This is a genomic window from Mycobacterium mantenii, assembly GCF_010731775.1.
Lineage (GTDB): Bacteria > Actinomycetota > Actinomycetes > Mycobacteriales > Mycobacteriaceae > Mycobacterium > Mycobacterium mantenii.
Genome location: NZ_AP022590.1, coordinates 4,013,371 through 4,071,041, shown reverse-complemented (window position 1 = coordinate 4,071,041; position 57,671 = coordinate 4,013,371). Strand labels below are relative to the sequence as shown.

At 67.9% G+C, this 57,671-nt stretch carries 49 protein-coding genes and 1 pseudogene (2 of these 50 only partly in view); 26 read left to right on the top strand and 24 right to left on the bottom strand.

Features of this window, described 5'->3' with window-relative positions; all coding sequences use genetic code 11:
* A protein-coding gene (locus G6N50_RS18375; protein WP_083097603.1) for a mammalian cell entry protein crosses the window boundary here: on the top strand, positions 1–196 show its 3' end. The gene continues 551 nt to the left of window position 1, outside the view; the window shows 196 of its 747 coding nt (coding positions 552–747); its start codon lies beyond the left edge, outside the window; its stop codon occupies positions 194–196.
* Positions 197–233: 37 nt separating this feature from the next.
* Positions 234–935: a YoaK family protein gene (locus tag G6N50_RS18370; RefSeq protein ID WP_083097605.1), complete on the top strand. Its 702-nt coding sequence runs from the start codon at positions 234–236 to the stop codon at positions 933–935.
* On the opposite strand, the gene G6N50_RS18365 is transcribed toward G6N50_RS18370, so the two are convergent.
* The 4 genes from G6N50_RS18365 to G6N50_RS18350 all read right to left on the bottom strand — a co-directional run bounded on the left by G6N50_RS18365 (position 928) and on the right by G6N50_RS18350 (position 5,242).
* Complete coding sequence (locus G6N50_RS18365) at positions 928–2,037, bottom strand: phosphodiester glycosidase family protein (protein ID WP_142275675.1); 1,110 nt, start codon at positions 2,035–2,037, stop codon at positions 928–930. The genes G6N50_RS18370 and G6N50_RS18365 overlap by 8 nt on opposite strands.
* Positions 2,038–2,116: 79 nt before the next feature.
* The gene (locus G6N50_RS18360) at positions 2,117–3,544 is read right to left on the bottom strand and encodes a YhgE/Pip domain-containing protein (RefSeq protein WP_083097609.1); all 1,428 of its coding nucleotides are present in this window, start codon (positions 3,542–3,544) and stop codon (positions 2,117–2,119) included.
* Positions 3,545–3,601: 57 nt separating this feature from the next.
* On the bottom strand, positions 3,602–4,327 hold the full coding sequence (locus G6N50_RS18355) for a pirin family protein (protein WP_083097611.1): 726 nt from the start codon (positions 4,325–4,327) through the stop codon (positions 3,602–3,604).
* A 24-nt stretch (positions 4,328–4,351) separates the two neighbouring features.
* Positions 4,352–5,242, bottom strand: coding sequence for a helix-turn-helix domain-containing protein (locus G6N50_RS18350; RefSeq protein WP_179970031.1), 891 nt, complete (start codon positions 5,240–5,242; stop codon positions 4,352–4,354).
* A 62-nt stretch (positions 5,243–5,304) separates the two neighbouring features.
* On the opposite strand from G6N50_RS18350, the gene G6N50_RS18345 reads away from it, so the two are divergent.
* Complete coding sequence (locus tag G6N50_RS18345) at positions 5,305–6,438, top strand: NAD(P)H-dependent amine dehydrogenase family protein (RefSeq protein WP_083097615.1); 1,134 nt, start codon at positions 5,305–5,307, stop codon at positions 6,436–6,438.
* Here the strand turns inward: G6N50_RS18345 and G6N50_RS18340 are convergent.
* Together G6N50_RS18340 and G6N50_RS18335 are read right to left on the bottom strand one after the other, a co-directional pair.
* Positions 6,435–7,844 carry an alpha/beta hydrolase domain-containing protein gene (locus G6N50_RS18340; protein ID WP_083097617.1) on the bottom strand — a complete coding sequence of 470 codons (1,410 nt, stop codon included), beginning with the start codon at positions 7,842–7,844 and terminating at the stop codon, positions 6,435–6,437. The two genes, G6N50_RS18345 and G6N50_RS18340, sit on opposite strands and share 4 nt — an antisense overlap.
* 13 nt (positions 7,845–7,857) lie before the next feature.
* Positions 7,858–9,015: pseudogene (locus tag G6N50_RS18335) on the bottom strand (sigma-70 family RNA polymerase sigma factor).
* On the opposite strand from G6N50_RS18335, the gene G6N50_RS18330 reads away from it, so the two are divergent.
* From G6N50_RS18330 to G6N50_RS18315, 4 genes are all read left to right on the top strand, one after another.
* Positions 9,008–9,802 (top strand): alpha/beta hydrolase, encoded by a 795-nt coding sequence (locus tag G6N50_RS18330; protein WP_372509907.1) that lies wholly within the window; start codon positions 9,008–9,010, stop codon positions 9,800–9,802. The pseudogene G6N50_RS18335 and the gene G6N50_RS18330 sit on opposite strands and share 8 nt — an antisense overlap.
* A gap of 66 nt (positions 9,803–9,868) precedes the next feature.
* Positions 9,869–10,618, top strand: coding sequence for a DUF2786 domain-containing protein (locus tag G6N50_RS18325; RefSeq protein ID WP_083097623.1), 750 nt, complete (start codon positions 9,869–9,871; stop codon positions 10,616–10,618).
* Positions 10,615–11,127 carry a TIGR04338 family metallohydrolase gene (locus G6N50_RS18320; RefSeq protein WP_083097625.1) on the top strand — a complete coding sequence of 171 codons (513 nt, stop codon included), beginning with the start codon at positions 10,615–10,617 and terminating at the stop codon, positions 11,125–11,127. Before G6N50_RS18325 ends, G6N50_RS18320 begins: the two co-directional genes overlap by 4 nt.
* Positions 11,128–11,171: 44 nt before the next feature.
* The gene (locus G6N50_RS18315; RefSeq protein WP_083097718.1) at positions 11,172–13,247 is read left to right on the top strand and encodes a beta-glucosidase; all 2,076 of its coding nucleotides are present in this window, start codon (positions 11,172–11,174) and stop codon (positions 13,245–13,247) included.
* Positions 13,248–13,289: 42 nt separating this feature from the next.
* On the opposite strand, the gene mymT is transcribed toward G6N50_RS18315, so the two are convergent.
* Positions 13,290–13,436: a copper-binding metallothionein MymT gene (mymT, locus tag G6N50_RS18310; protein WP_082951234.1), complete on the bottom strand. Its 147-nt coding sequence runs from the start codon at positions 13,434–13,436 to the stop codon at positions 13,290–13,292.
* Positions 13,437–13,594: 158 nt separating this feature from the next.
* Here mymT and G6N50_RS18305 point away from each other — a divergent pair, with 158 nt between their 5' ends.
* Positions 13,595–14,248 (top strand): O-methyltransferase, encoded by a 654-nt coding sequence (locus tag G6N50_RS18305; protein ID WP_083097627.1) that lies wholly within the window; start codon positions 13,595–13,597, stop codon positions 14,246–14,248.
* 3 nt (positions 14,249–14,251) lie between these two features.
* Here the strand turns inward: G6N50_RS18305 and G6N50_RS18300 are convergent, their stop codons facing one another.
* Complete coding sequence (locus tag G6N50_RS18300; RefSeq protein ID WP_083097629.1) at positions 14,252–15,235, bottom strand: nitronate monooxygenase; 984 nt, start codon at positions 15,233–15,235, stop codon at positions 14,252–14,254.
* 130 nt (positions 15,236–15,365) lie between these two features.
* Here G6N50_RS18300 and G6N50_RS18295 point away from each other — a divergent pair, with 130 nt between their 5' ends.
* A complete protein-coding gene (locus tag G6N50_RS18295) occupies positions 15,366–15,806 on the top strand; it encodes an SPW repeat protein (RefSeq protein ID WP_083097635.1) in 441 nt (146 codons plus the stop codon).
* Between the two features lie 172 nt (positions 15,807–15,978).
* Here the strand turns inward: G6N50_RS18295 and G6N50_RS18290 are convergent, their stop codons facing one another.
* The 3 genes from G6N50_RS18290 to G6N50_RS18280 form a co-directional block, all read right to left on the bottom strand.
* Entirely contained in the window at positions 15,979–16,539 is a 561-nt protein-coding gene (locus G6N50_RS18290) for a hypothetical protein (protein ID WP_142275676.1), read from the bottom strand.
* A 95-nt stretch (positions 16,540–16,634) separates the two neighbouring features.
* Complete coding sequence (locus tag G6N50_RS18285) at positions 16,635–17,213, bottom strand: hypothetical protein (protein WP_142275677.1); 579 nt, start codon at positions 17,211–17,213, stop codon at positions 16,635–16,637.
* Between the two features lie 537 nt (positions 17,214–17,750).
* A complete protein-coding gene (locus G6N50_RS18280) occupies positions 17,751–18,431 on the bottom strand; it encodes a DNA-binding response regulator (protein WP_083097641.1) in 681 nt (226 codons plus the stop codon).
* 627 nt (positions 18,432–19,058) lie between these two features.
* Between G6N50_RS18280 and G6N50_RS18275 the strand changes: the two genes are divergently transcribed.
* A complete protein-coding gene (locus G6N50_RS18275) occupies positions 19,059–19,808 on the top strand; it encodes a hypothetical protein (RefSeq protein WP_142275678.1) in 750 nt (249 codons plus the stop codon).
* 482 nt (positions 19,809–20,290) lie between these two features.
* On the opposite strand, the gene G6N50_RS29015 is transcribed toward G6N50_RS18275, so the two are convergent.
* Positions 20,291–22,102: a hypothetical protein gene (locus G6N50_RS29015; protein ID WP_179970030.1), complete on the bottom strand. Its 1,812-nt coding sequence runs from the start codon at positions 22,100–22,102 to the stop codon at positions 20,291–20,293.
* Positions 22,103–22,396: 294 nt separating this feature from the next.
* A complete protein-coding gene (gene ilvD / locus G6N50_RS18265) occupies positions 22,397–24,109 on the bottom strand; it encodes a dihydroxy-acid dehydratase (protein WP_083097645.1) in 1,713 nt (570 codons plus the stop codon).
* Positions 24,110–24,227: 118 nt separating this feature from the next.
* Between ilvD and ricR the strand changes: the two genes are divergently transcribed.
* From ricR to G6N50_RS18240, 5 genes are all read left to right on the top strand, one after another.
* Entirely contained in the window at positions 24,228–24,518 is a 291-nt protein-coding gene (ricR, locus tag G6N50_RS18260) for a copper-sensing transcriptional repressor RicR (protein WP_065028872.1), read from the top strand.
* Positions 24,519–24,672: 154 nt separating this feature from the next.
* Positions 24,673–25,905: an MFS transporter gene (locus G6N50_RS18255; protein ID WP_083097647.1), complete on the top strand. Its 1,233-nt coding sequence runs from the start codon at positions 24,673–24,675 to the stop codon at positions 25,903–25,905.
* Positions 25,906–26,022: 117 nt separating this feature from the next.
* On the top strand, positions 26,023–27,063 hold the full coding sequence (locus tag G6N50_RS18250) for a L,D-transpeptidase (RefSeq protein WP_083097649.1): 1,041 nt from the start codon (positions 26,023–26,025) through the stop codon (positions 27,061–27,063).
* A 146-nt stretch (positions 27,064–27,209) separates the two neighbouring features.
* Positions 27,210–27,791, top strand: a complete 582-nt coding sequence (locus G6N50_RS18245) for a TetR/AcrR family transcriptional regulator (RefSeq protein ID WP_083097651.1) — start codon at positions 27,210–27,212, stop codon at positions 27,789–27,791.
* Positions 27,788–30,040, top strand: coding sequence for a molybdopterin oxidoreductase family protein (locus tag G6N50_RS18240; RefSeq protein ID WP_083097654.1), 2,253 nt, complete (start codon positions 27,788–27,790; stop codon positions 30,038–30,040). Before G6N50_RS18245 ends, G6N50_RS18240 begins: the two co-directional genes overlap by 4 nt.
* Here the strand turns inward: G6N50_RS18240 and G6N50_RS18235 are convergent.
* Complete coding sequence (locus tag G6N50_RS18235) at positions 30,024–32,012, bottom strand: M13 family metallopeptidase (RefSeq protein ID WP_083097656.1); 1,989 nt, start codon at positions 32,010–32,012, stop codon at positions 30,024–30,026. The genes G6N50_RS18240 and G6N50_RS18235 overlap by 17 nt on opposite strands.
* A 41-nt stretch (positions 32,013–32,053) precedes the next feature.
* Here G6N50_RS18235 and G6N50_RS18230 point away from each other — a divergent pair, with 41 nt between their 5' ends.
* Both G6N50_RS18230 and G6N50_RS18225 read left to right on the top strand, forming a co-directional pair.
* On the top strand, positions 32,054–32,746 hold the full coding sequence (locus G6N50_RS18230; RefSeq protein WP_083097658.1) for a hypothetical protein: 693 nt from the start codon (positions 32,054–32,056) through the stop codon (positions 32,744–32,746).
* Positions 32,747–32,753: 7 nt separating this feature from the next.
* Positions 32,754–33,437 carry a hypothetical protein gene (locus G6N50_RS18225; RefSeq protein ID WP_083097660.1) on the top strand — a complete coding sequence of 228 codons (684 nt, stop codon included), beginning with the start codon at positions 32,754–32,756 and terminating at the stop codon, positions 33,435–33,437.
* A 4-nt stretch (positions 33,438–33,441) separates the two neighbouring features.
* Here G6N50_RS18225 and G6N50_RS18220 read toward each other — a convergent pair whose 3' ends face one another.
* Positions 33,442–34,002 carry a transcriptional regulator gene (locus G6N50_RS18220; protein WP_083097662.1) on the bottom strand — a complete coding sequence of 187 codons (561 nt, stop codon included), beginning with the start codon at positions 34,000–34,002 and terminating at the stop codon, positions 33,442–33,444.
* The gene (locus G6N50_RS18215; RefSeq protein WP_163650865.1) at positions 33,999–37,043 is read right to left on the bottom strand and encodes an MMPL family transporter; all 3,045 of its coding nucleotides are present in this window, start codon (positions 37,041–37,043) and stop codon (positions 33,999–34,001) included. The genes G6N50_RS18220 and G6N50_RS18215 overlap by 4 nt, the downstream gene beginning before the upstream one ends.
* 349 nt (positions 37,044–37,392) lie before the next feature.
* On the opposite strand from G6N50_RS18215, the gene G6N50_RS18210 reads away from it, so the two are divergent.
* Complete coding sequence (locus tag G6N50_RS18210) at positions 37,393–37,947, top strand: hemophore (protein ID WP_083097666.1); 555 nt, start codon at positions 37,393–37,395, stop codon at positions 37,945–37,947.
* Here the strand turns inward: G6N50_RS18210 and G6N50_RS18205 are convergent.
* Entirely contained in the window at positions 37,944–39,134 is a 1,191-nt protein-coding gene (locus G6N50_RS18205) for a lysylphosphatidylglycerol synthase transmembrane domain-containing protein (RefSeq protein WP_083097720.1), read from the bottom strand. The two genes, G6N50_RS18210 and G6N50_RS18205, sit on opposite strands and share 4 nt — an antisense overlap.
* Positions 39,135–39,291: 157 nt before the next feature.
* Here G6N50_RS18205 and G6N50_RS18200 point away from each other — a divergent pair, with 157 nt between their 5' ends.
* Positions 39,292–40,440, top strand: coding sequence for an AI-2E family transporter (locus G6N50_RS18200; protein ID WP_083097668.1), 1,149 nt, complete (start codon positions 39,292–39,294; stop codon positions 40,438–40,440).
* 42 nt (positions 40,441–40,482) lie between these two features.
* Here the strand turns inward: G6N50_RS18200 and G6N50_RS18195 are convergent, their stop codons facing one another.
* Genes G6N50_RS18195 through trmB form a run of 3 tightly spaced genes read right to left on the bottom strand, consistent with a single transcriptional unit; the run spans position 40,483 to position 44,960 of the window.
* On the bottom strand, positions 40,483–43,398 hold the full coding sequence (locus G6N50_RS18195; RefSeq protein WP_083097670.1) for an MMPL family transporter: 2,916 nt from the start codon (positions 43,396–43,398) through the stop codon (positions 40,483–40,485).
* 49 nt (positions 43,399–43,447) lie between these two features.
* Positions 43,448–44,164, bottom strand: coding sequence for an NYN domain-containing protein (locus tag G6N50_RS18190; protein ID WP_067835098.1), 717 nt, complete (start codon positions 44,162–44,164; stop codon positions 43,448–43,450).
* Between the two features lie 13 nt (positions 44,165–44,177).
* Positions 44,178–44,960, bottom strand: a complete 783-nt coding sequence (trmB, locus tag G6N50_RS18185) for a tRNA (guanosine(46)-N7)-methyltransferase TrmB (protein WP_179970168.1) — start codon at positions 44,958–44,960, stop codon at positions 44,178–44,180.
* A 195-nt stretch (positions 44,961–45,155) separates the two neighbouring features.
* Between trmB and G6N50_RS18180 the strand changes: the two genes are divergently transcribed.
* The 3 genes from G6N50_RS18180 to G6N50_RS18170 all read left to right on the top strand — a co-directional run bounded on the left by G6N50_RS18180 (position 45,156) and on the right by G6N50_RS18170 (position 49,777).
* Positions 45,156–46,247 (top strand): hypothetical protein, encoded by a 1,092-nt coding sequence (locus tag G6N50_RS18180; RefSeq protein WP_083097674.1) that lies wholly within the window; start codon positions 45,156–45,158, stop codon positions 46,245–46,247.
* A complete protein-coding gene (locus G6N50_RS18175; protein ID WP_179970029.1) occupies positions 46,244–47,806 on the top strand; it encodes a hypothetical protein in 1,563 nt (520 codons plus the stop codon). Before G6N50_RS18180 ends, G6N50_RS18175 begins: the two co-directional genes overlap by 4 nt.
* A 141-nt stretch (positions 47,807–47,947) precedes the next feature.
* The gene (locus tag G6N50_RS18170) at positions 47,948–49,777 is read left to right on the top strand and encodes a phosphoenolpyruvate carboxykinase (GTP) (RefSeq protein WP_083097678.1); all 1,830 of its coding nucleotides are present in this window, start codon (positions 47,948–47,950) and stop codon (positions 49,775–49,777) included.
* A gap of 30 nt (positions 49,778–49,807) precedes the next feature.
* Here G6N50_RS18170 and G6N50_RS18165 read toward each other — a convergent pair whose 3' ends face one another.
* Entirely contained in the window at positions 49,808–50,908 is a 1,101-nt protein-coding gene (locus tag G6N50_RS18165; protein ID WP_083097680.1) for a sensor domain-containing diguanylate cyclase, read from the bottom strand.
* Between the two features lie 155 nt (positions 50,909–51,063).
* Here G6N50_RS18165 and fadD4 point away from each other — a divergent pair, with 155 nt between their 5' ends.
* A complete protein-coding gene (gene fadD4, locus G6N50_RS18160; RefSeq protein WP_083097683.1) occupies positions 51,064–52,581 on the top strand; it encodes a fatty-acid--CoA ligase FadD4 in 1,518 nt (505 codons plus the stop codon).
* A 3-nt stretch (positions 52,582–52,584) separates the two neighbouring features.
* Complete coding sequence (locus G6N50_RS18155; protein ID WP_083097685.1) at positions 52,585–53,544, top strand: enoyl-CoA hydratase/isomerase family protein; 960 nt, start codon at positions 52,585–52,587, stop codon at positions 53,542–53,544.
* Here G6N50_RS18155 and G6N50_RS18150 read toward each other — a convergent pair.
* From G6N50_RS18150 to G6N50_RS29750, 3 genes are all read right to left on the bottom strand, one after another.
* Complete coding sequence (locus G6N50_RS18150; RefSeq protein WP_083097687.1) at positions 53,529–53,993, bottom strand: CD225/dispanin family protein; 465 nt, start codon at positions 53,991–53,993, stop codon at positions 53,529–53,531. The two genes, G6N50_RS18155 and G6N50_RS18150, sit on opposite strands and share 16 nt — an antisense overlap.
* 130 nt (positions 53,994–54,123) lie before the next feature.
* Complete coding sequence (locus tag G6N50_RS18145) at positions 54,124–55,269, bottom strand: acyl-CoA dehydrogenase family protein (protein WP_083097689.1); 1,146 nt, start codon at positions 55,267–55,269, stop codon at positions 54,124–54,126.
* Between the two features lie 6 nt (positions 55,270–55,275).
* Complete coding sequence (locus G6N50_RS29750; protein ID WP_308204161.1) at positions 55,276–55,473, bottom strand: 2-isopropylmalate synthase; 198 nt, start codon at positions 55,471–55,473, stop codon at positions 55,276–55,278.
* 21 nt (positions 55,474–55,494) lie between these two features.
* On the opposite strand from G6N50_RS29750, the gene G6N50_RS18135 reads away from it, so the two are divergent.
* Positions 55,495–56,511, top strand: coding sequence for a MaoC family dehydratase (locus G6N50_RS18135; protein ID WP_083097692.1), 1,017 nt, complete (start codon positions 55,495–55,497; stop codon positions 56,509–56,511).
* Between the two features lie 51 nt (positions 56,512–56,562).
* Positions 56,563–57,671, top strand: the 5' portion of a protein-coding gene (locus G6N50_RS18130) for a CoA transferase (protein ID WP_232068777.1). 97 nt of this gene lie beyond the right edge of the window; 1,109 of the gene's 1,206 nt are visible here — the first part of the coding sequence; the start codon lies at positions 56,563–56,565; its stop codon lies beyond the right edge, outside the window.

Sequence of the window (57,671 nt, the reverse complement as noted above, 5' to 3'; positions counted from 1 at the left end):
GGCGGTCGAAACGCTCGACGACCAGAACGCCGTGGTCATCGTCTACACCAACACGACGTCCACCAGCCCGCTGACCAAGAACGTGCCGTCACTGAAGTACCTGTCCTACCGGCTGTTCCTGAAACGTTCCAACAGCCGTTGGTTGGTGACCAGGATGACGACGATCACCTCGCTGGATTTGACGCCAAAAGTTTAGCGACGGCAGCGGGCGGCGTCGAAATATACTGCACCGCATGGCCGTCACGTCACCGGTATCGCAACGATGGACCGTTGCAGCGCTGCTGCTGTTGACCTTCGCCACAGGATTGGCCGACTCGATCAGCATCTTGGCGCTCGGCCACGTGTTCGTAGCCAATATGACCGGAAACGTCATCTTCCTCGGATTCTGGCTGGCTCCGAGCACCACGGTCGACCTCAACGCAGTCGCGGTGGCACTGCCGACCTTCGTCTGCACCACGATCGTCAGCGGCCGGTTATCACGGCATCTCGGGGACCGCACGCGAGCGTGGATCACCACGGTGCTGTCGACCGAAATCGTGCTGCTGATAGCGCTGTCGATCCTGGCGGGCACGGGAGTGCTGCGCTATCAAGGGACTTCGAAGCTGGTCCTGATCGGTATGCTCGCGGTGACCTTCGGCTTGCAGCACTCGAGTGCACGCCAGTTCGGCATTCGGGAGCTCTCCACCACGGTGCTGACGTCGACGATCGTCAGCCTCGGACTGGACAGCCGCCTGGCCGGCGGCACGGGCGAACGCGAAAGGCTGCGCGCCGGCGTGGTCGCCACGATGTGCGCCGGGGCCTTCTTCGGCGCGACGATGTCGAGATACGTGATCGCCCCGGTGTTCGTGGTCACCGCGGCGGTGATCGCGACGAGCCTGCTGATCTTCTGGTTCGGCCCCCCGGCGACGAAACCCGCTGCGGCCGTGGCTAGTTGAACGCCAACCAGCTGGGTAGCGCCCGCTCGTGTGAATCACACAGCACCTGTCGGGTGTCGCACGATCCCCGCGGTGATCCCGCGCCGGCCCACATGCCCCCGGTGTCGCGGCGCAGCACGATCGCCGACGAGCCACCGCCGTCGAGCAGCACGGCGTTGTCGCTGCCCAGGCCGCGGAACAGATCCTGCATGTTGTCCGGGGTGTAGTTGCCGCCCTCGAAGATGTACATCTCGTCCTTTTGCCTGGCGTAGGCCAAAGCCGTCCGGGCCGCGCTCGGTCCGCCGTCGTGCAGCTGTCCGGTGTTGCCCGGCGCCAGCAGTCCGATGCCCGACACCGCGACGAACTTCTCGTTCTTGTTGAGCAGGTCGGCGACCACCGGCGTGGCGGCGTCGTAGTCGCTCTTTGTCCTGGGCCACACCACATATGGGGCACCACCGGATGGCAGGACCATGGTCGACAGCGCGCTCCAGCTCTCACCCCCACCGGAGAGGCCCTGCTTGCCGGGGTAGGCGACGGTACCGGTGACGGCCTGGTTGGCGCGGCCCTGTCCCTGGGTGTTGTCGACGAAGGCGCCCAGCGGTGAGCTGCAGCCGGTCTGCCGCCACGAGCCGCCCTTTTGCCCGCGGACGTCAAAGAAGTTGGCATTGATCGCGATGGTCGGCTGGCCCATGCGCTGCCACGCCTGCAGTGGTGCGTAGAGTTCCGAGGCCTGCCAGAGCCCCTCGCCGGTGCGCGCCCCCGGGTTGTTCTCGCAACGGGCCTGATCGCCCCGGTGCGTGTCGACCAGCAGGTGGGGTGACAGGCGTCCCGCCGCGTTCTTGATGATCATCAGGTGCCCGCCGTTATTCATCTCGTACCAGCTGCCACCGGCGTTGAGCATCGGCGCGGGATGGCCGGGACCGAAGTTGTAGACCAGGTAGGAGCCGCGGGTGCTGCCGATGGCGTTGGCCAGCAGGTCGCGGCCGTCGGCGGCCCGCGCGAGGGGCTGTCCCGACGTGATCGCCAGCGTGAAGCACGCAACGAGGGCGGCGCAGCACGCGGTCAGGCGGCGGAAGCTGGCGCGTCGGGTCAGCACGATAGCCCTTTCCGCCCTGAACTGAATGCAACAGAAACATCATCAGCCTCAGAAGTCACACTGTCAACAAAGATAACAGCGCGGTGACGGTAGGGCTACTTTCGAATTACGTTCGCTCGCTTGAGCTTTCGGTCTCCGATGCGGCGGTCTCGGTTCCGGCGGCTTCGGTGGTGGCCGTCTCGGTGGCGGCCGGTTCGGTGCGCTTGCCGCGGCGGGCCTGGTGTTGGGCCTGGTGTTCCTGGGCGATCGCCAGCTCGACCGCACCCTGAATCCGGTGAAAGCCCTTGCGGTCGTAGAGGTGTGTGACGATGCCGCCGAGCAGCAGACCGATGACGAGGCCGATCGACGTCATGGTCAGCGCCTGCGTCAGGCCGGCATCACCGCGGCCGCCGAAGTACAGCAGCGACCGGGCCCCGAGGAAGACCTGGTGCATCGGTTCGAATTCGGCCAGCCAGCGGAAGAAGGACGGCGTCGCCTCCAGCGGCACCGTGGCGCCGGCCGACGGCAGCCCGAGGATCACGAAGATGAGCATGCTGACCAGCAATCCCGCGGTGCCCAGCACCGAGAGCAACGAACTGGATGTGATACCCACCGCGGCGACCGCAAAGACACCGAACGCCCACAGTTGCCAGCTGTGATCGATGGGCATGCCGAGCCCGCCGGCGATCGCCAGGTACACCGCCGAGGTCAGCAGCCCCAGCAGCACCATCATCGCCCACTTCAGCAGCAGCGTCTGGAATCTGGAAATCCTGACCTGCTCGGCGAACCGATACACCGGGCCGAATTCGGCCGGCACGTAACCAAGCAACGCGTCCACCAGCGTGCTGACCACGATGCTTCCGGTGAATCCCGCGAGCAGCAGCAGGAGCGCGTAATAGAAGGCCGACAGGCCGTTGCCGGTTCCGTTGGGCAGCGGGTTGTAGACATTGGACTGGATCTCGATCGGGGCGCTCAGGCCCACCTGTGCCGCCCCGGCCAGCGGCGCACCACCGGTCTGCGCGGCCACTTCGGCCATAACCCGTTGTCCGGCTATGCCGTTGGCTATCCCCATCGCCGTGTTGAGGGTTTGGCCGGCGATGCTCGCACCGAGCGTGCCGGCCCGCGGATTGGTGGACACCGTGATCGAGGGCCGCTCCGCGCGGGCGGGCATCACCGCGCTGGTCGCGAAGTCCCGCAACCTCGACGAGAAGCTCGGCGGTATCAGCACCTGCCCGTACACCTGACCGGTGTCCATCTGGTGCTTGGCCTCGCTGCGGGAGAGCACGCGGACGTCGAACTTGTTCTTGTCCAACCCGTTGACCAACCGGTCGACAATCTGCGCGCCCCCGGGACCGGCGTCCTCGTTGACCACCGCGATGGGGAAATGGTGCAGGTTGGTCGTCGGGTTCAAAATGCCGCCGAGATAGAGCGCGCACAACGCCGACATCAACGCCACGGTGATGACCAGGGGTGCCGCCCAGAACCGCACGGTGCGGATCGCCTTGATGCTCCGGTTGGGGTTGGGCGCCGCGTGCTGCGGGTGCGAGTGAGGCATGCCGGCTCCTGTCTGTCGTGCCCACTCTATGGGCTGCGGCGCCGGCCCTCTATGGTCTCAGTCACCCAGCTTCGCGTGCATCTCCCAGATCAGCAGTTCCGAGGGCTCGCTCGCCGACACGCGCCGGCCGTCGGCGTCGGTGAAGCGCACCGCATCGCCCTCGTTCACCACACCGATTCCTTCCACGCCGGCCCGGCCTCGCGCCACGAAAAGGTGCAGGTAGGGGGCCCGCGGAAGGTTCACCGCCGCACCGGCCGACAGCCGGGTGCCGTGCAGCGCCGCGTTGCGGTTGTGCAGGGTGATCGCGGCGTCGTGGGCGGGCATTCCTGAGGCGATCGTCACAAGACCGTCCGCCAACAGCTTTTCGTCGATCTCATGCTGCTGGTAGCTCGGTGGAACACCGCCCTCGTCGGGCACCACCCACATCTGCACGAAATGAACCGGGTCGCTGGGGGAGTCGTTTCGCTCGGAGTGCAGGATCCCGCTGCCGGCCGACATGCGTTGCGCCAGGCCGGGATAGATCACACCGTGATTGCCGGCGGAGTCGCGATGGGCGAGTTCGCCGCTCAGCACCCAGGTCACGATCTCCATGTCCCGGTGTGGGTGGATGTCGAATCCCGTTCCCGCCGACACGATGTCGTCGTTGTTCACCAGCAGCAGCCCGAAATGGGTGTTGTCCGGGTCGTAGTGGTGACCGAAGGAGAAAGAGTGCCGGGATGTCAGCCAGGGGGTGCTGGTGACGGCGCGGTCCGCCGCATCCCTGATCTCCGTGGTGGCGGACACGACCCAAGCGTATCTTCGGCCGCGTCAGAGCACCGCGGCGGTGAGCAGCCTCTGGGCGTGCCGAAGTGCGGCCTCGAGGTCGGTCAACGTCAGACCGGTGGAGTGACCCAGGTGGATCTCTATCTGGTACTCCGGCTGGCCGTCATGGGCGAATATCGGGAGTACGACGAATTCGGCTGTGGCCAAATCTGTTTCGAGAACATCGGTGACCGACTGCAGGGTCACCATCGTCATCAGGGTGGTGAGCTGGCGGGTGACTTGGGATGTGGGCTCCAGCGAGGCCAGCACGTCGGCCAGCCGCGTGTGCAGCGACCGGTGGGTGTCGTCGAATCGCCATGCGCCGTAGCCGCGGGCGCGAATGTCGGCGAGTACCCCCAGGTGCTCGGCGATTTCGGTGCGGGTGAGCCGGGGCGTCACGCGATGTAACCAGGCTTGAACGGAGTCGTCATCGCGCCACGCCATGGCGACCAGGCCGAACGGCGGGTCGATGGGGAACCGCTGACCCACGGCGTGCTCGCCGTCGGTGGCATGGCCGACCGTGTCGACGGTGGTCAGATGGCGTGGGCCGATCTTCGACATCGAGCAGCCCGCCCCCAGCGCGTCGTGTAGGAAGCGCAGCGCGTCTCGGCCGCGGTCCAGCAGGGGAAACTGTTCTCGAAGCCCGTGGACCAGCCCGAACAATCCGCTGCCCAGCACGTAGCGGCGATCGCCGCGTCGGGCCACCCAGGCCCGTCTTTCCAGCTCGGCCAGCACCAGTGCGCACGTCGAGGTGCTGATCGCGCAGCTCTTCGCCAGCTCGGCCGAGGTCAAGCCCCGTTGTGAAGTCGACAGGGCGGCAAGGATATTCATCACCCGCGCGGTGGGTGGCGATTTCGCGCCCGAGTCGCTGTGAGTCTCGGCCATTGACGTAGCCACTGTCACCTCCTTACGATCCGTCCAAAATAGGAGGATATGCGTCCTAATATTAGGAGATAGTCGTGCTCAAGGTGGGAATTTGGGGGCCGGGTTCGATGGGGGTGATCGCCCTGCGTGGGGTGATCGACCATCCGGAGCTGGAACTGGTCGACGTCGTCGTGCACAGCGACGCGAAAGCCGGCCGCGACGCCGGGGAGTTGTGCGGCATCGCGCCGGTCGGGGTGGTGGCCACCCAGGATCCGGCGGCCCTGCTGGGCGGTGACGCCGACGCGGTGGTGTACGCGGCCGGTGCGAACCTGCGGCCGCTGGAAGCCGTTGAGGACATGGCGTCGATCCTGCGCGCCGGAAAGAACGTGGTGTCGTGTTCGGTGGTGCCGCTGGTCTTTCCCGACGCCGTCGACGCCGCCTTCACCGACCCGTTGCGACAGGCCGCGATCGACGGGGGAGTGTCGTTCTTCACCACCGGCATCGACTCCGGATTCGCCAATGACGTTCTGCCACTGGTCCTTACCGGGGTATCGCGGGTGATCGAGTCGGTGCGGGTGACCGAGATGTTCAACTACGCGACCTACCCGGACCGCTCCGCCGTCTACGAGATCCTGGGGTTCGGCCAGCAGCCGGACTACCCCGCCTTCGCGGCCCAGCCGGGGATCTTCACCTTCGGCTGGGGTCCGGTGCTGCATCAGCTGGCCGCCGGACTGGGCACCAAGATCGACAACATCGAGGAGAGCAACGAGCGGATTGCCGCCACCGAGTCGTTCGACACCCCCACCGGTCACATCGCGGCCGGAACCATCGTCGCGATGCGCTCGACGCTCACCGGTTACGTCGCCGGGAAGCCGACATTCGTACTCGACCACGTGACGCGGATGCGGGACGACATCGCCCCGGACTGGCCGCAGCCGCAGATCTCCATCCCGCCGAAGGATCTCGGCTACGGGCTAGCCTCCGGCCGCGGTCTGTACCGGGTGGAGATCGAGGGATCCCCGAGCATGCGCTGCGAATTCGAGATGGCCGAAGACGCGGACCACGACCTGGGTGCCCGCATCGCCGGTTCATCGCGAATGGTCAACGCCATCCCCGCGGTGTGCGCGGCCCCACCCGGTCTCCTGTCCGCGCTGGACCTGCCACTGATCACCGGCGCCGGTCTGGTCCGTCCGGTGCCGGGCCCGCCCCCGGACAGCCGGTTGTTCTAGGCTCGCTCGCCCGGATACGTCGCGGCGGCGAGCTGCAGAATCTCGGCGCGATCGGCCGGCAGGATGAACCCGGAGCCGATCGCGGCGTCGAGGGCGGCGGTGAACCGTTCGAGGTAGTGCGCGTCGCCGCCCGGATACAACCGCTGAATTGTTGCGGTGTCGAAGTGCTCTCCGGAGCCGAAGATCGCCGACATGATGCTCTCCTCGCCGCCCAGGCCCGACAGCCTGGCCACCGGCACGTCCACCCATGGGGTTCTGATGCCGCCCCGGGCGAGTCCGTGGTGGTCCAGAATGGGTTGCGGCGCAGCGCTTTCCAGGACCTCCAGCGGGTCCGCGCCCGGCGCCGGCTCGCCCGTGGCGACCCAGGCGTTCAGCGCGGCGAGCGCCGCCTGCACCACGTAGTGGTGCTGCGGACCGAAGTTGATGTTGTGCGGCAACTGCTGGCCCATCAGCATGTTGGTCGGCGTGTAGCCGGCCGCGAGGGCTTCCAGCGGCGCCGAGCCGCTGTCGATGAACGCCACCTGGATCGTGTAGTTGTCGGCGTGCGCGGCGCCGGCGATCTCCCAGACCCGCAGCCTGTCGTTGTCCGGCTGCCTGGCGAAGTAATAGCCGTCGCGCGGGCCGCCGAAAACGTCGGTTTCGGTGATGACGGTCAGCAGTGGGACGCGTAGTTCCGGGCGGAACGTAACAGCTTGTGTCGCAGTCGATTCGGAGAAGATCGAGCTGCCGTCCAGCGGGGCTGCCGGTCCGAAGCGGGAATGCACCAGGAAACCGTCATAGATGGGGTCCAGCGGATCGACGGCGTTTATGTAGGACGTGAGGAACATCGCGGACTGGGATTCGCCCAGTGCGATGACGCGTTGCGCGGGCAGGTCTCGGAGAATGGCGCCGTGTCCGCCACTTTTGATAAGCGCGCCGACCTGGGAGAAGATGTCGTAGGAGAACGCGTCGCCCGGATGGCGCAGGTCTGCATACCGTTGGGGGTCTTGGCTTTTCAGTGACATGTCCGCGCCGAGCAGGCTTTCGCCGCCGTCGATACCCACCCGCTGGGCCGACACCGCGACGTAGGCGAAACCAGAGCGCAGGATTTCCCGGTGCGCCATCATCCACACCGCGGCGGCGTCGATCCCGCCGCTCACGTTGAGCCATTCGACGAGCACCGTGCCGTTGAACCGGGCCGGGTCGGACGGCGTCAACGCCACGATGCGGGTGGTGTAATCGCCCGAGCCCGAGGGTGTCACGTCCCAGCGGCCATCGGGTCCCAGCTCGGTCGCCGGGGCGTAGCGGCAGGCCATCCCGGAGACGAAGAACTCCTCGGCGGCATAGCCCACGTCGGCCAGATCGAAGGCGCTCAGCAGCAGCGCCGGCTTGCCGGGGATCGGCGTCACCTGGGGGGTGTTCGTCATGAATGCAACCTTCTTATTCGTCACCCGCGGGCAGCGAGCCGGGCAGCCCAAATTTCGTGAATAACGTGTCGTCGAGGAAGGCCACCACGTGGGATACCTTCCCGCCCCGGACATCCAGCACGTTCAATTGAAAGGGAACGTGCACGTCGCCGGCGCGCATGTACATGGCCGCCGCGGGCTGGCCGTTGGCGATCAGCGGCAGCATGCGCATGTCCCCGCCGCCCTCCGCAGGGCACTGCTGATGGATGAGGGTGACGATGGCCTGCGCGCCCTGATACCAGCCGGTGTAGGGCGGCATCTCCCAGATCGCCTCGGCGGTGAACAGGTCGACCAGCCGATCGATGTCGTAGGTTTCGAACGCGGTGATGTAGCGCGCCAGCAGGTCCTGGGCTTCCGCCGAATCCGGTTGTACCAGTGGGTCTTCGGTGCTCGGTCCGATGGCTTCCAGCTGAGACCGGGCCCGCTGCAGCAGGCTGTTGACCGCGGTCGTGGTGGTGCCGACGGCATCGGCCACCTCGGCCGAGCGCCACTGCAACACGTCGCGCAGCAGCAGCACCGCCCGTTGTCGTGGCGGGAGGTATTGCAGCGCAGCGACAAACGCCAACCGCACCGACTCACGCGACCCGACGATGACCGACGGATCCGCCGGATGCTCGGTGGGCTCCGGCAACGGCTCCAGCCACGGCACTTCGCGGCGCTCCACCAACTCGGCGGTCGGGTCCGAACTCGGGGCACCCAAGCCCACCGGCAGCGCCCGGCGCTGGCGCCCCTCCAGCGCGGTCAGGCAGGTATTGGTGGCGATGCGATGCAACCAGGTCCGCATCGAGGACTTGCCTTCGAAACGGTCGTACGCCTTCCAGGCCCGCAGCAGGGTCTCCTGCACCAGATCCTCCGCGTCGTGCAGGGACCCGGTCATTCGGTAGCAGTGGGCCAGCAGTTCGCGCCGATACGGTTCGGCGTGCGCCGAGAAATCGGTGCCCACCTCCGGGGCGACCGCCGAGTATTCCACCGGGTGGGGGTGCCACCCGCTAGCCGGGGAGCTCATCCGCATGAGCCTACGCAGTGTCCCCGACGCGGGCCGCATCAAGAGCCATTACGCTGCCCGTAATGACTAGGACCCCCAAGTGAACCACTCCGAGCGAAGTTTCGACGGGTTCGGCGGTGTGCGCATCGTCTACGACGTGTGGACCCCCGACGGTGCCCCGCGAGCGGTCCTGGTGCTCTCCCACGGGCTCGGCGAATACGCCCGCCGCTACGACCACGTCGCGCGCCGCTTCGGCGAAGCCGGGCTGGTCACCTACGCGCTGGACCATCGCGGCCACGGCCGCTCCGGCGGTAAGCGGGTGCTGGTGCGCGACATCCACGAATACACCTCCGACTTCGACACCCTGGTCGGCATCGCCACCCGGGAACACCACGGCCTCAAGTGCATCGTGCTGGGGCACAGCATGGGTGGCGGAATCGTCTTCGCCTACGGGGTCGAACGCCCGGACAACTACGACCTGATGGTGCTGTCGGGGCCCGCGGTGGCTGCCCAGGATCAGGTGTCTCCGCTGCTGGCGCTGGCCGCCAAGGTGCTCGGTGCCATCGCGCCCGGACTGCCGGCGCAAGAACTCGACGTCGACGCCATCTCCCGGGATCCCGCGGTGGTGGCCGCCTACAAAGACGATCCGCTGGTGTATCACGGCAAGGTGCCGGCCGGGATCGGCCGCGCCTTGCTGCAGGTCGGCGAGACCATGCCGGAACGGGCGCCGGCGCTGACGGCGCCGCTGCTGGTGGTGCACGGGGAACAGGACCGGCTGATACCCGTCGCGGGCAGTCGGCGCCTCGTCGAGTGCGTGGGGTCCACCGACGTCGAGTTGAAGGTCTACCCGGGGCTCTATCACGAGGTTTTCAACGAGCCAGAGCGCGAGCAGGTGCTCGATGACGTGGTCTCCTGGATCACCGCTCGGTTGTGAGGCGGCCGTGTCGGCCCGCTCCCGTACTTTGGCGACAGAGCCAAGCGATGGGGAGGAGCGGCGCCATTGACTGACGACAAAATGCTGGCGCGCATTGCCGCACTGCTGCGTCAGGCCGAAGGCACCGACAACACCCACGAGGCCGACGCGTTCATGTCCGCCGCGCAGCGGCTCGCGACGGCCGCGTCGATCGACCTCGCGGTGGCGCGCTCCCATTCGGCCCAGCGCTCGGCCGCGCAGACGCCGACGCAGCGCACCATCACCATCGGGGCGGCGGGCACCAAGGGGTTACGCACCTACGTGCAGCTGTTCGTGGTGATCGCGGCGGCCAACGACGTGCGCTGCGATGTGGCCTCGAATTCGACGTTCGTGTATGCCTACGGGTTCGTCGAGGACATCGACGCCAGCCACGCCCTGTATGCGAGCCTGGTCGTACAGATGGTTCGCGCGTCGGACGCCTACCTGGCCTCGGGTGCGCATCGTCCCACGCCGACGATCACCGCCCGGCTCAACTTCCAGCTGGCATTCGGGGCGCGGGTGGGCCAGCGGCTCGCCGAGGCCCGCGACCAGGCCCGGCAGGAAGCCACCAAGGACCGCCGTCGGTCGCCGGGTACCGCTATCGCGTTGCGGGACAAGGAGGTCGAGCTGGTGGACTACTACCGCGGTGCGTCGAAGGCGCGCGGCACGTGGCAGGCCAGCCGGGCGTCGGCCGGGTATTCGTCGGCGGCACGGCGCGCCGGCGATCGGGCCGGCAAGCGGGCGCGGCTCGGCAACAGCCCCGAACTGCCCGGTGCGCGGAGCGCGTTGAGCGGGTGACTGCAGGGAACTCCCCACGGCGGGATTCTCAACGCTCCAAGGTTTATGCGGCCGAGGAGTTCGTCCGGACGCTGTTCGACCGTGCCGCCCAGTGCGGCTCCCCGGCGGTCGAGTTCTTCGGGACGCAGTTGACGCTGCCGCCCGAGGGGCGATTCGGTTCGGTGGACTCCGCGCAGCGCTATGTGGACGATGTGCTGGCGCTCCCGGCGGTGCGGCAACGGTGGCCGGGTGTGACCCCGCTGCGGGTGCGACCGCGGCGGGCCGCCACCGCCGCGCACTACGAAAACCGCGACGGCACAGGCATTATCGCGGTCCCCGATCGTGACACCGCCGACTGGGCGCTGCGGGAGCTGGTGGTGCTGCACGAAGTGGCGCATCATCTGTGCCAGGCCGAGCCGCCGCACGGCCCCGAGTTCGTTGCGACGATCTGCGAGTTGACGGAGTTGGTGATGGGACCCGAATTGGGGCACGTGCTGCGCGTCGTCTACGCCAAACAGGGCGTGCGGTGAACGCGGGCGACCCCGACGCGCGGGCGCGCGAGGTCGAAGCCCGGATGACCGACGACGAACGCTTCGCGCTGTTGGTCTCGGTGATGGGGGCCGGCGACATGTGGCCGGTGCGCGATGAGCGCATCCCCGCGGGCGTGCCGATGAGCGCGGGATACGTGCCGGGGATCCCCCGTCTCGGGGTGCCCGCGTTGCTGATGAGCGACGCCGGACTGGGCGTCACCAATCCCGGGTTCCGCCCGGGGGACACGGCGACGGCGCTGCCCGCCGGTCTGTCGCTGGCCGCCAGCTTCAATCCGTCGCTGGCCCGGGCCGCGGGCGAGGTGATCGGCCGCGAGGCGCGCAGCCGCGGGTTCAACGTGCAACTCGCCGGGGCGATGAACCTGGCCCGCGACCCGCGCAATGGCCGCAACTTCGAATACCTCTCCGAGGACCCGCTGTTGACCGCCACGATGGCCGCCGAGTCGATCGACGGCATCCAACGCCACGGCGTCATCTCGACGGTCAAGCACTACACGCTGAATTGCAACGAAACCAATCGGCACTTCCTGAATGCGGTCATCGATCCCGACGCGCACCGCGAATCCGATTTGCTGGCCTTCGAATTGGCCATCGAGCGTTCGCATCCCGGCGCCGTTATGACGGCCTACAACAAGATCAACGGCGACTACGCCGCGGCGAACTCAGCCTTGATCAACGACGTGCTGAAAGGCGCTTGGGCATACCGGGGATGGGTCATGTCGGATTGGGGTGCCACGCCGAGCTGGGAGTGCGCCTTGGCCGGCCTCGATCAGGAGTGCGGGGCACAGATCGACGCCCTGCTGTGGCAGGCCGAGTCCTTCGGTGCGCCGCTGCGCGAAGCGTACGCCGACGGCAGGCTGACCAAGGAGCGCCTGTCGGACATGGTCCAGCGGATCCTGCGGTCCGTGTTCGCCGTCGGTGTGGATCGCACCGATGCGGCCCCGGCGCCGGACCTGGCCGCGCACCACGAGATTGCGCTGGACATCGCGCGGCAGGGAACGGTGTTGCTGAGCAACCGGGGGCTGTTGCCGCTGGCGCCCGACTCGACGGTGCGCATCGCGGTCATCGGCGGTTATGCGCACGCGGGTGTGCCGGCCGGATACGGTTCCAGCACCGTGGTTCCGCCGGGCGGTTATGCGGGCGTGGTACCGATCGGCGGCTCCGGGCTGGAGGCCGGGCTGCGAAATCTGTACCTGCTGCCGTCGAGCCCGCTGGACGAGTTGCGAAAACACCTCCCGCAGGCCCAGATTGAGTTCGATCCCGGCGTCAGTCCGGCCGAGGCGGTGCGGGCGGCTCGCCGGGCCGACATCGCGATCGTGTTCGCGGTCCGCGCGGAGGGCGAGGGCTTCGACATCGTCGACCTCTCGCTGCCGTGGGGTCAGGACGAGCTGATCACGGCGCTGGCGGCCGCCAACCCCAACACCGTGGTGGTGTTACAGACGGGCAATCCGGCGTCCATGCCATGGCGCGACTCGGTCAACGCCGTTGTGCAAGCCTGGTTTCCGGGTCAGGCCGGCGGCCGGGCCATCGCGGAGATTCTCACCGGGAAGGTGAATCCCTCGGGACGGCTGCCGATCACCTTTCCCGTCGATCTTGCCCAGATACCGCGCCCGGAGCTGCCCGGCGCCGGTGAGCCGTGGGGGACGCCGACCACGACCGACTACTTCGAGGGCGCTGACGTGGGTTACCGCTGGTTTGCCCCGCGTGGTCATGATCCGATGTTCGCCTTCGGTCATGGATTGTCCTACACCAGTTTTGATTATCACGACCTGGTGGTCAGTGGCGAGGAAACCATTCGCGCCAGCTTCAGCATCGTCAACGCCGGCGAGCGTGCCGGGGCGGACGTACCGCAGCTGTACCTGACGGCCGCCGCCGGCGAACCCTGCTTGCGGCTGTTGGGATTCGAGCGGGTGGAGCTCGAGCCGGGGGAAACCCACCGGGTGACTATCGAGGCGGATCCGCGCCTGCTGGCCCGCTATGACGGCAGCGCCGGAAGCTGGCGGATCCGCCCGGGCGCCTATACGGCGGCGGTGGGTACTTCGGCGATCACCATGCGGCTCGACGCCACGGTCGAGCTGGCCGGCCGTACGTTTGGGCGATGATCAACCAGGGCTGACGCCCGAACGCACGACCGGCCCGACGGGTTACTTGACGGGGGTCAGCTCGTCGCCGCACGTGCAGCGGTACGGCTCGCCCGCACCCGAGCAGTGGCAGGGGACCTCGATGCGGACGCGACAGCCGCAGCCCTCGTGACCGCACGTCAGCTCGGTTCCGGCTTCGTAAGTTGCCATTTAACTCACCCTTTTCTCTGTGTGGTGACTGATGCGGTGCGGGTCGACCGCACCCTCACTATATACCCCCCATGGGTATACGGTAAATGCCTGCGGCCGGTTCGGTGCCGGCCCGGCCGCCCGTGCCGACGCCGTCGGGCGCGGCTAGCGTGGGTGCCATGACCGAGAAACCAACGCCCAAAGACGTCGACGCCTTCTTGGACAGCACCGTGGTGGACGGCGATCCGTCGTTGACCGCGGCGCTGGAGGCCAGCAGCGCCGCCGGATTGCCGCCGATCGCCGTATCGGTCCAGCAAGGGAAGTTCTTGAGCCTGCTCGCCGCTGCCATGGGTGCGCGCAGCATCCTCGAACTCGGCACCCTAGGTGGTTTCAGCACCATCTGGCTGGCGCGCGGCGCCGGCCCCCAAGGACGCGTGGTGACGCTGGAATACGAGCCCAAGCACGCCGAGGTGGCGCGTGGCAACCTCGAGCGGGCCGGCCTCGCCGATCGGGTGGAGGTCATCGTCGGGGCGGCGCTGGACACGTTGCCGACGGTGACCGGCCCGTTCGATCTGATCTTCATCGACGCCGACAAGGAGAACTACCCCGCGTACCTTCAGTGGGCGGTGCGACTGGCCCGACCCGGCACGGTCATTGTGGCGGACAACGTGATTCGGCAGGGGCAGATCCTGGAACCGGGCTCCGATGCCCAAGCGCGGGCGGTGCGTCAGACGCTGCAGGCGATGGGCGAGGATCCGCGGTTGGACACGGCGGTCATCCAGACGGTGGGCGCCAAGCACTGGGACGGCTTCGCGCTCGCGTTGGTGCGCTAGGCGTCAGCGCGGGTCGAGGTCGGCGACGGCCCGCTCGGCGGAGGTGAGTTCGCCGATCCGCAAAGCGGTTTCACCGGCGTACAGGGCGGCGCTGTCCAACCAGGATTCGGGCACGCCGGCCACCGGCGCCAGGGGGGTGAAAAAGGGGAGGGCCGTCGACTGCAGGCGCATCAGCGGCCTCGCATCGAAATAGCCCAACGCCGAAAGTGGGCGGCTGGCCACGTTCAGGGTGGCGGGCAGCGCCTTGGCCCTCCCGTCCGCCCCGCACCACCGGCGGGTGGCCGCGTTGGGCACGACACGATGGCGCAACGGCCAGCTCAGGCCGAACAGGTTGGTTTCGATCGTCTTGTCCGCCTGTAGAATTCGTTGCTGATATCCGCGGCTGGCGTTGGCCTCGTGCGTCAAGAGGAATCGTGTGCCGGCGATGACACCGTCGGCGCCGGCGTCCAGCGCGGCACGGGTGTCCGCGGCGGTGGCGATGCCCCCGGCCACGAACACCGGGTGGTTGGCGGCCGCGCCGAGGGCGCGCGGCAAGAAGTCCAGGGCCGGCATGGTTCCCACGAGGTGGCCGCCGGCCTCCCGTCCCTGAGCGATCAAACCGTCGGCGCCACCGGCGATCGCGGCGCGCGCCTGCGCCTCGGTCCCCACCATCGCGAAGACGAAGATCCTCGCAGCGCGCAGGTGCTCGACGAGTCCACGTTTCTCGCCGAACGCCACCACGACGACGTCCACCCGGGCGTCGACGCAGACCTCGACGTGACGGCGATGAACGAAGGGGACCAACAGGTTTACCGCGACGGCGCGGCGCGGTGCCTCGTCGCGCACCCTATCGATCGACGCGCGTAGCCGGTGGGGAGTGTCGATACCCAGCGTGCCCAGTCCGCCCGCCCGGGCGACCGCGCCCGCCAGTGACGCGCCCGCTAGCCCGCCGCCCATGCCGGCCTGCCCGATCGGCACATCGAGGCGCAGCCGGTCCGCGATGTCCATGTCGCAAGACGCTACGCGGTCCCTCGAATTGGGCGCCGCGCGGGCGTAATCTTGATCACAGATGGATGGGTGCGTCCGCCCACAGTGCTTGTTACACAACGGGCTTGCCGCATAACAGAAAGGTCACAAAATGAGTACAGTCCATTCATCAATCGATCAGCACCCCGATTTGTTGGCTCTTCGCGCGCGCTATGAGCGGGTCGCCGAGTCGATGAGCGCGCACGTCACGTTCGGTCTGGCCCTGCTCGCGGGGCTGTACGTGGCCGCGTCGCCGTGGATCGTTGGATTCAGCGCCATGGGATCGCTTGCCACGTCCGACCTGATCGTCGGGATCGCGGTGGCGTTCCTGGCGTACGGGTTCGCGACGACGCTGGACCGCGCGCACGGTATGACCTGGACGCTTCCGGTGCTCGGCGCGTGGGTCATCGTCTCGACGTGGATCCTGCCGGGTGTCACGCTGACCGCCGGCATGACCTGGTCGAATGTCGTCGCGGGTGCGTTGTTGACGTTCTTGGGCCTCAACGCGACCTACTTCGGCATGCGCACCCGTGCCGCGGGCACGCATGCGTAGACCCGAACTCGGTTAAGCCGCAGCGCTTTTCGTACGGCCCGGGCCAATCCTCCCGAATCCTCCAGGCCCGGGCCGACGATCAACCGCGGACCGCGCCGATCGCGGCCGGTGTCAAGCAAGGCGTCGATACGACGGATAGCGATCTGCAATCACACGCTGGGAGGCGTCGCCGCTAGGCCCATTTCTTTGGCGGTTGTTGTTCCGGTACCCAGAAATGCCATCCGGGCGGCGCAGGCGGCCAGGACGGATCCGGTTTCCAATCCTGCGACGGTGTCCAGTCCTGCGGCGGAGCCGGCCATCCCGGCGGGGGATTGAACCGCATCGAATCGGTTCCTGCAGAGCCGGTCTGGAACCCAGGCGGGTTTGCGGGCCAGGGATTCTCCGGCCGGATCCCCGGATGCACGTTCGGGTCCGGTCCGGGACCCTGATGCGGCCCCGAATACGGCGGCGTGGGGTAGCGGTAGGAATCAAGCGTTGACCCGCCAGCCTTCCACGCGCCCTTGAGACGTTCCTTCAGGCCGCGCGCCTTGTCCGGGTTCCTCATCAGATAACCGCCGACTGCCGCCACGAGGACGACGGGCACCACAAAGAATGCCGATCCAAAGCCGCGGCCGAAGAAGAAGAAATGTGAGCGGCGTGAGCCTCGGCGGGCGACGAACTCGACGGTCTCGGCCACACCGCCCGAGCCGTTGGGACCGTGGAGCGACCAGAGCACGTCAAGTGTTGTCGACACGTTCTGAACCGCCTTAATGCTAGAGAGCTAGTTGGTTACTTGGCATATCCGCCAATCGTTCGCCCGTCAACGACGGCAAGCGATCACGCCGGGTTTCACTGTGTCGGTGGCCGGGTGTGGAACGTTCCGCTCGTCGACGGGGCGCGGCGCTGGAGTTCGGCGAGTAGCCGGCCACCGAAGGCCTTGTATAGCCCGTAGCCGTCCATGCTCTTTGTGAGGGGCACCGGGATGAAATACACGCGCTGGCGCCGCCAAGTCCAGCTGTCAAGGTGCGTCGAAAGGAATATCCAGCCGGACGGGTCAGGCCTTAGCGCGACATGAAAGTTCAACGGCTTCCAGGTGCTCCCGCGGACGGTGAAGTCCGCACGGTCTGGCGTGGAGCCGTTGAACTGCACACTGGACAAAGGCCCGCGAAGGGTGTTGGCGACGTCGACCGCGGTACGGATGGCCTCGTCTGCGGGTAGCTGCGTTTGGGCATGCAACCCGGCCTTTTCGTGGTAGCCGTGCCGGAAGCAGATGGCCCACACCGCGATCACCAGGACGAGTGCCGCGATTTTGGCGCCTGAGCCCCCGGAGAGAAACAGGATCAGCGCGATGAAGCCACCGACAGCACCCGCGACCAGCTTCAGGCGCCCGGGAGCGGCCAGCCACTGGGTGACTTTCTCTGCCGACACCGCCGACGGAAGTTGCGGTCCTTCGGACCCGTAGCGCGGGGGTGTGTTGTAGCCGGGTGCAGCACCGGGAGGCGCATAGCTGTTCGATTGTGGGTCTGCGGTCCGGCCGAAATGGGCTGCGGCTTGGCGGTGGTAGTCCGCGTGCGGGTCAGCGTGGGAAGCGCCCCAGACGGTGTTCGGCTGGGCCGCGCTGTCGTGGGGGGGTCCCGGGTGCCAGCCGGACGGCGCCGGCCCGGTACTCGGTGACCACTGCGTCGGCGGATCGACGGGATGGCTGACCCGGGCGCCGAAAGGCGGATATTCCGGCGGACCAGAGTATGGGGTGCCCGACGGCGGACGAGGCGCGCGCGGAGTGGGAGGGGTTGGACCTGTTTCTGGGTAGGGATAGCCCGCACCGAAATCGCTCGGCGGCATCTTGTCGCTCATCACCTGGATATAACACGCGGCCACCGAGGCCGAGCCGAGATCGTGCTCAGATTAGTACGAACGGCTGACACAGCGATTGCCGACGTCTGAAGTCGGGGTCAACAGAACGGATCAGAGGTCGCTGAGGCTGAGGATGCCATCTTCGATTGCCCGCGCGAGCAGTGCGGGTTTGGTGCGCGCCGGCCGGCCGGCCGCGGCGTATTTCGCCCGCGCCCGTTGCAGGTGGGTGCGCACAGTTGTCGGCGCGATGAAGAGCCGTTTGCCGACCAGTTCCTTGCTCTCGGTTTGGAACCACGCGACGAGCACCTCTTTTTCCCTTTCGGACAGCTTGGTCCGGCCCAGGGCGTTGTCGTTGATCAACGCCTTGGTCATCTTGGGGCCCGTATAGGGCTCGCCGGAGTGTGCGGAGTGAACCGCAGCGACGAGGTGCTGCTGGCCTTCGGATTTGACGAGGTAGGTGAGTGCCCCGATCTCCAGACTGGTCAGGATCACTTCGTCGCTGAACATGTGCGAATACACGATGACGCGCTGGCCGGCGTTGCACAGGGTGGCCAGTGTCTCCCAATCAGGGCGTCGACCGTCGATTTGTAATTCGAAGATTAGGACATCCACCTCGTCGTTCGGATTCGTCGGATACCGCGCGAAGTATTGGTGCGGGTTGTAGAAGCTGCCCGCCACAGTGATAGGCGGGTCAGCCCGACTGCACCACGCTTCGATACCGGCATGAACTACGTCATGGTCATCGATGATCGCGACCTGCACCGACGCCGCCTCGTTGTCGCCAGCAGCCATGGCCAAAGCACCCTCCCCAGCGCCTGGTCAACATATCCAGAGCAAATGCAATCCCTTACGGGCCCCTGCCGGGGATTTAATCACGGACGATGACTTCGCGGGGACGTTTCGGCACCCGCGTGGACTCCTGTTTCTGCTGGCTGGCCCGGTGGTCCGAAAATCGGAAACCGAATCGCAGGGCCGTCAGATGTTCGGTGGCGTCCGCCGGTGGCATTAACCTTCTGGCGATTTGGGCAAACGCTCACCTCCGGTGTCCTGGCACCGCGCACCAGGATTTCAGCGATGCGCAATTGCTCTGCAGGGCAGCAAGTTTGGATCCAGACTTCGAAGGCCGTTGCGGGTGTCGACCGCGCTGACCCATCGGCCGCATTTCGATGGCCAGGATTCAACACAGTTGGTCGTGAGGGCGAGACGAGCGCGGCTAATGCTGTTGCATTTGCGGGATGCGGAGGATAACGAAGAACGCCGTGATGCGTTATCAGTCATTCGGACGACACCAACGCCCGTGGCGGCCATTCATAGCTTGCGCATAAGGCTTTTACAGTCATTTCAGGGATCCGGCGTCCGGCCGACGTGTAGCGTTTGCCACCGACCTCACCAAACAGGCGCAGCAGGGGGATGCAGCAAATGAAGTCGATGGCATTGGGGATCACAGCCGCAGCTGCTGTCATCGTGGGTCTGGGCACGGCCGCGCCGGCCAATGCGGACACGACAGCCACCGTCAAAGCACAGACTCAGCGCATGAACGGTCCGAACTTGAAATCCGGCCAAGACGGCGTATACAACGTTGGGCAAGTCCTTAACCTGGTCTGCCACAGTACGGGTCAGCCGGTGAAGGGATTCTTCAGTTTCAACATTCCCAATGGTGGCTGGGATAACTTGTGGTACAAGACTTCTGATGGCCACTACGTCGCCGATGTCGATATCGAAACGCACACGCTGAAGGCACTGGGGCCAGAATGCGGGGGCGGAGGTGGTGATGCACCTGCCCCGGCAGCGGCCAACGGCGATAGGGCAGGACAAGCCCTGGCCTGGGCGCGCAACCAGATGGCCAGTAACCCGAACAGCACGGTTCAGTGCGAGGTGTTCGTGGAGCAGGCTTATAACCACTCTTTCAGATATGGATCAGCAATCGACGCTTTCAACGACCTGAAGGCAAAAGGGCAAATTCACACGAATGCCGACAACATCCCTGCCGGAGCACTCGTCTTCACGAGCGATCCCCGATTCGACAATGGTTTCGGGCATGTCATGCTCAGTGAAGGCAATGGTCAATACCTCACCGCGAATTACTACACCGCCCCGCACATACGGCAAGTGCCACTGAATTCAAACGACCCTAACGACAAATTCCTCGGATGGGCGGTTGCGCCGTAGCCGCTCATCTCCTTTTCGTTTGGTGGTCAATATTCTGATAGCTCGCGCACATGCCGATGCGCATTTGCTGAGACCGCACTCTTGATCCGAAAAGACCATCGCGCGGTGCCCGCCGCAGCGGCAGAAGAACCCAGTTCGTCCGAAGAGCAATGGTGTTGCAGGGTTGCGGAAACCTATGGGCGGGCAATGCATGTTTTCTCGAATCAGCGCCTTGCAAACGCCGTTCAAGACCCTGGAGTTACCGTGGGCATCCCTGCCGATGACGGTGAGGTCAGCGAATTGAAGACTATTGGTGGGTGGGGCTACAGCCGGTGAGATCGGCAAAGCCACTCTGCGCCAACAGAATCCATCGCGGGCAACCGCCGATAGTAGCTGAGCCAGGCACACCGTGCCTCGAGAGAGTTTCATCGCCGGACGCGGTACGAAACGCGGTGTACACGGAGTCTGTTGCGGTGCCCACATCGATTGTGCAGGAAGCGAACTCACGGATTGAACGCGGTGCTGCCATCGACCGGGTGGGTGGTGCTGACCAGTTTGGCGTAGCAGTGGTCGCGGTCCAGATGGTGGTCTCGGCACCAGGCGAGCGCTCCGCCGGCGTCGGGGAAGACGACACCGGCGATGGTGACCCAGAAGTCGGGTGCGGAGAAGGTCGACCAGTCGCCCGTCCACAGCAGCCGGACTTCGGGGTACTGCAGCCGCAATTGCAGGTGTTCATGCAGAGTTGCGGCGTTGTCCCAAGTGATCCCGTCCGCGACCAGCCCGGGCCGTTTGGAGCTGAGCTGGGGCACCCAGCGGTCGGCGAGTCGGCTTTGGATGAAGGGGCGGTCGGCGTTGGCAATCGCGCGCAGGGCATCGAAGCTTGCCGACTCGTTGTCACCCGACGGCGGTGCCGCGGGTGAGACGGCGGTGCTTGGCGTGCTCGCTCCAGGATTCGGTGCGCCGGCTTGTGCGGTAGTCGTCGTAGAGCCAGCCTCCTGGCAGGCGACTATGAGGGTCTTGACGTCCAGGTCCGTTTGGCCTTGCTGCGGCGAGCCGCTGCTGGGCGCTTCGCTGGTCGAAACCGGCAGTCGCCAGAAAGTTCCCAGCGGAAAACGGAAGTCGTGCTCGATGGACGGCAGTGATCCGCTGGGACTCCCGGGGTCGGGCGCGAGGATGATCGGAGAGCTCGACAGGTCGAAGACCCCGGACGCCACGTTCTGGCCGCCCGAAGTGACGCTGATGCTGGTGCGTGAGGAGCTGAGCACGTCTCCACCGGGGCAGTAGGCGACAATTTTCATCCGGATGACGAGTCCGCCGGAGTCGCTGCGGATCGCTTCGGGTTGAAATTGGGGCGTGCGGCCGCATTTGGTGACCAGCCTGGTTCCGCCGGTGCCGGCTGAAGCCCCGCCGCCTCCCGCGGCGCCGGGGTCGGCGACTCCCACGTAGAACACCTTGGTGACTTTGTGGGTGTCCAGGTGGCCGTGCGCTGGGCCGACTGTTACCGACCAGCCGCCAAAGCCTTTGCTGATGCCCGAATCTTCGGCGTTTGCTTCTCCGCCGGGTCCCCACACGGCGATGAAGCTGGGCGGCACGGCCAGTGACGAAGTCGCGCGGCACCCGTAGTAGCCCACCCAGTCCGGGTGATCATCGGGTCGATCCCAGGCGCCGCCGATGCGCACGCGGCACTGAGTGCCGTCGTCGAGCACCAGCGCGAACGGGACTGGCGCGTCGGTGAGGGGTTTGCGCGGCGTGGTCAGACCCCTTGCCCCTATCCGGGACACCACCTGGGCAAACGGGTCGAGCACGCAAAGGACGTGTCCGGTGTCGCCCGCGGGCCAACAGGCGTCGGCCGAGTCGGCGGTGCCGCCGCAGGAACGGACGCCGCTCGACTTGTCGTAGCGCGACGGCGAGCCGAATGAACAGTCGATGTGATCACTGGACCGACTCGTGTCCTCTACCCAGCCGGATTGGATATTTCCTTGAGCATCAACGGGTTTCAAGACGAAAATATCGGGCTGGTTCATGCGGTGGTAGACGAGTGCGCCCCCGGCGACGACGGCGGCGACTACCGCCACCACGAGCAGCGCCCAACCTTTACTCACACCGATCCGTCGCGGGCCGGGGAGGACCGGCGCGCCGGGTGCCTGCGGCGGCGGCATTTCCAGGTGCGTTTGGGCGGGGGTGGGCTGCTCGGTGAAGAACTGCCAGCCCGGGGGTGCAGGCGGCCACGACGGGTCGGGTTCCCAGCCCGGCGGCGGCATCCAACCTGCGGGCAAGGGCCAGTTCGGCGGAGAGTTGAAGCGTGCCTGTGACATGACGGCCTTCCGGGTTCCGACGCGGTTCCGGACGTCGGTGGTCAGGGATCGGTATCGAGCCACCTCGGGGGCTGATCCGGTAGACCGATTTTCGTTGCCCCTCGGGGTCGCGTGTGTCGGCTCGCCGCGAAATTCGTACGTTCGACCGACAAGGGGTCAAATCTGCTCTCGGCCGGCTTCAGCAAAGTGCCGGCGTCTCAGAGTCGGCCGGGACTGCCCTGTCGGGTCAGACCGGCCGCTGGCCGTAAGGTAGCGCTGGTCGCAAGGTGTTGAGCGGGAGGGTAATCGGCAGGGTCAACCGCAGACCGCGCCGATCGCGGCCGAGCTGACCAGTTTCACGTACTTGGCCAGCACACCGGTCCTGTAGCGCGGCTCCGGGGGGGTGAAATCCTTTCGCCGAGAATCGAATTCGTCGGGATCGATCACCACGTCGAGCACGTGGTTGGCCACGTCCAGACGGATCCGGTCGCCGTCACGCAGGAAGGCGATCGGACCGGCGTCGACGGCCTCGGGGGCGATGTGGCCGACGCACAGGCCGGTCGTCCCGCCGGAGAAGCGGCCGTCGGTCAGCAACAGCACGCCCTTGCCCAGACCGGCGCCCTTGATGGCGCCGGTGATGGCCAACATTTCCCGCATGCCGGGGCCGCCCTTGGGGCCCTCGTAGCGGATCACCACGGCGTCACCCTGGGTGATGGTGCCGTCCTCCAATGCGTCCAGCGCGGCTCGCTCGCCGTCGAAAACCCTTGCGGTGCCTTCGAACACATCGGACTCGAAACCGGCCGACTTGACCACAGCACCCTCGGGCGCCAGCGATCCGCGCAGGATGGTGATCCCGCCGGTCGGGTGGATGGGGTTGCTCAGCGCGCGCAGTACCTTGCCGTCCGGGTCGGGCGGGGCGATCTTCGCCAGGTTCTCGGCCACCGTCGCACCGGTCACCGTCAGGCAGTCGCCGTGCAGCAGCCCGGCATCCAGCAGCGCCTTCATCACCACCGGCACCCCGCCGATGTGGTCGACGTGGGACATGACGTGGCGGCCGAACGGCTTGACGTCGGCCAGGTGCGGAACCTTCGAACCGATCCGGCTGAAATCGTCGAGCGACAGCTCGACCTCGGCCTCGTGGGCGATGGCCAGCAGATGCAGCACCGCGTTGGTCGAGCCGCCGAACGCCATCACCACCGCGATCGCGTTCTCGAACGCCTCCGGGGTGAGGATGTCGCGGGCGGTGATGCCGCGCCGCAGCAGTTCGACGACGGCCTGGCCGCTGCGCCGCGCGAACCCGTCGCGGCGGCGGTCGGTCGCCGGCGGCGCCGCGCTCCCAGGCAGCGACATCCCGAGCGCCTCGGCGGCGCTGGCCATCGTGTTGGCCGTGTACATGCCGCCGCACGCGCCCTCACCGGGACAGATCGCGCGCTCGATGGCGTCGACGTCCTCGCGGGGCATCAGGCCGCGGGCGCAGGCGCCCACCGCCTCGAACGCGTCGATGATGGTCACCTCGCGCTCGCTGCCGTCGGACAGCTTGGCCACCCCGGGCAGGATCGACCCCGCGTACAGGAACACCGACGCGAGGTCCAGCCGTGCGGCGGCCATCAGCATCCCCGGCAGCGACTTGTCGCAGCCGGCCAGCAGCACCGACCCGTCCAGGCGTTCGGCCTGCATCACCGTCTCGACGCTGTCGGCGATCACCTCGCGCGACACCAGCGAGAAGTGCATCCCCTCGTGGCCCATCGAGATGCCGTCGGACACCGAGATGGTGCAGAACTCGAGCGGGTAGCCGCCCGCGGCGAACACGCCCTCCTTGACCGCCTTGGCGAGCCGGTCCAGGGACAGGTTGCACGGGGTGATCTCGTTCCACGACGAGGCGACCCCGATCTGCGGCTTGGCGAAGTCCTCGTCACCCATGCCTACGGCCCGCAGCATGCCCCGGGCGGCGGCCTTCTCCAGACCGTCGGTGACGTCACGACTACGCGGCTTGATGTCGGGGGTTGCGGCCGAATCGGTGGTGGGCATCGTTCAAGTATGCGCTGGCCAGTCGCGATCCCAATTCCCGGGGTGATACCCCGATGGGGTATAAGCTGGAGTTCGGCGTGCTGCCGCCGCAGGGCGGGCGAATGAGCAGGGGTGACGGATGACGAACGACCACGGGTACTCGCAGCAGAAGGACAACTACGCCAAGCGGCTGCGACGCATCGAGGGACAGGTGCGGGGCATCGCCCGGATGATCGAGGAAGACAAGTACTGCATCGACGTCCTCACCCAGGTCAGCGCCGTCAACAGCGCCCTGCGTTCGGTCGCCCTGAATTTGCTCGACGAGCACCTGAACCACTGCGTCACCCGCGCCGTCGCCGAGGGCGGCGACGAGGCCGACGAGAAGCTCGCCGAGGCCTCCGCCGCCATCGCGCGCCTGGTCCGTTCCTGACGAGGTGAATTCGTTTCTCATCGGTGACGTAGTTGAGACCCGCGTTTCGGCCCTGATTCAGGGGGAGGCGTAGTTGCGGTCCGTACGGTAAGGCAGTGTGATCGCATTAGGCGCGACAACCCAGGAAGTGGGTAGTCCGGCCGACACAGACGCCATGACTGCCGAGACCAATGCTGCCGCGCGAACGTGGACCCCACGGATCGCGGCTCAGCTCGCTGTGCTGGCGGCCGCCGCCTTCACCTACGTCACCGCTGAGATTTTGCCGGTCGGCGCGCTGCCGGCCATCGCCCGCGACCTGCACGTCAGTTTGTTCGCGGTGGGAACGCTGTTGACCTGGTATGCCTTCGTGGCGGCCCTGACCACGTTTCCGCTGGTGCGCTGGACCGCGCATTGGCCGCGGCGGCGCGCGCTGATGCTCAGCCTGACCTGCCTGACCGCCTCGCAGGTCATCTCGGCACTGGCGCCCAATTTCGCGGTGCTGGCCACCGGGCGGGTGCTCTGCGCGATCACCCACGGCCTGCTGTGGGCGGTCATCGCACCGATCGCGACCCGGATGGTGCCGCCGAGCCATGCCGGGCGTGCCACCATGTCGATCTACGTCGGAACCAGCCTCGCGCTGGTGGTGGGCAGCCCGCTGACCGCCGCCCTCAGCTTGATGTGGGGCTGGCGCCTGGCCGTCGTGTGCGTCACCGTCGCGGCCGCCGTCGTCACCGTCGCGGCCCGGCTGATGCTGCCGGAGATGGTGCTCACCTCCGACCAGCTCGCGCACGTGGGCCCGCGCTCGCGACACCACCGCAACCCCCGCCTGATCATGGTGAGCGTGCTGGCGATGATCGCGGTCACCGGCCACTTCGTGTCGTACACGTTCATCGTCGAGATCATCCGCAACGTGCTCGGTGTGCGCGGACCGAATCTGGCCTGGGTGCTGGCCGCCTACGGACTGGCCGGCCTGCTGTCGTTGCCGCTGGTGGCGCGGCCGCTGGACCATCGGCCCAAGAGCGCCGTCATCCTGTGCGTGACCGGGTTGACGGCGGCCTTCGTGGTGCTGACCGGGCTGGCGCTCGGTGGTCGGACCGGCGTCGCCACCGCGCTGATCGGGACCGCCGCCATCGTGCTGTGGGGGGCGATGGCCACCGCGGTCTCGCCGATGATGCAGTCCGCCGCCATGCGCAACGGGGTCGACGACCCCGACGGGGCGTCGGGCTTCTACGTGACCGCCTTCCAGGTCGGCATCATGGCCGGCTCGCTGGCCGGTGGCCTGTTCTACGAGCGCAGCGTCACGCTGATGCTGACCGCCTCGGCGGCCCTGATGGCCGTCGCGCTGGCCGGCATCGCGGCCAACCGGCGGATGCTGGGGATTGCTCCGACAAGCTCACCCGATTCATAGCCGCCCAGTTCAGCCCAGTAATCACGGCCCTTTCCGGGGCGCGCGCGACCGTCGGTGACGGTAGCTGGCGCGGGCGCTATGCCACACTGTGTCGAGAACACGAGTGGAGGTATGCATATGTCGGGCTGGACGAAGGCCAGGACCAGAAGGGGCCTCTTCGCCGCGCTGAACGCCACCGGCGTGGCGTCTGTCGTGGGCTTGGCGCTGGTGCTGAGTGCGTCTCCCGCCCTGGCGGATCCGGACCCGGCTCCGGCCGACCCGGGCGCGGTCGCGGCTCCGCCCGGACCGCCCGCGCCACCCGATCCGTTCGCGCCGCCGCCTCCGCCGGACCCGCTGGCGGCCCCGCCGCCGCCCAACCCGCTGGCGCCGCCGCCTTGGCTTCCCCCGGCGGCGCAACCCGCCGCGGCCCCGGCCGACGGGCAAAACAACACGCCGTTCACCGGCACGGCGCCGTTCGGGCCGCCATCATTCGTCCCGAAGAGCGGCTCGACCGTCGGAGTGGGCCAGCCGATCATCATCAACTTCCCCGGAACGGTCGAGAACGCCGACGCGGCCATCGGCGCCGTGCACGTCTCGTCGGTCCCGCCGGTACCGGGCAAGTTCTACTGGATGACCCCGACCCAGTTACGTTGGCGGCCAATCAATTTCTGGCCCGCGCACACCGCGGTGACCGTTGACGCCGGTGGCACCGTGTCCACCTTTCAGACCGGGGACACGCTGATCGCCACGGCCGACGACGCGACTCACCAGCTGATCATCTCCCGCAACGGCACCGTGGAGAAGACCTTCCCGATGTCGATGGGCATGACGTCGGGCAATCACCAAACCCCCAACGGCACCTATTACGTGCAGGACAAGAAGGCGTCGGTGGTGATGGACTCCTCGACCTATGGGGTGCCGGTCAACTCGACCTACGGCTACAAAGTGACGGTGGAGGACGCGGTCCGCTTCGACAACGTCGGCGACTACGTGCACAGCGCGCCATGGTCGGTGGACGACCAGGGCAAGCGCGACGTCAGCCACGGCTGCATCAACATCAGCCCCACCAACGCCAAGTGGTTCTTCGACAACTTCGGTCCGGGTGACCCGATCGTGGTGAAGAATTCCAGCGGCGGCAATTACAAGAAGAACGACGGCTCCGCCGACTGGATGAACTAGCCCCGCACCCTTAACGCAGAATCGCCCATTCGTCAGTGGAATTGGGCGATTCTGCGTCTTGCCGTCAGGACGTTGCGGCGCGGGGTTTCGCCGGCCCAGCGAATTATGTATAGCATCATACATAGCTGTCGACCTGAGGAGCGCCGATGCGCAGTCCACGCGAGCGGATGGTCGTTTCTGCCGCGCTGTTGATCAGGGAGCGGGGCGCGCGCGCCACCGCCATCTCGGACGTGCTCGAGCACAGCGGCGCGCCGCGCGGGTCGGCGTATCACTACTTCCCCGGCGGGCGCACGCAGCTGCTCTGCGAGGCCGTGGACTACGCCGGCGACCATGTCGCCGCGCTCATCGCCGGCGCGGACGACGGGCTGCAGCTGATGGACACGTTGATCGACAAGTACCGACGGCAGCTGCTCGACACCGATTTCCGCGCGGGCTGCCCCATTGTGGCGGTCTCCGTCGAAGCCGGCGAGGAGGAGCGGATGGCGCCGGTCGTCGAGCGCGCAGCGGCGGTCTTCGACCGCTGGTCCGACCTGATCACCGCCCGGTTCATCGCCGACGGGATATCGCCGCAGCGGGCGCACGACTTGGCGGTGCTGGCCACCACCGCGCTCGAGGGCGCGATCGTGCTGGCCCGGGTGCGCCGCGACCTCACCCCGCTTGACGTCGTGCACCGCCAGCTACGCGACCTGCTGCTGGCCGAGGCGACCAGAAAGGACGTCCCGAAATGACCGGTGAATGGAAGTCCACGGCCTGCATCCTCTGTGAGTGCAACTGCGGCATCGTCGTCCAAGTCGAGGACCGCCGGCTCGCCCGCATCCGCGGCGACAAGGCGCATCCGGCGTCGCAGGGCTACACCTGCAACAAGGCGTTGCGGCTCAACCACTATCAGAACAGCCGCGCCCGGCTGACCTCTCCACTGCGCCGCCGCGCCGACGGCAGCTACGAGGAGATCGATTGGGACACCGCGATTGTCGAGATCGCCGAGGGGTTCAAGCACATCCGCGACAGCTACGGCGGCGACAAGATCTTCTACTACGGCGGCGGCGGGCAGGGCAACCACCTGGGCGGGGCCTACAGCGGCGCCTTCTTGAAGGCCTTGGGTTCGCGCTACCGCTCGAATGCGCTGGCGCAGGAGAAAACCGGCGAGTCCTGGATCGACGGCCAGTTGTACGGCGGTCACACCCGGGGCGAATTCGAGCACGCCGAGGTGGCGGTGTTCGTCGGGAAGAACCCGTGGATGTCGCAGAGCTTCCCGCGGGCCCGGGTGGTGCTCAACGAGATCGCCAAGGACCCGGCCCGCTCGATGATCGTCATCGACCCCGTCGTCACCGATACCGCCAAGATGTCCGACTTCCACCTGCGGGTGCTGCCCGGCACCGACGCGTGGTGCCTGGCCGCGCTCGCCGCCATCCTCGTCCAGGAAAACCTCTGTGACGAAACGTTTCTCGCCGAACACGTGCGCGGCGCCGATGCCGTGCGGGCCGCGCTGCGCGAGGTGCCGGTGGCCGGCTACGCGCAGCATTGCGGGGTCGACGAGGAATTGCTGCGCGCGGCGGCGCGGCGGATCGGCACCGCGGCCAGCGTGTCGGTGTTCGAAGACCTCGGAGTGCAGCAGGCACCCAACAGCACGCTGTGCTCCTACCTGAACAAATTGCTCTGGGTGTTCACCGGCAACTTCGCGAAAAAGGGTGGCCAGCACCTGCATTCGTCGTTCGCGCCGCTGTTCGGCCAGTTCTCCGGCCGCACGCCGGTGACCGGTGCCCCGATCATCTCCGGACTGGTGCCCAGCAATGTGGTGCCCGAGGAGATCCTCACCGACCACCCGGACCGCTTCCGCGCCATGATCGTGGAAAGCAGCAATCCCGCACACTCGCTGGCGAACTCGGCCGCCTGCCGCGAGGCTTTCCAGGCGTTGGAGCTGATGGTGGTCATCGACGTCGCGATGACCGAGACCGCCAGGCTCGCACACTATGTGCTGCCCGCCGCCTCGCAATTCGAGAAGCCGGAAGCCACCTTCTTCAACCTGGAATTTCCGCACAACACCTTCCAGCTGCGCCGCCCGCTGATGGAGCCCCTGCCGGGAACCCTGCCCGAACCCGAGATCTGGGCGCGGCTGGTGCGGGCGCTCGGCGTGCTGGACGACGCGGATCTGCGGCCATTGCACGACGCCGCACAAAACGGCCGGCAGGCCTACACCGAGGCGTTCCTGTCCGCGGTGGCCACCAATCCGACTGTGGCGCAGCTACTTCCGTACATCCTCTACGAGACGCTCGGACCGACACTGCCGGACGGATTGCGCGGCGCGGCCGCCCTGTGGGGCCTCGCCCAGAAGACCGCCCTGAGCTATCCGGACGCGGTGCGGCGCGCCGGGCATGTCGACGGCAACGCGCTGTTCGACGCGATCCTGGACACCCCGTCGGGGGTGACGTTCACCGTGCACAACTACGAGGACGATTTCGCGTTGATCGGCCACCCCGACCGCAAGATCGCGCTGGAAATCCCCGCCATGCTCGACGAATTGGGGGCGCTGACGCGCACGCCGACCCGGCTCACCACGCCGGATTTCCCGATCGTGCTGTCGGTGGGGGAGCGGCGCGCTTATACCGCCAACGACATCTTCCGCGACCCCACCTGGCGCAAACGCGACGCCGACGGCGCACTGCGGATCAGCGTCGAGGACGCCCAGGCCCTGGGGCTCGTCGACGGATGCCGGGCGCGCATCAGCACCGCGGCCGGCAGCGCCGAGGCCACCGTCGAGATCACCGAGACCATGCTCGCCGGTCATGCGGCCCTGCCCAACGGGTTCGGGCTGGACTACGTCGGCGACGACGGCCGCACCGTCACTCCCGGTGTCGCACCGAACGTGCTCACCTCGACGGAATGGCGCGAGCCCTACGCGGGCACGCCGTGGCACAAGCACGTGCCCGCCCGGATTGAGGCCGCCCAGGTGGCCGGCGGCGTCAGTTCCAAATCTTGACCCGGCGCTGCGGCTCCAAGAACAGCGCGCCCGCATCGGCGCCGTCGAAGGCGTCGTAGAACGCGTCCATGTTGCGCAGCACGCCGTTGCAGCGGAACTCCGGGGGCGAGTGCGGATCCACCGCCAGGCGCCGGATCGCTTCCGCGTCACGGGATTTGGTGCGCCACACCTGGGCCCAGCCGTAGAACACGCGCTGCACGCCGGTGAGGCCGTCGATGACCGGAGCGGGCTGGCCGTTCAGCGACAACTGGTAGGCCAGCAGCGCGATCGACAGGCCACCCAGGTCACCGATGTTCTCCCCGACGGTGAAGGCGCCGTTGACGTGGTGGCCGCTCGATAGGGCCCGCGGCGTGTAGGCATCGTACTGCTCGATGAGAGCCTTTGTGCGGGCGCCGAATTCGTTTCGGTCGGCGTCGGTCCACCAGTCCACCAGGTTGCCGTCGCCGTCGTATTTGGCGCCCTGGTCGTCGAAGCCGTGGCCGATCTCGTGCCCGATCACCGCGCCGATGCCGCCGTAGTTGGCCGCGTCGTCGGCCTCGGCGTCGAAGAACGGCGGCTGCAAAATGGCTGCCGGGAAGACTATTTCGTTCATCCCGGGGTTGTAGTAGGCGTTGACCGTCTGCGGCGTCATGAACCACTCGTCTTTGTCCACCGGCCCGCCGAGCTTGGCCAGCTCGCGGTCGTGGTTGACCGCGTACCCGCGCTGAACGTTGCCGTAGAGGTCGTCGCGGTCGATCACCAGCGCGGAGTAGTCACGCCACTTCGCGGGATAGCCGACCTTGGCGGTGAACTTCTCCAGCTTGGTCAGCGCGCGGTCCCGGGTCTGAGGCGTCATCCAGTCCAGGTCGCTGATGCTCATCCGGTACGCGGCCCGCAGGTTGGCGACCAGCTCGTCGATGCGGGCCTTCGCCCCGGGCGGGAAATGCCGTTGCACATAAAGCTTTCCGACGGCGTCGCCCATCAGGCTCTCGACCAGCGACACCGCGCGCTTCCACCGGTCCCGGATCTGCTCGGCCCCGGTCAGCAGGCGGCCGTAGAAGTCGAAGTCCGCGGATACCAGCTCGTCGGTCAGCCAGGCGGCCCGCGCCCGGATCAACCGCCACCGCGCCCAGCTCTTCCACACCTCCAGGTCTTCGTTGCGCCACAACTCGGCGAAGGTACGCAGGTAATCTGGTTGGCGCACAATCACTTCCGCGAGGGACTCGGGACTGACGCCGAGCGCGGTGGCCCAGCCGGCCCAGTCGAAGCCCACCGATTCCTCGCGAAGCGTGCCGAATGTGCGCAGGTTGTAGGTGAGGTCGGCGTCGCGGCGCTTGACCACATCCCAGTGCGCCTCGGCCAGTTTGGCCTCCAGCGCGACGATGCGGTCGGCGGTCTGGATGTGGTCTTCCGGCCCACCGCCGAACACCAGGCCGTACATCCGGGCGATGTGCGCCGGATAGGCGTCCAGTACCTCGGCGTGCCGTTCCTCGCGGTAGTAGGACTCGTCGGGCAACCCGAGGCCGGACTGGGTGAAGTGCACCAGGTAGCGGGCCGAGTTCTTGGCGTCGGTGTCCACATACGCCCCGACGCCGCCGCCCGCGCCGGTGCGCTGCAGGGCGCCGATGGCCCGGGCCAGCGCGTCGGCATCGGCGGCGTCGTCGATCACGGCCAGCTCGTCGCGCAGCGGCTGCACGCCGCGGCGCTGCACGGTGTCCTCGTCGAGGAAGCTGGCGTAAAGGTCGCCGATGCGCTGCGCGTCGGCGTCCCCGGCGGCCGAACCCTGCTCGCTGGCCTCGACGATCAGATCGCGCACCTGTTCTTCGGCGCGGTCGTACAGCTGCCGGAAGGCTCCGTCGGTCGCCCGGTCCGCCGGGATCTCGTGTTCGGCCAGCCAGCGGCCGTTGACGTGCCCGAACAGGTCGTCTTGGGGGCGGATGCTGTCGTCGACAAAGCTCAGGTCGATGCCCGAGCGGATGGCCGTATTCGTCACCCCGCCATCCTTCCATCTTTCCCGGGTGCGACGATCGGGCCATGTCCGACGGCGAGCGAACCGAGTCCCCAGCCGAAGAAGATTTCGTTGACGAAGAGCCCGACGACGAGCCCGACGACGAGCCCGATGACGACTCGAAAGGCGAGGCGGACGACGTCGGCGAGGACGAAGCCGGAAGCGGCGAAGTCTTCTCCCCCTACGGCATCGCGTCCGCCGTTCTCGGCGTGCTGTCGGTGGCCGCGGTGGTGCTCGGCGGCATGCTCTGGTCCGACCACCGCGACCAGGTCGCCGAGCGCGGGTACCTGAGCCGCGCCATGCAGACCGCCGCGGAGTGGGCGAACGTGTTGATCAACATGAACAGCAGCAACGTGGCCGCCAGCCTGCAGCGGCTGCACGACGGGACGGTCGGAGAGCTCAACACCGACTTCGACGCCGCCGTGCAGCCGTACAAGGCGGTCGTCGAGAAGCTGCAGTCCAAGAGCGCGGGGCGGATCGACGCGGTGGCGATCGAGACCGTGCACCACGACCTGGACACCCAGCCCGGCGTCGCTCGGCCGGTGGTCACCACCAAGCTGCCGCCGTTCGCGAGCCGGACCGACTCGGTGCTGCTGATCGCGACGTCGGTCAGCGAAAATGTCGGCGCCAAGCCGCAAACCGTGCACTGGAGCCTGCGGCTGGACGTCTCCGACGTGGACGGCAAGCAGATGATCTCCGGATTGGCTTCGATCAGATGAGGATCCGATGAGAAACATCTGGCGGCTGTTCGCCTTCGACATCCTGGCCCCGCTGGCCGCGATCGCGGCCCTGCTGGCCATTGGGCTGGTGCTCGGCTGGCCGCTGTGGTGGATGTCGGCGTGCTCGGTGCTGATCCTGCTGATCGTCGAGGGTGTGCTGATCAATTTCTGGCTGCTGCGCCGCGATTCGGTCAGCCTCGGCACCGACGACGACGCGCCCGGGCTGCGGTTGGCCGTCGTCCTGCTGTGCACGGCGGCCCTGGCGGCGGCCGTCGCGACCGGCTACACGCACTGGACGAAGGCGGACACCGATTTCACCAACGACTCCCGCCAGGTCGTGCAGATCGCCACCGGCATGGCGGAGGCGATGGCGTCGTTCAGCCCCACCGCCCCGACCGGCTCCATCGACCGGGCCACGGCGATGATCGTCCCGGAGCATGCGGCCGCGTTCAAGGAGCAATACGCGAAGTCCAGCGCCGAGTTGGCCCAGCACAACGTCACCGCGCAGGCCGCCACGGTGTCGGCCGGGGTCGAGGCCCTCGGCCCGTCGGCGGCCAGTGTGGCGGTGGTCCTGCGGGTGACTCAGAACGCGCCGGGGCAGCCGCCCAGTCAGGCGGCGCCGGCGCTGCGGGTGACGCTGACCAAGCGGGGCAGCGACTGGCTGGTCGCCGATGTGCTGCCGGTCAGATAGCCGATCAGTTGGCTTCGGCTGACCGGGCGGACTTCACCTTGACGAACCGATCCGACAACCGCCGGATCCGGATCATCAGCGCGGCCGTCGGGCTGGTGCTGCCGTCGAGGTAGCCGTCCAGTTCCTCGGCCGAGACCCCGATGCGGGACGCGAATTCCTGCGGGGCAAGGCCCGAGCGGTCGATCAGGAGCCGCACGTGGCGGGCCACCTCGGCGCGTTCGTTGGCCTCCAGATGGGTGCGGGCCCGCTCGAGCACCTCCCACAGCGCCTTGGCGATGCCGTACGGACGGGTGCCTTCGAGGACCTCTTCGACCTGGCGGGCGGTCCGCCCGTAAGGGTCGCGCTTGAGCGCGCCGGCGATGCGCTTCCAGGTCGCGATGTCACCACCCTGCAGGGCGGAACGGATGGCGGCGGTCGGCCAGAACTCCACGGGCTGGTCGGGGTCCTGGAAGGGGCCGGACGGCCCCCCGGACGGCCCCCCGGACGGCCCATTGCCGCGCTGGCGTTGTTCGGGGCCCGGCCGGTGGGGCGGCGGTGCGGGGCGTCGGTCGGGTGCCAACGTCACCTCGCCTCCTCCAGCATCGCCACGGCCACTGACAGGCAGCGCTGCCGGATGGCCTCCCAGTCCGAGGTGGCGTCGGCTTCCGATCCCTGGTCTTCCGGGTGGTCGCACGGGTTGGGATCTGCGAGTCGACGGACCAACTGGGTGGCAATCCACTGCCGCCTGGATGATTTACAACAGTAATACCTGTCCATTCCGGCCAGCACCACCGCGGCGGTCTCGGGCTCCAACGATTCGACCATGTCTGCAAAGTCGGCATAATCGCGCCGACTGTTACGGCACATGATCAGGTAGCCCTTGAGCCGCAGTGTCTCCGCCCCGGTCGGGACCAGCAGCCGGTCGCCGGTGGGCAGCTGCACGTTGGTGGTCTCCACCGGGCTGCGCCGTTCGTATTTCGGTCCGTCGCCGACGGTGTCGGTGTCGCTTTCCAGCGCGTCGATCGCGACCGACAGGCGCCCGCGCCACAGGGTCACCGGATGAACGGGCCGGTCCGCCCCGGCGATGGCTTTGGCGATGCCGTTGCGTGAGGTCAGTCCGGCGACCCGCCTCTTGGCGGCCGGGGAGCCGTTGGTGTGGCCGTTGGGGCCGGGCTTCTTGTCGGCCGGGCCCGCGCCGACGCCGACCTTCTCCTCGCCGAGGGCGACCTGGTGGGGGATCTGCCCGGGTCCCAGGCCCCTGGTCTGGTCGTCGTCGGGGTCCGACGCCGCCTGGCCGGCGTTGCGGCCGCAGCCGGTGAAGGCGAGCGGATCGGTCACGCAAATCGCGTCGGGCGCCAGATGCTTGAGCTTCGCGGACGACTTGAGCACCATCCGCAGGTCGGCGTTGGGCGCGACCAGCGCCGAGATGTCGTCGGGGATGACGACGACGTCGCCGAGGTCGACCTCCGGCAGCGGCCGGTCGAAGTCGACCGACGGCAGCACCCGGGACAGCCACGGCGGCAGCCACCAGTTCCACTGGGCGAACATCGCCATCAGCGCCGGCACCATCACCAGCCGCACCACGGTGGCGTCCACCGCGATCGCGACGGCACAGGCCACGCCGATCTCGGCGACCAGCGGCATGCCGGCGAACGCGAAGCCGACGAACACTGCGATCATGATCAGCGCGGCGCTGGTGATGGTGCGGGCGCTGGTGCTGACGCCGTAGGCCACCGCGTCGCGGGTGTTACCGGAGTGCAGGAAGCGCTCCCGGATCCGGGTGAGCAGGAAGATCTCGTAGTCCATCGACAGCCCGAAGGTCATCGCGAGCACCAGCGGCGGGACGGTGCTGTCGATCGAGCTGATCTGGGCGAAGCCGAGGTCCTTCAGCCAGCCCCACTGGAACACCATCACCAGGCTGCCGTAGGCGGCGGCCACCGACAGCAGGGTCATCAGGACGCCCTTGAGCGCCAAGAAGACCGAGTGGACCGAGACCAGCAGCATCACGAACGCGATCAGCGCGACGATGGCCAGCACCAGCGGTTCGGTCTTGGACACCTGGTCGTCGAAGTCTTTGATCAGCGCCGTCGGGCCGCCGACGTCGACGCGGGCGGTTCCGGCCTCGGGGACCTTGGGCAGCTGCGCGCGCATCCAGCCGACGGTGTCGCGGGCTTTCATGTCCTCGGGATCCACCGACAGCACCGCGGATAGCAGCGCGCTGCCGTTGTCCTCGGCGAATTGGGGTGGCGACACCGACACGATGTTGGGCGCCTGCGACATCCGCTGGCGGATCGCGCCGACGGTGTGGCTGTGTTCGGGCGAGGCCGCGCCGCCGTCGGGGAAGTTGATCAGCACCCGGATCGGGCCCAGCGCGCCGGGACCGAGGGCCTGGGCCGCGGCGCCCACGCCGGCGCGGATTTCGTGCGCCGAATCGAACTGCCGCAGCAGGCTGTTGCCCAGCACCATCGATGCGGCCGGCGCAGCCATCACGAGCAGCACCAGCGATGCCGCCAGCGCAGACATCCACGGCCGGCGCATCACCCAGCCGATCCAGCGATTCCAGAACCGGGATTGGGTGCTCTCGGGACGCCGCGACCAGTGCAGGAAGCGCGACCGCTTGGCGGCCGCACGCCCGAACGTCGCCAGCGCCGCCGGCGTCAGGGTCGTCGAGGTCAACATGGCCACCGCGACGGCCAGGATGGCACCGGTGGCCATCGATTTCAGCGCCGGGGTGTTGATGACGTAGATCCCGGTGAGGGAGGCGATGACCGTCATCCCGGACAGCACCACGGCCAGCCCGGAGGTCGCCATCGCGGCGTCGACGGCTTCGCGGGGCTGGCGTCCGGTCCGCAGTTCCTCCCGGAACCGCATCAAGATGAAGAGCGAATAGTCGACCGCGAGCGCGATCCCGAACATGGAGACCGTCGAGGTCACGAACACCGACATGGTGGTGTAGGCCGACAGCAGATAAACCAGGCCCATGGTGACCACGACCGTGCAGATGCCCAGCGCAAGCGGGATGGCCGCGGCGGCCAGCGAGCCGAACACCGCGAGCAGCACGATCAGAATGACGGGCAGGTTCCACTTTTCGGCGGCCGCGATGTCGTGCTTGGTGTTGGCCGCTGCGGCGGCGGACAGCGCGCCCTGCCCGATGACGTAGAGCCGCACCCGCCCGTTCGCGGTCTGGCCGGGTTGGTCGCCCTTGATGCCGACCTTGGTGCGAAGTTGCTTGGCGACGTCGCTCGTGTTGCGGGAATCCAGCCGCACCGACAGCACGTAGGGCCGGTCGGGCTGGGGCGGGCGCTGGGTGGGGTTGGGGATCTCGGTGGTGCCGGGGATGCCGGTGGCGATCTGTCGCAGCTGCGCGACGGCGTCGTTCATGTCCTGGTAGCTGGCGTCGGGGCGGGGCGCGGCCACCAGCGCCAGCGACGATCCACCCTGGTCGTGGTAGAGCTCCTCGAGTTGGTCGTGAACCGCCAGGGACTGCGAACCGGCCACGTCGAACCCACCGCCGGTGAGGTTGCCCGATTGCGTCAGCGCCAGGTAGACCGCCGGAACCAATGCCAGCAACCAGCCCGTGAAGACCAACCAGCGGTACTTACGCAGGCTGCGGCTGAGGCGCATCATTAACTGCTGGATTTTGTCGCTCCCCGGTTCTCGCGTAACGCGTGCTGGCGACGATACCGCAGCAGTCTGTGGATTATGTCGGCTTGATGGTTCCTGAGCTGCGACGACGGCGTTGTTGCCAAGACGCTGCCAAGACGTTGTGAACCGGTGACGAACCGGGATTTCGGTCACATCCCAGCCCCGGGCTCCGTTCGGACTGGCAGCGGTGATATCGGCGATGGCAGGATGTCGAATGGCCCGCGCGGCCCCCGGGGATTCGGGGGATGGCTGCGCTTGATGCGGCTGTCTTTTGTAGCCGTTTGCGAGGCGCCGATCTCGGTGGTCCGCCGCAAACTCGAAGGAGTTGTCCATGACGAAAGCCACCACTGGACGGGGCCGCAAGGTCTTCGCCGGCCTGATCGCCGCCACGGTGCCCGGTGCAGCCGTCGCCGTCCTGGCCGGCGCCCCGGCGACCGGGGCCAACGACCCGTGCGCGGCCAGCGAGGTCGCCCGGACGATCGGCTCGGTCTCCAAGTCGATGGGCGACTACCTGGATTCGCATCCTGAGACCAACCAGACGATGACCTCGATGCTGCAACAGCAGGCGGGGCCGCAGTCGGTGAACGGGCTGAAGTCCTACTTCGAGGCCAACCCCAAGGTCGCCGGTGACATGACGTCGATTGCCCAGCCGCTGACCAACCTGTCGCTGCAGTGCAAGCTGCCGATCTCCATCCCCCAGGCGATGGGCATGATGCAGCAGGCGCAGGGCGCGGCCGGTGGCCTTCCCGCGCTGCCCGGTAACCCCGTGGGTGCCTCGCCGTTGGGCGGGACCACCGGTGGCGGACCGGCCGCGGCGCCGCAGCCGGCTCCGCCCGCGGCGACCAACCCACTGCCGGGTCCGCCGCGCGGCAACACCGTCGGCTAGAGCTGGCCGTCTTTCTCCGGATTCCGATCGGCCGGATCCCGGTCGGGCGGCACCGGCCCCTGCAGGGCGGTCTCGGTCGGGTCGGCCGGCGGGTCACCCTGCAGCGGCACGATCGGTAGCGGACCCGTGATCGGGTCCTCGTCGGCGTCGGTGACGTTCTCGGTGCGGAACACGAAGAAGAACACCACCCAGCCGATCGCGGAGATGACCAGCCAGCTGATCAGCCGGTAGATCAGCATCGCCGAGATCGCGTTGGGCAGCGACATCCCGCTGGACACCAGGCCGGGCACCAACACGGCCTCGACGATCAACAGGCCTCCGGGCATCAGCGGGATCGTGCCGACCGCGCGGGCGGCCGCGTAGGCCACCGTCAATCCGGCCACCGAGGCGTGGTCCCCGGCGGCGTACGCGGCGAAGCCCAGGCAGGCGACATCGGCGACCCAGTTGAACATCGACCAGCCGAACGCCACGCTCAGGTCGCGGCGGCCCAGGCTCACCGACTCTAGCTGCATCAGCGTCTCGCGCCACTTGTCCAGACCGGTCTCGGCCGGCCGGCCGCGAATCGAGTTGACCCACGCCAGCACTCGGCAGCCGATGCCGTCGATCAGTTCGGGTCGCGACGCGACGGCCTGGGCCAGCAGCAGCAGCGCGACAAAGCCGCCGAGGGTGAACAGCAGCGAGAACGGATTGTTTTTGGCGCCCAACAGGAACGCGCCGCCCAGGCCGAGCAAAGCCAACCCGACCGCCTGCAGCACGCCCGACATCACCAACTGCCACGACGCCACCACCGTCGACGCTCCCCAGAGCCGCTGCTGACGGAACAGGAAGGTCGCCGACAGCACCGGCCCACCGGGCAGCGTGGTGCTCAGCGAATTGGCGGCATAGAACGCGGCCTCGGAGCGCAACTGCTTGACGTGTACGCCGGCCGATCTGAGCAACGTGCGTTGGATCTGGGCAAAGCTGTGCATCGACGCGGCCGCCGCCGCCGTCGATGCGAGCAACCACCACCAGTTCGCCTCATACAGGCTCATCCAGGCTTTGGCCAGCTGATCCCAGCCCAGCGAAACCTCGACGGCAAGCACGATGGCTACCGCGCCGAGGATCACCCAGCGCACCCACCAGTACTTCCCACGGGAGGTTTCCCCGAGTGGGAAGTCGAGATTGCGGGCGGGTGCGTCGTGCGGCACGTGATTTAGGGTAACGGTGCAGGTGGCGCCGTGATCGCTGCGCATCGCCCACCGTGTCGGCGTCGTAACCGGATCGTGCCGGCGGCGATGGTTCCGGACGACGCGCGGACGCCCGCGGAGACGTTTGGCGGTGCGCCGCGGCGGATAGGCTGGCCAAATGTCAGCAAACCTCGACGACGCCTCGGTCGAACCCCTTGTCCGCAAGACCGCAGCCTGGGCGTGGCGTTTGCTGGTCATCCTTGTCGCCGTGCTCGCGCTGTTATGGGTGGTGCAGAAACTCGAAGTCATCGTCGTTTCGGTGCTGGTGGCGCTGCTGTTGAGCGCGTTGCTGGTGCCGGTGGTCGATTGGCTGGACAAGCGGGGCCTGCCCCGCGGCGGCGCGGTGGCGTTGGTGTTGCTGGGTGGCTTCGGGATCCTGGGGGGCATCCTGGCGTTTGTCATCCTGCAGTTCATCGACGGCTTGCCCGGCCTGACCGAGCAGGTGACGCATAGCATCGAATCGACCCGCCGCTGGCTGATCCACGGGCCGGCGCATCTGCGCAACGAACAGATCGACAGCGCGGGCAACGCCGCCATCGAGGCGCTGCATAACAATCAGGCGAAGCTGACCAGCGGCGCGCTCTCCACCGCGGCCACCGTCACGGAGCTGGTCACGGCGGCGGTGCTGGTGCTGTTCACGCTGATCTTTTTTCTCTACGGCGGGCGCAACATCTGGCAATACGTCGTGCGGATCATCCCGTCGCACGTGCGTCAACGGGTGCACGAAGCCGGCAACGCCGGATACGGATCGCTGATCGGGTACGTGCGGGCCACCTTCCTGGTGGCCCTGACCGACGCGGCAGGGGTTGGCGCCGGTTTGGCGATCATGGGTATCCCGCTCGCGCTGCCGCTGGCATCGCTGGTGTTCCTGGGGGCGTTCATCCCGCTGGTCGGTGCCCTGATCTCGGGACTGGTGGCCGTCGTGGTCGCGCTGCTGGCCAAGGGCGTGGTGTACGCGCTGATCACACTGGGCGTGCTGATCGCGGTCAACCAGATCGAGGCGCACCTGCTGCAACCGCTGGTGATGGGCCGCGCGGTCTCGATTCACCCGCTCGGGGTGGTGCTCGCCATCTCCACCGGCGGCGTGCTGGCCGGGATCGTCGGTGCCTTGCTGGCGGTCCCGACGGTGGCCTTCCTCAACAACGCGATCCAGGTGCTGCTGGCGCCGGACCCGTCGGCCGAAGCCGAGAAGCAGACCGAGGAGGCGGACGAGAAGAACACGATCCTGCAGGCCGAACCCGATAAACCCAAGAGCGAATCCCGCTGAGGCTTAACGGTTTCCGGGCCTAGGCAGCGCCGCGGCGGCTGTCTAAAGCCGTCCCTCGCGACGCAGCAGATCCTGAGCGGACAGCCCGCCGCCGGAGCGGCGGCGTTGCCGCGCCGGGTCGCCGTTCTCGCCCTGCCCGCGCGCGTTCACCTGCTCGGTGGCCACGTTGGGGTCGGTGCCTTCCGATCGCATGATCGGCAGGGCGGTGGTGGGTTCGGCGGCGTCGTTGTCGTCGGAACGGTGGCCGGGAACCGGGATGGCCCGCGTCTGATCACCGGACGGCGGTGCCGCCGGGCCGGGCGCGGCGGGCCGCTGGGGCGGCTGCGGAGCCTGCTGAGCAGAATTGGTGTCCGGGCCCAGGTCGGCCGGCCGGTCACGGCCGGGCGCTCCCTGGGCGGGGAGGCGGGTCGTCTTGGCTTCGGTCGGCTGGCCTGGACGGGCCGGGATCCGCGTGGTGCCCGCACCGTCGTTCGGCCGCCCCTTCCCGCTCGGGGACGGTTCGTGCGCGGGCCGCGGATCCGCTGGACCCGGGCGCGCCGGCCGTGACGGCTCCAGCGCGCCGGGATGGGTGGGGTCGTGCGGTGGCCGCGGTGCCGCGGCGACCAGGCTGGCCGCCACGGGTGGCCGCGCCGGCCGACCGTTGAGCGTGGGCCGCTTGCGCTCGTCGGGCAGGTCGATCTCACCCAGCCCGATCTTGTTCTGCAGGCGCCGGGCCCAGCGCGGAGCCCACCAGCAGTCGTCGCCGAGCAGTTTCATCACCGACGGCACCAGGAACATCCGGACGACGGTGGCGTCGAGCAGCAGCGCTGCCATCAGACCGAACGCCAGATACTTCATCAACACCAGGTCGGAGAACACGAACGAACCCGCGACCACGGCCAGCACCAGCGCGGCGGCCGTGATCAGCCGCCCGGTGGTCGCCGTGCCGATCCGGATGGCCTCGGCCGTCGACATGCCGCGTTCGCGCGCCTCGACCATGCGCGATACCAGGAACACCTCGTAGTCGGTGGCCAGACCGAAACCGACGGCGACGACCAGCGCGATCACCACCACCATCAGCGGGGTCGGCGTGAAATTCAGCACGCCCGACAAGTGCCCGTCGACGAAGATCCACGTCAAGATGCCCATCGTCGAGCCCAGCGTCAGCGCGCTCATCAGAACGGCCTTGATCGGCAACACCACCGATCCGAACGCCAGGAACATCAACAGCATGGTGGCGCTGAGCAACAGGACCAGCATCAGCGGAGCCTTGTCGAACAGGCTGTGGATGCTGTCCTGCTCCAGGGCCGGTGTACCGCCGACGTAGAGGTTGAGCCCCTTCGGGGGGTTCACCGCCCGCAGTTCGCTGATCTTTTTGGCGGCGTCGTTCTTGTTGACCAAGCCGTTCTGGATCACCCGCACCGAGCCGTCCTTGGGCACCGTCGTCCCGTTCGGGCCGGCGACGCAGGGGTTGCCGGCGATCGTCGGGCAGGCTCGTTCCTCCCACTGCTTGTCGGTGAACCCGCCGATCGAGGAGATCCTGTTGCGGATATCGGCGACCTGCTGGTCGGTGACCTTGCTGTGGTTGGAGCTTTGGATCACCAGCGTGAGCTGCTCGGTCCGGTAGCCGGGGAAGAGCTTGTCGAAGTGCTCCTGGGCCATGCGAACCGGGTTGTCCGGTGGCAGGTATTTCTCGCTCATGCCGCCGAACGACAGGTTGCCCAGCGGGATGACCAGCAGGATCATGCCGACGGCGATGGGGATGGCGAAGGCCAACGGCCGCTTCATCACCCGGTTGACGAGCTTGCCCCAGAAGCCGGCTTCGACCTCTTCACGGGTCTTGGTCTTCTGCAGCCGGTCGGCGAGCCAGTTCAGGTAGGCCCGCGAGTACTTCCAATTCCGCAGGAACGGCACCCGGAAGGCGGTCCGCACGCCCAGCGCGTCGACGTGGCGGCCGAGGATGCCCAGGCAGGCCGGCAGGAAGGTGATCGACAGCAGCGCCGCCAGGCCCACCGCGGCGAAGATCGCGTAGGTCAGCGAGTGCACGAATCCCTGCGGCAATACCAGCAGGCTGGCGCTCGATGCGATGATCAGGACCGCGGAAAACGCCACGGTCCGCCCGGCCGTCATCACGGTTCTTCGCACCGCCGCCTCGGTGTCGTAGCCCTCGGCTATCTCCTCCCGGAACCGGCTCACCACGAAAAGCCCGTAATCGATGGCGATACCCAGACCGATCAGCGACACCACCGGCTGGGCGAAGAAGTGCACCGGCCCGAACACGGCGACCAGCCGCAGGATGCCCAGCGAGCCCGCGATGCTCAGGCCGCCCACGATGGCCGGCAGGCCGGCCGCGACCGCGCCCCCGAACACCAGGAACAGCACCACCGCCACCAGCGGCACCGCCAGCACCTCCATGCGGCGCTGGTCGGTGGCGATGGTGCCGGTCAGCGCGTTGGCGATCGGCTCGAGGCCGGCCAACTGCACGGTGCCGCCGTCGAGCTTCTGCAGCTCCGGCTGGATGGCCTTGTAGTTGTTGAGGATGCTGTCGTCGTCGTTGCCCTTCAGCGGGATGCTGACAAAGGTGTGCTTCTTGTCGTCGCTGACCATTCCCTTGATGACCGGGTTGGTGCTTTCCGGCGCCGCCAGCCAGCCGGCCCAGCCGACGACCTGGTCGGGATGATCGGTCTTGAACTTGTTGAGCTCGGCGACGATTTTGTCCCGCCAGGCCGAGTCGTCGACCGTTTTGCCGCTGGGCGCGGTGAAGGTGGCCACCACGTGGCTGGTGCGGTCGCGGCCGTAGGTCTGGTCGCCCAGCACCGACGCCTTGACGGATTGGCTGGCGTCGTCGTAGAAGCCGCTCTGTGTAACATGCTTGCCCAGGCTGACTCCGAAGACGCCGCCGAGCAGACACAGAGCTACCGTGACCCCGATCACGATGTACCGATACCGGTACACAGTTCGACCCCACCAGGCGAACACGCAAGCTCCTTACTGGATCGTTAACGACCCGCGCATAGGTTTTCCAGTGTCACACACGCGCGGTCAGCAGCGCGGACAGCGGCCGGAACGGCTGCAGCCACGCACCCTGGTCAGGCAGCGAATCTAGGCCGATCCGCGGCAACGGTTCCCGGAAGACACCAGCGATATCCTCCAGATCAACGAAGTCCAAGGTATCCGACGCTAGCGCCCAACTCGCATGTTCGCGAAATCCGATCACCTGGACGCTGACCCCGCTTCGGGCGATGTCTTCCAGCGGGTGACGAAACGCCTGGCCGTCGGCGGAAGCCACCACCAACGCCGCCAAACCTTGGGTGCGCCGCAGTTCGATATGGGCCAGCATGTCGCGGTCGACGTCGCTGTCCTCGTCGATCTTCGGCTTGGCGAACACCGCAAAACCCACGTTCCGGAGCGCGTCCACCCACGGCCGGACGACGTCGGCGCTGCCCGGCGCGATGTTGGTGAAGACGGTGGCCTCAGGTTCCACCACGACGCCCGGGCGCCCGGCGCTGACCTCGGCCGTGCGCGACAACAACCAGCGTCCCAGGGCGTCGAACCGTGGCCGTTCCAGGGCGGTCGGGCGCCGGCCCAGGATGGAGCCCAGGCCCATGTCGAGGTTCGGGGCGTCCCACACCAGCAGCACCCGCCCACCCGGGGGAGAGAAACCGCCCCCCAGCGCGTCACCGGTCAGCACCGCCGGCGGCGCGACGGGTTCGGCCCCCGCCGCGCTCTCTTCAGTCAGGCTCATACTCATCGCCTACTCATCGTCTAAGCCAAATGAATTCGGTGACGGCGCTGCCCGCTTCTTGAGCTTTCGTCTCGTACTTGGTGGTCGGGCGGACGATCGAGATCGGCAGGGCACTGCCGGGTTCGACCGGGCGCAGCCGGGGTTCGCCCGCGCCGACCTCGGCGATGTGTTCGGCGTAGCCGGCGTGGTCCGTCGCAACGTGCAGGACACCACCAGGGAGTAGCTGGTCGGCTATCAAGCCAATCGTGCCCGGCTGCAGGAAACGGCGTTTGTGGTGCCGGGCTTTCGGCCACGGATCGGGAAAGAAGACCCGAACCCCGGTCAGCGAAGCGGGTGCGATGAGGCGTTGCAGGACGTCGACGGCGTTGCCGCGGATCAGCCGGATGTTGCTCACCTTGTCGCGGTCGATCGCGCACAGCAGCTGCGCCAGCCCGCGGCGGTAGATCTCCACCGCGATCACATCGACACCGGGCTCATCCTTGGCCATCGCCAGCGTGGATATGCCACTGCCGCAACCGATTTCGAGCACCAGCGGTGCCTCGCGGCCGAACCACGCGCGCGTATCCAGTGGCGGTCCGCCGCCGTCGGGTTCGTCGGCCGCGGCGCCTACCGACAGACCGAGTTCCGGCCAGCGCCGTTCCCAGGTCTGGCGCTGAGCGTCGGAAAGCGCCGATCGCCGCGATCGGAAAGCCGTGGCCGGGAGGTAGCGCTGGTCGGGGCGGACCGGGTCACCGGTCGGCGTGTCGGACGACATCGCCACCCCGCGCTGCGCATGCATTTGTCCATGGTGGCCTATAAACGTCGGATGTAGCCGGCCCTGGTCCGGATTGATACCCAACAGTTGCCTCGAGCTGGTAACTGATTAACGGTGGCTCGCTTCTTGGTGACGCGGGTGCCACCATTCGGTGGGACCGCTCGGCCGCGGCGCCGCACCCAGGAGCGGCAACGCCGGCCGGGCGTGGGGGTCTATCGGAGACCGAACAGGCGGGATATGAGCGGACAGGGACACCAGATTTTCGTCGACGAGCTGGCGCGGTTTGCTGCCGGCCACGTCGACCCGCCCGTGACGGCGATCGCGCGGCGGACCGCCGCGCCCCTGCGCGTGGTCGTGCGCGGCCGCCCGGGGGTCGGCTGCCGTACCGTGCGCCGCGCCCTGGACGGCGCCGGACGCGCGGCGGGCATCGCGGTCCAGCACCCGGCGACCGATGGCGACGCCGACGTGGTGGTCTACGCGCTCGCGGAGGTGGTCAAGCCCGAGGATGCCTGGGCGATCGCGGCGGCCGAGCGGCCGGTGCTGGCGGTGCTGACCAAGGCCGATCTGGCGGGCTCGCTGTCCGGCCGCGGCGGCGACGGGCCCGTCGCGGCGGCACGCACGAAATGCACGCAGCTCTCGGCGCTGATCGGCGCGCCGATGGAGCCGATGACCGGTCTCCTTGCCGTCGCCGCGCTCAACGACCTGGACAGCACCCTGTGGACGGCGCTGTCCACGCTCGCCGCTCACCCCGGGGGCACCACCTGCTTCGACGGCTCATTCGCCGGATTCCTGGCCGCCGACACCCCGGTGCCGACCGAGGTGCGGCAGCGCCTGCTGGACACCCTCGACCTGTTCGGCGCCGCGCTGGCGGTCGCCGCGCTCCGCCAGGGCCGGACCCCGGCCCAGGTGCTGACGCTGCTGCACCGGATGAGCGGTGTCGAGGCCGTCGTCGCCAGGATCGGCGTGATGGGCGCCAAGGCGCGCTATCAGCGGGTGCTGGACGCCGTCGCGGAACTTGAGGCGCTGGCCGTCGGGGGCGGCAGGCTCGGCGAGCGCATCAGCGGGTTCCTGTCCCGCGACGACACCGTGGTCGCCCGGATGGCGGCAGCCGTCGACCTGGCCGAGGCCGCCGGGCTGGACCCGGGCGGCCGGCAGCCCCTCGGCGCGCATCGCGATCCGTCCGCGCACCTGCCGCGGGCGGTACGGTGGCAGCGCTACAGCCGCGCGTCGGCCAGCGAACTGCACCGCGCCTGCGGCGCCGACATCGCCCGGGGATCGCTGCGGCTGTGGTCCCAGGCCTGTGCGTCGCTGCCGGGGGAAACCTGGTGAGCGGCGAATCGGGCGACGATCCCGTCGCCGCGGTGGACGCACTGGTCGCGGCGGCCGGGCCGGGGCTGGATCCGCCGGCGATTCAGCGCTGTGACGTGGTGCTGGTGACCGGCCCGTGGATGGCCGGGGTCAGTGCGGTGGCCGACGCCCTGCGTGACCGGCTGCCGCAGCACAAGTTTGTGGAGTCGGCGGACCTGGGGCCCGGCGAGGTGCCGACGGCGGTGGTGTTCGTCGTGTCCGCGGCGGCGAACCTGACCCCGTCGGACTGCGCCCTGCTGGACGCCGCGACCGAGCACACCGACGCGGTCGTCGGGGTGGTGTCCAAGATCGACGTGCATCTCAACTGGCGGGATATCGTCGCCGCCAACCGTGACTCGTTGGGCGCGCACGCGCCCCGCCACGGCCGCACACCATGGGTGGGTGCGGCGGCCCTGCCCGACCTGGGTGATGCGGACGTCGACGACCTGGTCGCAACCGTCTCGGCGCAGCTCGATGACCCAGATCTTCCGCGCCGAAACAGGTTGCGGGCGTGGGAATCTCGGCTGCAGAGGATGGCGCGGCGGGTTGACCGTGAGGCCGAGGGGTCCGGCCGGCGGGCCCGGGTCGAGGCGCTGCGCGAGGAGCGCAGCACCGCGTTGCAGCAGCGACGTCAGGCGAAAAGCGAGCGCACCATCACGCTGCGCGGTCAGATCCAGCAGTCGCGGGTCACGCTGTCGCACTCCGCGCGCAACCGGTGCGCGGCGTTGCGCACCGAACTTCAGGAACACGCGGCGGGTTTGCCGCGCCGCGATATGCCCGGCTTCGAGGCGCACGCCCGCGAGCGGCTGGATGCGGTCGTCGTCGAGGTCGGCGACGGCATCGACACGCAGTTGGCCGAGGTCGCGCGGGTGGTCGAGGTGCCGATGAAGCTGCCGCCCCTCGAGCAGCTGCCGGTGGTCGACGTGTCACCGCCGCCGCTGAAATCGCGCCGACAGGAAACCTGGCTAATGATCCTGCTGGGCGTCGGGTTCGGACTCGGGGTGGCGCTGACGCTGAGCCGGCTGATGAGCGGCCTGGCGTCGCGGCTCAATCCCGCGCTGGCCGTCGTCGCGGCCCTGGCGTGCGTGGCGATCTCGGTGGCGCTCACCTTCATGGTGATTAACATCCGTGCGCTGCTGCACGACCGCGCGCTGCTGGACCGCTGGGCGGGCGACGTGACGTCGTCGCTGCAATCGGTCGTCGAGGAGCTGGTCGCCACCCGCGTGCTGGTCGCCGAGTCGCTGTTGAGCAGAGCGCTACTGGCCCAGGACGAGACCGAGAGCGCGCAGGTGTCCGCCTCCGTGAGCGTCATCGACGCGGAACTGCGCGAGCACGCGCTGGCCGCCGCCCAGGCCGCGGCCGCGCGGGATCGGGAGATGCCCGCGGTGACGGCCGCGCTGGCGGCGGTGCGTGCAGAACTGGGCGAACCGGATATACGAGAGGACGAAAGTCACGCTGAAGAAGCCGGTAATGACGACACCGAAAAAACCGCTTCAAGGAGCGACGATGGCAATCCGGCGGGATCCTCTGAATCGTTGTAGTGAGAAGGCTTATACCCGCCCGGGACTTCCCGGACAAGATCCTCACGATAACCTGTAGTTAACGCCACCAATCCCTTAATTGTGTGGGCGAGAGCATAGCGAGCGACCAGCCCGATACGCAGACGAATCCAGGAGAGTTCGATGACCTCAGCGACCATTCCCGGTTTGGACACAGCACCTACGAACCATCAGGGCCTGCTGTCATGGGTGCAGGAGGTTGCCGAGCTCACCCAGCCCGACCGGGTGGTGTTCGCTGACGGCTCCGACGAGGAGTTCCACCGGCTCGCCACCCAGCTGGTCGAGGCCGGCACCCTGAAGAAGCTCAACGAGGAAAAGCGCCCCAACTCCTATCTGGCGCTGTCGGACCCGTCCGACGTGGCGCGGGTGGAGTCCCGGACCTTCATCTGCTCGGAGCGCCAGGAAGACGCGGGCCCGACCAACAACTGGACGGACCCGTCCGAGATGCGGGCCACCATGACCGACCTGTACCGCGGCTGCATGCGCGGTCGGACCATGTGGGTAGTCCCGTTCTGCATGGGCCCGCTTGGCGCTGAGGACCCCAAGCTGGGTGTGGAGATCACCGACTCCGAGTACGTCGTGATCTCGATGAAGGTGATGACCCGGATGGGCAAGGCGGCGCTGGAGAAGATGGGCGACGACGGATTCTTCGTCAAGGCGCTGCACTCCGTGGGCGCCCCGCTGGAGCCGGGCCAGAAGGACGTGCCCTGGCCGTGCAACGACACCAAATACATCACCCACTTCCCGGAGACCCGCGAGATCATGAGCTACGGCTCGGGTTACGGCGGTAACGCGCTGCTGGGCAAGAAGTGCTACTCGCTGCGCATCGCCTCGGCGATGGCGCACGATGAGGGCTGGCTCGCCGAGCACATGCTGATCCTCAAGCTGATCTCCCCGGAGAACAAGGCGTACTACTTCGCCGCGGCCTTCCCGTCGGCGTGCGGCAAGACCAACCTCGCGATGCTGCAGCCGACCATCCCGGGCTGGCGCGCCGAGACCCTCGGCGACGACATCGCCTGGATGCGGTTCGGCAAGGACGGCCGCCTGTACGCGGTCAACCCGGAGTTCGGCTTCTTCGGCGTCGCGCCGGGCACCAACTGGAAGTCCAACCCCAACGCGATGCGCACCATGGAGGCCGGCAACACCGTCTTCACCAACGTCGCGCTGACCGACGACCACGACGTGTGGTGGGAAGGCTTGGAGGGCGAGCCCGACCACCTGATCGACTGGAAGGGCAACGACTGGATCCTGCGCGAGACGGACACCAAGGCGGCGCACCCGAACTCGCGGTACTGCACCCCGATGTCGCAGTGCCCGATCCTGGCGCCGGAGTGGGACGACCCGCAGGGTGTGCCGATCTCCGGCATCCTGTTCGGGGCGCGCCGCAAGACCACGGTGCCGCTGGTGACGCAGGCCCGCGACTGGCAGCACGGCGTGTTCATGGGCGCCACCATGGGCAGCGAGCAGACCGCCGCCGCCGAGGGCAAGGTCGGCACCGTGCGCCGCGACCCGATGGCCATGCTGCCGTTCCTGGGCTACCACGTCGGTGACTACTTCCAGCACTGGATCGACCTGGGCAAGAACTCCGACGAGTCCAAGCTGCCGAAGGTGTTCTTCGTCAACTGGTTCCGTCGCGACGAAGAGGGCGGCTTCCTGTGGCCGGGCTTCGGCGAGAACAGCCGGGTGCTCAAGTGGATCGTCGACCGCATCGAGCACCAGGCCGGCGGCCAGGACACCCCTATCGGCATCGTGCCGACGGCCGAGGACCTGGACCTCGACGGACTCGACATCGACGGCGACGACGTGACCAAGGCGCTGGCCGTCAACCCGGCCGAGTGGCGCGACGAACTGCCGCTGATCGAAGAGTGGTTCGAGTTCGTCGGCGACAGGCTGCCCACCGGGGTCCGCGACGAGTTCGAGGCCCTCAAGCAGCGGCTGGCGGAAACCGAGTAGGCGGGCCGAGCCCGGCCGGTCGCGGGTTGATCAGCCAGCGAGCCGCGAATTGGGGCTGGCCTTCTTCTCCTCGTACATCAGCTCGTCGGCGCGGGCCAGCAGTTCGTCCACGGTGGAGTTGTCGGACACCGGCACCCGCACCAGCCCGATGCTGGCCGACACGTGGTAGGGCCGGTCGCTGGTGGTGTTGAAGTTCGAGAACGCGTTGGCGAGCCGCTCCTTGAGTGACGCCGTGTCGCCGTCGTTCTCGGTGACCATCACACAGAATTCATCGCCGCCGATGCGGGCCAGGATGTCGGACTCGCGCCGAATGGTCCGCAGCACGTGGGCGACGTCCCTGATCAGGGCGTCGCCCACCTCGTGGCCCAGCTCGTCGTTGACCTTCTTGAGGCCGTCGACGTCGAGGAAGGCGAGCACGCAGCTGTGGCCGAGGTGGTGCGCCCCCCTGAGTTTCTGCTCGGCCAGCAGGTAGAGGCCGCGACGATTGTTCAGCCCGGTCAGTTCATCGGTCACCGACAGCCGGCGGATCTCCTCGTTGGCGTTCTCCAGCGCCGCGGTGCGGTCGCGGACCCGCTGCTCCAGTTCGGAGTAGAGCTGGATGTTCTCCATCGCGATCGAGGTCGAGTCGGCCAGCGCCTGCAGCAGGTGGACCTCCTGTTCGGACGGCTGATGCGGGTCGGCCCAGTAATTGCCGATCGCGCCGATCGGGTCCAGCTTGCGGATCGGCACCATCACCAGGCTCTTGACGAAGGTGGGACGGTACAGGGTGTGCGGGATGCGCGGGTCGCGGTAGATGTCGGGAATGACCGCCGCGTCGCGATTGAGCATCGCCCACCCGCTGATGCAGGACCTGATGGGAAAGCGGCTGCCCTTCCACAGCGGGGCGATCGCATCCTCGTCGGCGTAGTAGCACCGGTCGTTTTCCCGCAGCACGAAGGTCGCGCCGTCACAGCCGGTCAGCGCGCGCGCCGAGAACCGGACGATCCGCTGGATGTCGGGCAGGCTGCGGGCCAGCGAGAGTTCCTGAATGGCATGCACCAGGCGCTCCATGCCGTCGACATAGTCGGACACGACGAATGTGGGGTTCGGCGAGGGAGAGGCCGCAGGCTCCGATACCTGCTCGGCGGTCATGCGCACCTCCGTGCCGAAGTGGCGTACCCGTCAAGGCTAACCGCCGGGGCCGCGGGCAGTGTGCTTATCCGCATTCCGCCCCCGCACACGCTCGGGTGCGCCGCCCCGGGCGACCACTTAACACCCGTCAAGTTTGGCGGCGGTACAGTCTGCGCATGCAGATCCGCCCTTACCTCGGCGCCGACAAACCTGCTGTCATCCTGTACCCGTCCGGGACGGTCGTCACCTTCGACGACCTGGAGGCCCGTGCCAATCGACTGGCACACCGGTTCCGCGGGGCGGGTCTGCGCGAGGGCGACACCGTCGCGATCCTGATGGAGAATAACGAGCACATCCACGCGGTGATGTGGGCGGCTCGTCGCAGTGGGTTGTACTACGTGCCGATCAACACCCACCTGACCGCGGCCGAGGCGGCCTACATCATCGACAACAGCAGCGCGAAGGCCATCATCGGCTCGGCGGCGCAGCGCGACACCCTCGCCGGCCTGGGTGAGCACCTGCCGGTCGGGCTGCCCGAGCTGTTGCTGATCGCCGACGGCGATTTACCCGGCTGGGAGCGTTACCCGGAATGCGTTGCCGGTCAGCCCGATACCCCGATCGACGACGAAATCGAGGGTGACCTGCTGCAGTACTCGTCGGGCACCACCGGCCGGCCCAAGGGCATCAAACGCGAATTGCCGCACGTCCCACCGGAAGACGCGCCGGGCATGATGTCGGCTCTGGTCGGATTCTGGCTGGACCCGGACGCGGTGTACCTCAGCCCGGCGCCGCTGTACCATACGGCGCCGTCGGTGTGGTCGATGACCATTCAGGCCGGCGGCATCACCACGGTGATCATGGAGAAGTTCGATGCCGAGGGCACGCTGGACGCCATCCAGCGTCATCGGGTCACCCACGGCCAATTCGTCCCGGCCATGTTCGTCCGGATGTTGAAACTGCCTCAAGAAGTCCGTGATTCGTACGATCTATCCAGCCTCAAGCGGGTGATGCACGCGGCGGCGCCGTGCCCGGTGCAGATCAAGAAGCAGATGATCGACTGGTGGGGACCGATCGTCGATGAGTACTACGCCTCCTCGGAAGCGCACGGTTCGACGCTGATCACCGCCGAGGACTGGCTGGCGCATCCGGGTTCGGTCGGCAAACCCATGGGCGGCGCCGTACACATTCTCGACGAGAACGGCGACGAGTTGCCGCCCGGCGAGGCCGGCGAAATCTATTTCGAGGGCGGGTATTCGTTCGAATACCTCAACGACCCAACGAAAACCGCGTCGTCTCGTTCCAAGCACGGTTGGGCCACCGTCGGCGACATCGGCTACCTTGACGAAGAGGGCTACCTGTACCTGACCGACCGGCGCCACCACATGATCATTTCCGGCGGGGTGAACATCTACCCGCAGGAGGCCGAGAACATGTTGGTCACCCACCCGAAGGTGCTGGACGCCGCGGTGTTCGGGGTGCCCGACGACGAGATGGGTCAGCGCGTGGTGGCGGCGGTGCAGACCGTCGATGCGGCCGATGCCACCGACGAATTCGCCGACGAGTTGACGGCGTGGCTGCGAGACCACTTGGCACACTATAAATGCCCGCGATCGATCGCATTCGAGGCGCAGCTGCCGCGCACCGACACCGGCAAGCTCTACAAGAATGGGCTGATCGAGAAGTACTCGGTGTGACCGATGCTCCGGGTGGTCGACCTGTCGAGCCCGCCGCAGGACGGCCCGCCGTCGCCGCCCGGGACGATCGTCGGCGTGGGCTCGGCCGCCGACATCGCCGCGGCCGGACCATGGCTTGACGCAACAACTTTCACCCTTACCGAGGACCCCTGCGCCGATCGGCGGGTGATCACCGTCGATTCGGTGCCGGCCACCGTGGACGAGCTGACCGCGCGCTGTCGACGTTGGCCGCACGCCAGTGGGATTTGCGACGACGTGTTGCGCGCGGTGGATCCGCAGGGCCCGACGCTGTCCGGCGTGGTGACCGAGTCGTTGGCGTACTCCACCCTGCAGGCCGGCCCGGAGTTCGCGCGGTGGCTACACGAGCGCGGCCCGGCCAGGGTGCCCGAGATCGCCGACCCGGTGCGGGTGCAGCGCGACGGGGACGTCGTGCGCATCGCGTTCAACCGGCCGCATCGGCACAACGCGTTCTCCACCGATGCTCGGGCCGCGCTGCTGGAGGCCCTGGCGGTCGCGCAGCTGGATCCGTCGGTCACCGGCATTGTGCTGAGCGGCCACGGGCCGTCGTTCTGCAGCGGCGGGGACCTTGCCGAGTTCGGTACGTTTGCCGACCCGGCGAGTGCGCACCTGGCCCGTACCCGCTACAGCCCCGCCCTGGCGCTGGATGCGCTGACCGCCAGGCTCGGCCGGGCGTGCCGGGCCGAGGTGCACGGCCGGGTGATGGGCAGCGGAATGGAGATGGCGGCGTTTTGCGGATGGGTCCTCGCCGGCGACGACGCGGTGTTCGGGCTACCCGAATTGGCGTTAGGGCTGGTCCCCGGGGCCGGCGGCACCGTCAGCGTCACGCGGCGGATAGGTCGTTGGCGCACGGCGTATCTCGTGTTGTCCGGCCGTACCATCGACGCGGATACTGCGCTGGCCTGGGGGCTGGCGGACGAGATCGCGATTCAGAAGCCCGAATAGGTGGTGGTGGTCGTGGACGGGATGGTGGACACGATCGCCGCGAACATGGCGAACCACACGACAACCCCGATCACCGCGACGACGGCACCGACGATCGCACCGATGATGGCCCACTTCTTGGCGTTGTTGGACGCCTCCTGGGCTTCGGCGTACCGCCCCTGGGCCCATAGCCCGGACACCTTGGTGGAGTAGACGATCGACACGATCCCGAGCGGCAGGCAGCACAACACCGTGCACAGGATCGCCCACACGAGATAGTTCTCGGGCTCCTGCCATCCCGGCTGCGGCGCCGACCATCCCGCGGGTGGCTGTCCCTGCCAGCCCGGCGCCTGCTGAGGTTGCCACCCGGCGGGCTGCTGGGCCTGCCATTCCGGTTGCTGGCCTTGCCGTTCCGGTTGCTGCCCAGGCCATCCGGGCGAACCTCCGGGTGGCACGGGAGGATAACTCATGGCGGCTGCCTTTCCCTATGGTTCCCGCGGCCGGCGAACGACTTTGCTTACGCGACGGTTTGCCAGCCGGAGAAGTCAGGTAAATATACTCCGAAAGTTCCTTCGCGGGCCGCGTGATTGGCGGGCCGGGTCAGATTCCGCCCCGCGTCACCAGTTGCCGGGCGATCACATTGCGCTGGATCTCATTGGTGCCCTCACCGACGATCATCAGCGGCGCGTCCCGGAAGTAGCGTTCGACGTCGTATTCGGTGGAATAGCCGTAGCCGCCGTGGATTCGCACCGCATTCAGCGCGATCTCCATGGCGACCTCGGAGGCGAACAGCTTGGCCATCCCGGCTTCCATGTCGCAGCGTTCGCCGCTGTCGTACCGCTCGGCGGCGTACCGGGTGAGCTGACGAGCCGCGGTCAGTTTGGTCGCCATGTCGGCCAGGTAGTTACCGACCGACTGGTGCTGCCAGATCGGCTGGCCGAAGCTCTCGCGCTGCTGGGCGTAGGCCAGCGCGTCGTCGAGCGCCGCGGTGGCAACGCCCAGGGCGCGGGCGGCCACCTGGATGCGTCCCGTCTCCAGGCCCTTCATCATCTGTGAAAAACCTTCGCCCGCAACGCCACCCAGCAACGCCGACCGAGGCACCCGGAAGTCGTCGAACGACAGCTCGCAGGATTCCACGCCCTTGTAACCCAGCTTGGGTAGATCCCGCGACACCGTCAGGCCTGGCCCGTGCTCGACGAGCACGATCGAGATGCCCTGGTGGCGCGGCCGGGCGTTCGGGTCGGTCTTGCACAACAGGGCGATGAGCCCGGAACGGCGCGCGTTGCTGATCCAGGTCTTGGAACCGTTGATCACCAAACCGTCCGGGCCGTCGGGGACAGCCGTGGTCGCCATGTTCTGCAGATCCGAACCACCGCCGGGCTCGGTCAGCGCCATGGTGGCGCGCACCTCACCGCTGGCCATCCGCGGCAGGTAGGTCCGTTTCTGGTCCTCGGTGCCGAACAGCGTCAGCAGTTTGGCGACCACCGTGTGCCCGCCCATCGCCCCGGCCAGGCTCATCCAGCCGCGCGCCAGTTCCTCGGTGACCCGCACGTAGCACGGCATGGACACCGGCGACCCGCCGTATTCCTCCGGGACGGCCAGGCCGTAGATGCCGATCCGCTTCATCTGTTCGATCCACGCCTCGGGGTAGGTGTTGGCGTGCTCGACCTCGCGAACGCCCGGTTTGACGTCGCGGTCGATGAACGCCCGCACCGTGGCGACCAGCATCTCTTCTTCGTCGTTCACCTGTGATCACCCTTCACACTGATAGTGGCGACCCGCTTCGCCCGGCTTCGCCGCGCTCGCGATCGCCACGAAGCCCTGATAGTGGCGACCCGCTTCGCCCGGCTTCGCCGCGCTCGCGATCGCCACGAAGCCCTGATAGTGGCGACCCGCTTCGCCCGGCTTCGCCGCGCTCGCGATCGCCACGAAGTTGACCCTCGATTCCACAGCCTGCCAGCATGGGGTGTTGTGACGCGTGACGGGTATGCGGGGATCCGCGAGGGCGGACCGTACTTCGACGACCTCTCGGTGGGGCAGGTGTTCGACTGGGCGCCCTCGACGACGCTGTCGTCGGGGCTGGCCGGCGCTCACCAGGCGATCGTGGGGGACCGGCTGCGGCTGGCGCTGGACGCCGGTCTGTGCGGGGCGGTGACGGGCCTGCCCGCGCCGCTGGCGCATCCGGCACTGGTGTGCGACGTGGCGATCGGGCAGTCGACGCTGGTGACCCAACGAGTCAAGGCCAACCTGTTCTATCGCGGCCTGGTGTTTCACCGGTTCCCGGTCATCGGCGACTCCCTCTACACCCGCACCGAAGTCGTTGGGCTACAGGCGAATTCGCCCAAGCCGGGCCGGGCCCCGACGGGGCTGGCGGCGCTGCGAATGATCACCATCGACCAGGCCGACCAGCTGGTGCTCGACTTCTACCGATGTGGCATGCTGCCCGCCGGCCCGGACTTCACACCCGACCAGGCGCCGCACGACGATCTGTCCGCCATCGGGGTCGACGTGCCCGGCCCGGTCCACGATCCGACGGCGACATGGAAAGGCGCGGTGTTCCGCGACAAGGTGCCCGGCCCGCATTTCGATGCCGGCCTGGCGGGATCGGTGCTGCACAGCACCGCCGACGTGGTCAGCAGCGCTCCCGAACTGGCCCGGCTCACTCTGAACATCGCTGCCACGCATCATGATTCGCGAGTCGGCGGGCGCCGCCTGGTCTACGGCGGGCATACCATCGGGCTGGCCTTGGCGCAGGCGAGCAGGTTGCTGCCCAACCTGGTGACCGTGCTGAACTGGCAATCCTGCGATCACACCGGCCCCGTGCACGAGGGCGACACCCTGTACAGCGAGCTGCACATCGAATCCGCCGAGCCGACCGATCACGGGGGGGTGCTGGGGCTGCGGTCGCTGGTGTATGCGGTCAGCGACACCGCGGATGAACCGGACCGCCCGGTGCTGGACTGGCGCTTTCACGCGCTTCAGTTCTGAGCCGGGTTTGCCGGTCGCCGCGGCGCCGCGGGTCACGCGCACAATGGGGGCGTGAGTTCGGCTTTGTTAAAAGGGGAGTCCCAGCCGGTCGAAGAGTGGGGCAGCAGCGGGCTGGCCTACCTGACCGGCCTGCCCGACGGTCCCGCCGACTTCTCCCGCGCCGGCGTGTTGACCCGCGCGCACGACGTGGCCTCGGCCATCGGTGACTACCTGGGTATCGGCGTCGACGCGGTGAGCCTGTTGACCGGGCGGGCGGCCTTACTGGGCCTGACCCGCCGCGGCCGGATCTCGCCCGGTGGCGGCACTCGCCTGCTTACCGCCCGGGACGGCTGCTGCGCGCTCACCCTTTCGCGCGCCGACGACCTCGACGCCGTCCCGGCCTTGCTGCAAGTCGATGACGTGGCCGCCGACCCGTGGCCGGCGCTGCAGCGCTGGGCGGCCACCCACTCGCTGGGTGAGATCGTGGAGCGGGCCGGGCTGCTGGACATTCCAGTAGCGGGCCTGGGCGAGGCCGCGCCCGCGCCGCCGCGGCTGGGCCCCAGCGCAGCGCGGACGGCCCCGCGGACGCCGCAGGGCCTGCTGGTGGCCGACCTGTCCTCGATGTGGGCGGGCCCGCTGTGCGGGCGGCTGCTGGCGCGTGCGGGAGCGACCGTCGTCAAGGTCGAAAGCCCGCGCCGCCCGGACGGCACCCGGGCCGGGAACAGAGCCTTTTTCGACTGGGTTAACAGCGAAAAATTGAGCTACACAGTCGATTTCGATAGCAAGGCCAACGAATTGGGGGAACTGCTCGCGGCCAGCGACATCGTCATCGAAGGCTCGCGCCCGGCGGCGCTGGCACGCCGAGGGCTCGGGCCCGACGACGTCATACCACGCGCGGGCCGAATCTGGTTGCAAATCATCGGTTATGACGGCCGCAGACCGGGATTCGGCGACGACACCGCGGTGGCGGGTGGCCTGGTCGGCACCAGCGTCCAGGGACCGGTGTTCTGCGGTGACGCCATCGCCGACCCACTGACCGGGCTGGAGGCCGCCCTGGCGGTGGCCGAATCCCTGGGCCGCGGTGGCGGCGAGTCGATCCGCGTGTCCATGGCCGGTGTCGCCGCAACCTACGCGGCGCTGCCGGCGGCGCCGTCGGCATCGTCGGCGCCGGTGTCACCACC

Coding starts and splice junctions, on each gene's coding strand:
- G6N50_RS18190 (WP_067835098.1), bottom strand. CDS start 44,164: ATGAGCCTGACTGAAGAGAGCGCGGCGGGGGCCGAACCCGTCGCGCCG.
- G6N50_RS18155 (WP_083097685.1), top strand. CDS start 52,585: ATGCTCCGGGTGGTCGACCTGTCGAGCCCGCCGCAGGACGGCCCGCCG.
- G6N50_RS18150 (WP_083097687.1), bottom strand. CDS start 53,993: ATGAGTTATCCTCCCGTGCCACCCGGAGGTTCGCCCGGATGGCCTGGG.
- G6N50_RS18230 (WP_083097658.1), top strand. CDS start 32,054: ATGTCCGACGGCGAGCGAACCGAGTCCCCAGCCGAAGAAGATTTCGTT.
- G6N50_RS18250 (WP_083097649.1), top strand. CDS start 26,023: ATGTCGGGCTGGACGAAGGCCAGGACCAGAAGGGGCCTCTTCGCCGCG.
- G6N50_RS18240 (WP_083097654.1), top strand. CDS start 27,788: ATGACCGGTGAATGGAAGTCCACGGCCTGCATCCTCTGTGAGTGCAAC.
- G6N50_RS18300 (WP_083097629.1), bottom strand. CDS start 15,235: ATGGACATCGCGGACCGGCTGCGCCTCGATGTGCCGATCGGGCAGGCC.
- ilvD (WP_083097645.1), bottom strand. CDS start 24,109: ATGCCCACCACCGATTCGGCCGCAACCCCCGACATCAAGCCGCGTAGT.
- G6N50_RS18180 (WP_083097674.1), top strand. CDS start 45,156: ATGAGCGGACAGGGACACCAGATTTTCGTCGACGAGCTGGCGCGGTTT.
- G6N50_RS18170 (WP_083097678.1), top strand. CDS start 47,948: ATGACCTCAGCGACCATTCCCGGTTTGGACACAGCACCTACGAACCAT.
- G6N50_RS18305 (WP_083097627.1), top strand. CDS start 13,595: ATGACCGAGAAACCAACGCCCAAAGACGTCGACGCCTTCTTGGACAGC.
- G6N50_RS18255 (WP_083097647.1), top strand. CDS start 24,673: ATGACTGCCGAGACCAATGCTGCCGCGCGAACGTGGACCCCACGGATC.
- ricR (WP_065028872.1), top strand. CDS start 24,228: ATGACGAACGACCACGGGTACTCGCAGCAGAAGGACAACTACGCCAAG.
- fadD4 (WP_083097683.1), top strand. CDS start 51,064: ATGCAGATCCGCCCTTACCTCGGCGCCGACAAACCTGCTGTCATCCTG.
- G6N50_RS18340 (WP_083097617.1), bottom strand. CDS start 7,844: ATGACGAACACCCCCCAGGTGACGCCGATCCCCGGCAAGCCGGCGCTG.
- G6N50_RS18360 (WP_083097609.1), bottom strand. CDS start 3,544: ATGCCTCACTCGCACCCGCAGCACGCGGCGCCCAACCCCAACCGGAGC.
- G6N50_RS18225 (WP_083097660.1), top strand. CDS start 32,754: ATGAGAAACATCTGGCGGCTGTTCGCCTTCGACATCCTGGCCCCGCTG.
- G6N50_RS18200 (WP_083097668.1), top strand. CDS start 39,292: ATGTCAGCAAACCTCGACGACGCCTCGGTCGAACCCCTTGTCCGCAAG.
- G6N50_RS29015 (WP_179970030.1), bottom strand. CDS start 22,102: ATGTCACAGGCACGCTTCAACTCTCCGCCGAACTGGCCCTTGCCCGCA.
- G6N50_RS18370 (WP_083097605.1), top strand. CDS start 234: ATGGCCGTCACGTCACCGGTATCGCAACGATGGACCGTTGCAGCGCTG.
- mymT (WP_082951234.1), bottom strand. CDS start 13,436: ATGGCAACTTACGAAGCCGGAACCGAGCTGACGTGCGGTCACGAGGGC.
- G6N50_RS18210 (WP_083097666.1), top strand. CDS start 37,393: ATGACGAAAGCCACCACTGGACGGGGCCGCAAGGTCTTCGCCGGCCTG.
- G6N50_RS18245 (WP_083097651.1), top strand. CDS start 27,210: ATGCGCAGTCCACGCGAGCGGATGGTCGTTTCTGCCGCGCTGTTGATC.
- G6N50_RS18215 (WP_163650865.1), bottom strand. CDS start 37,043: ATGATGCGCCTCAGCCGCAGCCTGCGTAAGTACCGCTGGTTGGTCTTC.
- G6N50_RS18275 (WP_142275678.1), top strand. CDS start 19,059: ATGAAGTCGATGGCATTGGGGATCACAGCCGCAGCTGCTGTCATCGTG.
- G6N50_RS18315 (WP_083097718.1), top strand. CDS start 11,172: ATGACCGACGACGAACGCTTCGCGCTGTTGGTCTCGGTGATGGGGGCC.
- G6N50_RS18165 (WP_083097680.1), bottom strand. CDS start 50,908: ATGACCGCCGAGCAGGTATCGGAGCCTGCGGCCTCTCCCTCGCCGAAC.
- G6N50_RS18280 (WP_083097641.1), bottom strand. CDS start 18,431: ATGGCTGCTGGCGACAACGAGGCGGCGTCGGTGCAGGTCGCGATCATC.
- G6N50_RS18295 (WP_083097635.1), top strand. CDS start 15,366: ATGAGTACAGTCCATTCATCAATCGATCAGCACCCCGATTTGTTGGCT.